The sequence below is a fragment of the Eubacterium sp. AM05-23 genome, assembly GCF_003477535.1.
Classification (GTDB): domain Bacteria; phylum Bacillota; class Clostridia; order Eubacteriales; family Eubacteriaceae; genus Eubacterium; species Eubacterium maltosivorans.
The window spans coordinates 56,390-113,899 of the sequence record NZ_QUDF01000016.1 but is presented as its reverse complement, the minus strand read 5'-3'; the positions used below and the strand labels follow the sequence as shown (position 1 = coordinate 113,899).

The 57,510-nt window shown below is 44.8% G+C and carries 32 protein-coding genes (1 of these 32 running past the window's edge); 3 read left to right on the top strand and 29 right to left on the bottom strand.

Features of this window, described 5'->3' with window-relative positions; all coding sequences use genetic code 11:
* From DW091_RS18205 to DW091_RS18195, 3 genes are all read right to left on the bottom strand, one after another.
* On the bottom strand, positions 1-1,024 hold a 1,024-nt coding region (locus DW091_RS18205), incomplete at its 3' end, for an InlB B-repeat-containing protein (RefSeq protein ID WP_147365308.1).
* A 162-nt stretch (positions 1,025-1,186) separates the two neighbouring features.
* Positions 1,187-4,756 (bottom strand): InlB B-repeat-containing protein, encoded by a 3,570-nt coding sequence (locus DW091_RS18200; protein ID WP_118518901.1) that lies wholly within the window; start codon positions 4,754-4,756, stop codon positions 1,187-1,189.
* 214 nt (positions 4,757-4,970) lie between these two features.
* A complete protein-coding gene (locus DW091_RS18195) occupies positions 4,971-8,288 on the bottom strand; it encodes an InlB B-repeat-containing protein (RefSeq protein ID WP_118518900.1) in 3,318 nt (1,105 codons plus the stop codon).
* 529 nt (positions 8,289-8,817) lie between these two features.
* Between DW091_RS18195 and DW091_RS18190 the strand changes: the two genes are divergently transcribed.
* Positions 8,818-11,916 (top strand): hypothetical protein, encoded by a 3,099-nt coding sequence (locus tag DW091_RS18190; RefSeq protein ID WP_118518899.1) that lies wholly within the window; start codon positions 8,818-8,820, stop codon positions 11,914-11,916.
* Positions 11,917-12,091: 175 nt separating this feature from the next.
* Positions 12,092-15,193, top strand: coding sequence for a hypothetical protein (locus DW091_RS18185; protein WP_118518898.1), 3,102 nt, complete (start codon positions 12,092-12,094; stop codon positions 15,191-15,193).
* 101 nt (positions 15,194-15,294) lie between these two features.
* Here the strand turns inward: DW091_RS18185 and DW091_RS18180 are convergent, their stop codons facing one another.
* From DW091_RS18180 to DW091_RS18130, 11 genes are all read right to left on the bottom strand, one after another.
* Positions 15,295-16,101 carry a LytTR family transcriptional regulator gene (locus DW091_RS18180; protein WP_096920360.1) on the bottom strand — a complete coding sequence of 269 codons (807 nt, stop codon included), beginning with the start codon at positions 16,099-16,101 and terminating at the stop codon, positions 15,295-15,297.
* Between the two features lie 208 nt (positions 16,102-16,309).
* A complete protein-coding gene (locus tag DW091_RS18175; protein ID WP_118518897.1) occupies positions 16,310-17,134 on the bottom strand; it encodes an SDR family oxidoreductase in 825 nt (274 codons plus the stop codon).
* Between the two features lie 170 nt (positions 17,135-17,304).
* Positions 17,305-19,752, bottom strand: coding sequence for a glycogen/starch/alpha-glucan phosphorylase (locus DW091_RS18170; RefSeq protein ID WP_096920358.1), 2,448 nt, complete (start codon positions 19,750-19,752; stop codon positions 17,305-17,307).
* Positions 19,753-20,363: 611 nt separating this feature from the next.
* On the bottom strand, positions 20,364-21,305 hold the full coding sequence (gene whiA, locus DW091_RS18165) for a DNA-binding protein WhiA (protein WP_224168843.1): 942 nt from the start codon (positions 21,303-21,305) through the stop codon (positions 20,364-20,366).
* Positions 21,306-21,336: 31 nt separating this feature from the next.
* On the bottom strand, positions 21,337-22,353 hold the full coding sequence (locus DW091_RS18160) for a gluconeogenesis factor YvcK family protein (protein ID WP_058693697.1): 1,017 nt from the start codon (positions 22,351-22,353) through the stop codon (positions 21,337-21,339).
* Positions 22,354-22,382: 29 nt separating this feature from the next.
* On the bottom strand, positions 22,383-23,255 hold the full coding sequence (gene rapZ, locus DW091_RS18155; RefSeq protein ID WP_074618124.1) for an RNase adapter RapZ: 873 nt from the start codon (positions 23,253-23,255) through the stop codon (positions 22,383-22,385).
* A gap of 20 nt (positions 23,256-23,275) precedes the next feature.
* Positions 23,276-24,007, bottom strand: a complete 732-nt coding sequence (locus DW091_RS18150) for a PHP domain-containing protein (RefSeq protein WP_118518896.1) — start codon at positions 24,005-24,007, stop codon at positions 23,276-23,278.
* Complete coding sequence (gene murB / locus DW091_RS18145; protein ID WP_074618122.1) at positions 24,007-24,915, bottom strand: UDP-N-acetylmuramate dehydrogenase; 909 nt, start codon at positions 24,913-24,915, stop codon at positions 24,007-24,009. The genes DW091_RS18150 and murB overlap by 1 nt, the downstream gene beginning before the upstream one ends.
* Positions 24,916-25,039: 124 nt before the next feature.
* Entirely contained in the window at positions 25,040-25,825 is a 786-nt protein-coding gene (locus DW091_RS18140; RefSeq protein ID WP_058693693.1) for a CpsB/CapC family capsule biosynthesis tyrosine phosphatase, read from the bottom strand.
* Between the two features lie 101 nt (positions 25,826-25,926).
* Positions 25,927-26,667 (bottom strand): ComF family protein, encoded by a 741-nt coding sequence (locus DW091_RS18135; protein WP_058693692.1) that lies wholly within the window; start codon positions 26,665-26,667, stop codon positions 25,927-25,929.
* A complete protein-coding gene (locus tag DW091_RS18130) occupies positions 26,660-28,870 on the bottom strand; it encodes an ATP-dependent RecD-like DNA helicase (protein WP_118518895.1) in 2,211 nt (736 codons plus the stop codon). Before DW091_RS18130 ends, DW091_RS18135 begins: the two co-directional genes overlap by 8 nt.
* 292 nt (positions 28,871-29,162) lie before the next feature.
* On the opposite strand from DW091_RS18130, the gene DW091_RS18125 reads away from it, so the two are divergent.
* Entirely contained in the window at positions 29,163-30,671 is a 1,509-nt protein-coding gene (locus tag DW091_RS18125) for an IMP dehydrogenase (RefSeq protein WP_058693690.1), read from the top strand.
* Between the two features lie 73 nt (positions 30,672-30,744).
* Here the strand turns inward: DW091_RS18125 and DW091_RS18120 are convergent, their stop codons facing one another.
* The 15 genes from DW091_RS18120 to DW091_RS18045 all read right to left on the bottom strand — a co-directional run.
* Entirely contained in the window at positions 30,745-31,140 is a 396-nt protein-coding gene (locus DW091_RS18120; RefSeq protein WP_058693689.1) for an HsmA family protein, read from the bottom strand.
* A 133-nt stretch (positions 31,141-31,273) separates the two neighbouring features.
* On the bottom strand, positions 31,274-31,543 hold the full coding sequence (locus DW091_RS18115; RefSeq protein ID WP_058693688.1) for a hypothetical protein: 270 nt from the start codon (positions 31,541-31,543) through the stop codon (positions 31,274-31,276).
* Between the two features lie 117 nt (positions 31,544-31,660).
* Positions 31,661-33,946 (bottom strand): EAL domain-containing protein, encoded by a 2,286-nt coding sequence (locus tag DW091_RS18110; protein WP_158577938.1) that lies wholly within the window; start codon positions 33,944-33,946, stop codon positions 31,661-31,663.
* A 244-nt stretch (positions 33,947-34,190) separates the two neighbouring features.
* Positions 34,191-34,400 (bottom strand): pentapeptide repeat-containing protein, encoded by a 210-nt coding sequence (locus DW091_RS18105; protein WP_074618119.1) that lies wholly within the window; start codon positions 34,398-34,400, stop codon positions 34,191-34,193.
* Between the two features lie 49 nt (positions 34,401-34,449).
* Entirely contained in the window at positions 34,450-35,589 is a 1,140-nt protein-coding gene (locus DW091_RS18100; protein ID WP_118518893.1) for an aldo/keto reductase, read from the bottom strand.
* 171 nt (positions 35,590-35,760) lie between these two features.
* Positions 35,761-36,405 carry a K(+)-transporting ATPase subunit C gene (kdpC, locus tag DW091_RS18095; RefSeq protein ID WP_118518892.1) on the bottom strand — a complete coding sequence of 215 codons (645 nt, stop codon included), beginning with the start codon at positions 36,403-36,405 and terminating at the stop codon, positions 35,761-35,763.
* Between the two features lie 15 nt (positions 36,406-36,420).
* On the bottom strand, positions 36,421-38,493 hold the full coding sequence (kdpB, locus tag DW091_RS18090) for a potassium-transporting ATPase subunit KdpB (RefSeq protein WP_118518891.1): 2,073 nt from the start codon (positions 38,491-38,493) through the stop codon (positions 36,421-36,423).
* Between the two features lie 17 nt (positions 38,494-38,510).
* A complete protein-coding gene (kdpA, locus tag DW091_RS18085) occupies positions 38,511-40,196 on the bottom strand; it encodes a potassium-transporting ATPase subunit KdpA (protein ID WP_074618116.1) in 1,686 nt (561 codons plus the stop codon).
* Positions 40,197-40,876: 680 nt separating this feature from the next.
* Positions 40,877-41,713, bottom strand: a complete 837-nt coding sequence (locus tag DW091_RS18075) for a class C sortase (protein ID WP_118518890.1) — start codon at positions 41,711-41,713, stop codon at positions 40,877-40,879.
* Between the two features lie 169 nt (positions 41,714-41,882).
* Positions 41,883-43,697 carry a SpaH/EbpB family LPXTG-anchored major pilin gene (locus DW091_RS18070; protein WP_118518889.1) on the bottom strand — a complete coding sequence of 605 codons (1,815 nt, stop codon included), beginning with the start codon at positions 43,695-43,697 and terminating at the stop codon, positions 41,883-41,885.
* A gap of 56 nt (positions 43,698-43,753) precedes the next feature.
* Positions 43,754-52,927 (bottom strand): prealbumin-like fold domain-containing protein, encoded by a 9,174-nt coding sequence (locus DW091_RS18065; protein WP_118518888.1) that lies wholly within the window; start codon positions 52,925-52,927, stop codon positions 43,754-43,756.
* A gap of 1,034 nt (positions 52,928-53,961) precedes the next feature.
* Positions 53,962-55,500 (bottom strand): glutamine-hydrolyzing GMP synthase, encoded by a 1,539-nt coding sequence (gene guaA / locus DW091_RS18060; RefSeq protein ID WP_058693678.1) that lies wholly within the window; start codon positions 55,498-55,500, stop codon positions 53,962-53,964.
* An 87-nt stretch (positions 55,501-55,587) separates the two neighbouring features.
* Positions 55,588-55,959 (bottom strand): YccF domain-containing protein, encoded by a 372-nt coding sequence (locus DW091_RS18055; protein WP_118518887.1) that lies wholly within the window; start codon positions 55,957-55,959, stop codon positions 55,588-55,590.
* A gap of 7 nt (positions 55,960-55,966) precedes the next feature.
* A complete protein-coding gene (lpdA, locus tag DW091_RS18050) occupies positions 55,967-57,391 on the bottom strand; it encodes a dihydrolipoyl dehydrogenase (protein WP_058693676.1) in 1,425 nt (474 codons plus the stop codon).
* 25 nt (positions 57,392-57,416) lie between these two features.
* On the bottom strand, positions 57,417-57,510 hold the 3' portion of the coding sequence (locus tag DW091_RS18045) for a 2-oxo acid dehydrogenase subunit E2 (protein ID WP_118518886.1). 1,754 nt of this gene lie beyond the right edge of the window; 94 of the gene's 1,848 nt are visible here — the last part of the coding sequence; the start codon falls outside the window, past its right edge; the stop codon is at positions 57,417-57,419.

The window sequence follows — 57,510 nt, the reverse complement described above, 5'->3', positions numbered from 1 at the left end:
CGGTTTTGGTATAGCCATTGATGGTCAGGTTCGCGGCCGTATCATAGGTCATGCTCTGGTCGCTTGTGTCACCGCCGTCGGCTGTGTTACCATCGAACTTGATGGTGTAAGTGTTGGCACGCCACTGGGCGTACAGGGTCACAACGCCTCCATCGTCGGGCGTCATATTTACGACCTCTTGTCCATTGGCATAGGCTATTCCTCCGCTGTCCTGCTGGGTGTTCCAGCCCGTAAAGGTGTAGCCGGTTTTGGTATAACCGTTGATGGTCAGATTCGCTGCCGTGTCATAGGTCATGCTCTGGTCGCTTGTGTCTCCGCTGTCTGCTGTATTGCCGTCAAATCTGATAGTGTAGCTGTTGGCACGCCACTGGGCATACAGGGTGACTGTTTCCCCTTCGACAGCGGTCAGGTTCACCACATTCTGTGCGTCGGTATAGACTGTCCCGCCGCCATCGGATTGAGTGTTCCAGCCGGTAAAGGTGTAGCCGGTTTTGGTGTAACCGTTAAGTGTCAGGTCAGCCGCTGTGTCATAGGTCATACTCTGGTCGCTTGTGCTGCCGCCATCTGCTGTGTTGCTGTCAAATTTGATGGTATAGTTATTAGCTCGCCACTGGGCGTACAGCGTAACGGTTTCGCCTTCGACGGCCGTCAGATTTATCACATTCTGTCCATCGGTGTAGGCAGTTCCTCCACCATCCTGCTGGGTGTTCCAGCCCGTAAAGGTGTAGCCGGTTTTGATGTAGCCGTTAAGCGTCAGGTCAGCCCTTGTATCATAGGTCATACTCTGGTCGCTTGTGCTGCCGCCATCTGCGGTGTTGCCATCAAATTTGATGGTATAGTTATTGGCTCGCCACTGGGCATACAGGGTAATGGTTTCTCCCTCAATGACCGTCAGATTTGTCACATTCTGGCCATCGGTGTAGGCAATTCCTCCACCATCCTGTTGGGTGTTCCAGCCCGTAAAGGTGTAGCCGGTTTTGGTGTAGCCGTTAAGCGTCAGGTCAGCCGCTGTATCATAGGTCATACTCTGGTCGCTTGTGCTGCCGCCATCTGCCGTGTTGCCGTCAAATTTGATGGTATAGTTATTGGCACGCCACTGGGCATACAGGGTGACGGTTTCGCCTTCATTAACTGTTAGGTTTATGACCTCCTGCCCATCCGCATATCTGGTTCCGCCGCCATCGAGTTAGGTATTCCAGCCGGTAAAGGTGTAGCCGGTTTTGGTGTAGCCGTTAGGCGTCAGGTCAGCCGCTGTGTCATAGGTCATACTCTGGTCGCTTGTGCTGCCGCCATCTGCGGTGTTGCCGTCAAATTTGATGGTATAGTTATTGGCACGCCACTGGGCATACAGAGTAATGGTTTCTCCCTCGATAGCCGTCAGATTTGTCACATTCTGTCCATCGGTGTAGGCAATTCCTCCACCATCCTGTTGGGTGTTCCAGCCCGTAAAGGTGTAACCGGTTTTGGTGTAGCCGTTAAGCGTCAGGTCAGCCGCCGTGTCATAAGTCATGGCCTGGTTCGCTGTGCTGCCGCCGTCTGCGGTGTTGCCGTCGAACTTGACGGTGTAGCTGTTGGCACGCCACTGGGCATACAGGGTGACGGTTTCTCCCTCTGTTGCTGTCAGATTTATGACATTCTGGACATTCGTATAGGACGTTCCTCCGCCATCGGATTGGGTATTCCATCCGTTAAAAGTATACCCTGTTTTAGTGTAGCCGTTAGCCGTCAGATTGGCTGCCTGATCATAAGTCATGGCTTGGTTTGCTGTACTGCCGCCATCGGCGGTGTTGCCGTCAAATTTGACGGTGTAGCTGTTGGCCCGCCACTGAGCGTACAGCTTTACTGTATCTCCTTCGATAGATGTGAGGTTTTTAACATTTTCTCCATCCGTATAGGTGGCTCCACCGCCATCCTGCTGGGTATTCCAGCTGATAAAGGTATAGCCTGTTTTAGTGTAGCCATTGGCCGTCAGATTGGCTGCCGTATCATAAGTCATGCCCTGGCTGGCTGTACTGCCGCCGTCGGCGGTATTTCCATTAAATGTGACGGTATAATGATTTGCCTGCCATTGAGCATATAATGTTATGCTTTCACCTTCAACAGCGGTTAAGTTTTTAACATTCTGCCCATCGGTATAGGCTGTTCCTCCCCCATCGGATTGAGTATTCCAGCCTGTAAAGGTATAGCCGGTTTTTATATAGCCGTTGGCTGTCAGGTTCACCGCCTGATCATAGGTCATGGTCTGGCTGGCTGTACTGCCGCCATCAGCCGTGTTGCCATCAAACTTGACGGTATAGCTGTTAGCGCGCCATTGGGCGTACAGTGTCACTGTTTCACCTTCCTCGGCGGTCAGGTTCTTGACGCTCTCACCATTGGAATATCCGGTACCGCCACCTCCTGACTGAGTATTCCAGCCGGTAAAGGTGTAGCCGGTCTTGGTATAGCCATTCGCTGTCAGGTCGGCTGCCGTGTCATAGGTCATGGTCTGGCTGGCTGTGCCGCCGCCATCAGCCGTATTTCCATCAAATTTAACAGTATACTGATGAGGCTTCCACTGCGCATACAGCATTACTGTGCCCCCTTCGACAGATGTCAGGTTTATAACGCTTTGGCCGTCTGTATAGCCGGCTCCGCTTCCATCGGCATTGCTGTTCCAGCCGGTAAAGGTGTAGCCCGTTCTGGTGTAGGCATTGGCGGTCAGATTGGCTGCAACGTTAAAAGCCATTGGCTGGTTACTCATAATGCCGCCGTCGGCTCTGTTGCCGTCGAATCTGACGGTGTAGTTGTTGGCGCGCCACTGGGCGTACAAGGTTATTTCTTCCCCTTCGGTGGCCGTCAGGTTTATAACATTTTCTCCATCGGTATAAACGGTTCCGCCGCCATCCTGCTGGGTGTTCCAGCCGGTAAAGGTATAGCCGGTTTTGGTATAGCCGTTCGCTGTCAGGTTGGCTGCCTGATCATAGGTCATGGTCTGGCTTGCTGTACTGCCGCCATCTGCTGTATTTCCGTCAAATTTTACGGTATAGTGGTGCGCTTTCCAAATGGCGTAAAAGGTATTATTGTCTGCATTTATTGTAGCGACATCATATGCCGTATAAGAATGACCGGTGCCGTCAACCTTGGTATTCCATGAATCGAATTTATAGCCGGTCCTTGAATACTGCAAATGTGTGTCCGAAGCATTGTCTAAAATAATGTATCCTGCGCCTGTCCCGTAAAATACATTTTTGTAACCGGGCTCCCTGGTATCCCGGTCCTCATACCTTGTGCCTGAACCCTTGTTGGGCTCATAGGTCGGTATATATGACGGAAAATCGATTCCGCCAGTGAAGGCAATATCTTTATTATTCAGAGGATGCAGGTAGTTATAATACTTTTCCACGATGCTGGTGCGGACCGCTGTAATATTGGGATATTGGGCAATTTCCTCACTGGTGGGCTTTCTGGAGCTTATGGCTCTGCCGTTATTTTCAAACTTAACACTCGCGCCAGAAAAATTGATATTGCTTATATTGCCGCCGTAAATGGCGGATGTTGTTGTGTTTTTTATGGTGATATCGCTGCCGGATTCTGCTGTAAGCATGGCATTATTGCGCATCTCAATGGACGTGCCATCCAAAAGCACTGTCCCCTTTAAGATTAAAGTACAGTTGTTCCATGTAAAGATCCGATCTGTGTTTTTAAAGGTACAATCTTCAATGGTTAATGGACTGCTTCGGTCATGATGGAGAGAGCCGACGTTTTCCAGGGTACAGTTTTTAAACAGACTATCACCACTAAAATAAAAAAACATAAAATGTTCACTCGATATGTTCTTAAAAGTGCAGTCAGTGAATGTACCGCTTTGCGGCCTCCATATCATTTCACCTGTTATATTCTGAAAGGTGCTGTTGGTAAAGGTCGCCGTTACCGTAAGGAGGCTAGACGCCATATTCGACCAGCTTGAATCTTTTATGCTTACCTTTCCGTTGGCTTCAACGCCGCCATAAGCATTATTGCTGGCGGTTAACTTTATTTTAGTCATTTCCAGATCTATGCTAACACTGCTTGTAATGTGTTTGGCGTTGTCACCCTGGAGAATGGTGTGTCCATTTCCATTTAAAATTATTTTTACATTTGCCCGGGTAAGCTCTGCCGCTCCATCGCCTGTCATATCATCATTACTGCTCAAACTGATGGTATACTGCGCAGCTGTATCCTGGTTAATGGCGTCAAAAGCGGCCTTCAGTGTTGCGTATTTCTTTTGATCTAAAGTGCTGCCAGCGCTGCTGATCTGGTATGGCTCAGCATTTGACAAAGGCTGTACCTCTCGGGCCTTATTTTCCTGGCTGTCAGCGGCTTCTTCTACGATAACCTTAATACTTGGCGCGGCAAGGCCTTCTGCCAGTACGTATTCTTCTCCTATAGCGGCGGTGAAAGTATACTCGCCCGGGGCATTCATATTATACTGGGGCTGGGCTGCCCAGGTGACGGGCACTTCCACGCTGTTTTCCTGTATTTCTTCTGATCCTTCAAGATTAACGGACACTCTGTCCGGCAGTTCCAGCTGCTCTGCGTTTGTACCCAAAGCAGTATTTCGATTCTTCAGATCTTCGTCAGACACATTAAAGGCAGTGATCACCTGAGCTGGTTTTGAAGCCGCCCTTTCTGATTCTGCCTGGACAGCCGTATTAAGAAAGATCGGAAATATCATGACTACCATCATCAGGAGACTTATATAAATTTTGTATAATTCTTTATCATTCGTTTTTTTCATCGTCAAATTTCCTTTCTAAATTTGTGAACAGTCATTTAAGCAATATATTTTTGAACTATTACTTTAATCAATTTCGATTTCTCAATTATAGCTTTGTCCAGATTGTATTTACAGCCAAAATTCATTATTTCACGCTTTATTATTGACAAATATGTGATTCTTTACAGTTTATACTTTAGTTAAGTAAAAGTTATATATTTATCTACAACTTTAATCATTTTGATTTATTTCTTTTTAACAACACAGCAAAAGCGACGACAAAGACTAATAAAGTAAGAACCACTGGAATATACCCATAGCTTTGTATTCCTGTTCCAACAGCTGTTTTATGTGTGCTGTTATCATTTTTTTCAGAATCTGCATTCACTGTTTTCAACACTTTAAACCCAGTTTGGGCGGAATGGATACCATTATCTGCTCTTAGCTGGTGATCGCCCTCTTCTATGTCAGAGGGTACCTGAAATGTAAGTGTCACCTTTCCTTCTTCGTCCGCTGCTGCTCTCCCTATTTCTTTTGGTATTGAGTGCAACGTAAAGGTGATCTCTACATTCGGTTCAAAGTCTTCGCCGGTCACAGTGATGGTATCGCCATGCTTTCCAGTGCTCTGGCTTGTGCTGATACCTGGTGTCCGTAAACGCCACTGGGCGTATAAGGACAGGGTTTCATTGTCTACCGTGGTCAGGTTCCTGACATTTTCACCATTGGTATAGGCGGTTCCTTTGCCATCGGTCTGGGTATTCCAGCCGATAAAGACAGCGCCAATTTTGGTATAGCTGTTGAGCTCCAGGTCGGCTGCCTGATCATAGATCATGGTCTGGTCCGGCATACTGCCGCCGTCGGCGGTGTTGCCGTCGAATTTGACGGAGTAGGTGTTCGTCCGCCACTGGGCGTACAGGGTCACAACACCTCCATCGTCGGGTGTCATATTTTTGACATTTTCGCTTTCGGTATAAGCTGTTCCTCCACCGTCCTGCTGGGTGTTCCAGCCGGTAAAGGTGTAGCCGGTTTTAGTGTAGCCGTTAAGCCTCAGATCGACCGCTGTATCATAAGTCATACTCTGGTCGCTTGTGCTGCCACCGTCGGCGCTGTTACCGTCAAATTTGATGGTATAGTTATTGGCTCGCCACTGGGCGTACAGGATAACTGTTTCGCCCTCGGTAGCTGTCAGATTTATAACATTTTGTCCATCGATATAGGATGTTCCCTTGCCGTCCGCCTGACTGTTCCAACCAATAAAGGTATAGCCGTTAGCCGTCAGGTTCGCCGCTGTGTCATAGATCATGCTCTGGGCTGCCGTATCTCCGCCGTCTGCTGTGTTACCGTCAAATTTGATGGTGTAGCTGTTGGCACACCACTGAGCATACAGGCTTACTTCTTCCCCTTCGGTGGCCGTCAGGTTTATGACATTTTGTCCATCTATATAGGTCGTTCCCCCGCCATCCTGCTGGGTGTTCCAGCCTGTAAAGCTATAACCCGTTTTGGTATAGCCGTTCGCCGTCAGGTGGGCTGCTGTATCATAGGTCATGGTTTGTTCCGGTGTGCCACCGCCGTCCGCAGTGTTGCCGTCGTATTTAATGGTATAATTATTGGCACGCCACTGGGCGTATAATTTGACTACTTCCCCATCTATGACTGTAAGATCCTCGTTTAAGGTAGTTTTATCAGGATAAACAGTGCCACTTTTCAAATCCTTCCAGCCGTTAAAGGTATAGCCTGCCTTTGTGAATTCATTTGGGTTCAAAGACAGGGCTTCTCCGTAGTTTTTTATCTGATCCGGCATCACCCCTCTGCCTCCGTTACTGTCGAAGGAAAGCGTGTAGACAGCGGAAAATATAATTTGACGATAACTGGAAACAGAGCTTCCATCCGTAATGTTTAACGTATATGCGCCAATATCTTTTGCTTCCAGCGTCTGTGATGTTGCGCCCTCTATATCCTTTCCGTTCAATTGCCATTGATAGTTTGCCGATGATGAATAATCATCGGGATTTAAGAGCTTTAAGGTAACTGGCGTGCTGAGATACTTGGCCGTTATTTTTTCTGGAAGTCCACTGTTATCATAGTCCTTTACAGAAGATGGCGCTTCAATATCGGTGAGAGGCATATTAACAAGGGGAAGCCACAAATAGACTGCTGAATTTGAGTCGGTATAGACTTCGCCAACACCGTAAAGATTCAAATGCGCGTCTGGTACGAGCGTTGTATGAAGCCTGGACATCAGCGCATCAAGCGCACCCGCATTGACCCGTTCGTTCGGGCCATAAATAGAGCTTGCATCGATTTTATTTTGCGCTACGGGAAGTCCAGCACCATTCAAAAAACTTCCTGATATTGAAGAATTTACATATAAACTTCCTCCGTTTATGATTGCTTTATTACATTCTATACTAGGGTTTCTGTACCCATCAGCTGTTACAGTTCCTCCATTCAATAATAATGTATTTGCAATAATTCCCTTTTTTTCAAAATTATTATTGGTATGACTGATGGTTACTTTTCCACCATTTATTTCTATATCTGCACCATATCCTCCCAAAATAGCATTCCATTTGCCTGCATAACAATTAATTGTACCGCTATTTATTGTTATGTCTCCGCTGCCTAAACTATCATATGATGATGCCCCTCCTATGGCTGCACTATAGTTTCCTCCTCTGGCCTCAAGAAAACCATTGCCCCCATCTTCAATAGTGAGTGAACTTCCCACACGCACTAATATTCCCGCATAATAGGAGCCTGATGGCTGAACATAATTATTTCCCACAATCGTAAGTGTAACAGTCGAATTTTCAGTAATGGAAAAGCCGTCTCCGCTGGGTGATTTAATGTTAATACCATTTACAACAACATTCGTCTCGATCCCTCCTCGCACCATAACGGAATGATTAGTGGTGGCGCCGGAAGTGCTGTACAGCTCAATCGTATCGGATGAGGCGACCCCGTGAGTTACTGAACTGCCCTGTGTAACCTGGATATCTGACTGACCCGTCGTGTCTGGCTCAACGACAATACTTCCACTGGTGATATCAAATGAGAAGGCCTGATTTAAAAAATCCTGAAATTCAGAATTTTCCTGTTTATTGCTCACTATCTCATCATCATTAGCTGCTATAGGATCATCCGCTTGTTTTACAGTTACTGTAAGGTCTGGAGCCACAAGTGTATCTGATAGTATATAGGCCTCTGCGGGTACAGCGGTAAATCGGTATTCTCCGGGAGTGTCCTTATCATACTGGGGCTGGGCTGTCCAGGTGACAGGTATCTCAAGCTGCTGTTCATTTTTGCTGCCTTCTACCCTGGCGGGCAGGCTGGAAGGCAGGCTCAGCTGCTCCAGGCTGGTTCCTAACGCGATATCCCGGCTGGCTAAGCTTTCATCAGGTATATCAAAAGCACTGATTATTTGATTTATTTGGGGTAAGTTCTGCTCTTCTGCCTGAACTCCTGTATTTAATAAAAACACAAACAACAGCATAAGCAGCAGGATCAAACCTATACTTAACTTATGAAGTTCTTTTGTGTAAAACTTTTTCATAAAACGCCTCCCTTTATCTTCTAAACTTATTTTTTTATGTCTGGTTCTTGAGTATAACAGTGAAGAACATATTTTAAAATGAGTAAACAAAATTTTCACGCTTCATTGTTGACACCGCTGTGACAACCTGTTCATTATTGGCCTATGGCCTCAAATAACTGTTCTGTTCATTTTTCCTGTTTTTTTAAACGCAATACTAAACAAAAGCATATTCTTTAATTTTATTTAAAACACTTGTGCAAAAAAAGTTCTGTGTTAGAATGAAGCCAAACAAAACATGAAAGGATGTGTTTAATTAAAATGAAAATATTTTAAATTATCCGGTCAACGGTCTCCATGCTTCTTTTAATCTTAGTGCTTTGGAGTATGCCTGTTTCTGCCCAAGCCTCTGATAACGATTCATTCAGTGGCTGTGCACAGCTACAATATCAGACTTCCCGATGGCGTCCCATCCGTCCTATCTTCGTAATTCGGTAAAAAACTTTGTAAATTTTGATAGTCATATATTTTAGAAAAGGATGTGCTAAAAATGAAAAAGTTCAAAACAATTTTGTCAACGATTTCTATGCTCTTTGTCGTTTTGCTGTTTGGGAATCTTTCGGTTTTTGCCCAGGATTCGGATGCTGGCCCCCCCGAAGGGTATCCTCCCACACAGCTTTATTTTAATAAAGACTCGGTAAAGGATGGCGAGCAGGTAACAGCGACCTTAGAGCTGAACAACCAGACAAACGCCGATCTAATGAATGTAACCCTTGAGACCACGCTCCCTGAGGGATTATATTCTGAAAACACCATGAGAACCTATGATAAGATCGCTGCCGGACAGAAGATTATCCACAGCTTTACAATACAGGCTGGCGAAAAGAGTTCCGTGGTTCCTGTGTCGCTCTCCAGTATCCCCTCAACCCCCATAACGGGGACACCGAGTAAGATTGGCATTGGGATTGTCTTAACTGCTGCATTTATCGTCTTTGGCGTCTGGCTTTGCAAAAGAAAGAAGGGGCAGATGGCGATCTCACTGGCTTTATGCCTGCTTTTAACAACACAGCTTCTGATGACTGCTTTTCCAAGCTCAGTTCACGCTGAGGAAGAGAACGACGCGGATACTCTTCTGTCTGATGAAATAGAAAACCTCTCTTATTCTGTAAACAACAATTTAATTGTAAACGAGGTTAATGAAACAATCTTAACCACTATCTCTATTGGTTCTGTCGAATCGGTTGAGCTGCCTGAAATTGGGTTTGAAGTGCTTCAGAGCAACAGCTCTGTCGCCGCTGGCGCAGCATTTTTTGATGTTATTATTTCCAGCCAGAGCGATCCCTTCTCAGATCATATCAAGGCTGAGGATATTGTCCTGAAAAATGCTTTTGAAAACGCTAAAATTGATGCGATAAATCTTTTGGATGATCATACTTTATCGCTGGGGCTTACTGGTCCTTTAGATAAAGAGGATGAGAGCAACGGTCTCCTTGAGCTTAATAAAGAATGTTTTAAGCAGGATGGCGAAAAGCAGGGCCGTTTAATGGTTGACGTCTCCTCTCCGCTGCCGTGTTTTGCGGAAGGGACTGAAAATGTTCATTTTAATGAAAGTGGACAGGCAGTGCTGCAATTCAGTATTGACACCGCACAGTTCTCCCAGACGGCAAACGCGTCGGCCTTTACCTTTGACGATCCAGCGATCCAGCCGGTTAACCTGACTGTTCCTTCAACGCTTTCCGGCAGGGATGGGCTTCTGGAAGTAAGTGTCAATGGTGCGGAAAGCAAAACAGATATCATGAACGCGCTTCGCGGCGCCACAATGACCATTGACGGCTCTGCCCTTAATTGTGACAGTCTGACGCTGCCATTAAAGCTTGAAGAAGAAAGAATCAATACTGATTTGATTTTAGCGAGCGCTGTGCCAAGCTCTGAAAAAGAGACTCAGGCCGCTGCCGAGTTTACTGGCCTTGTAAGCTCGCTCAACGGCAGTGTTGATTTATCGCAGGGGGGCATTGCTCTCGCTGGCGAGCCGCAGCCTGGTGTCAGTATTTCACCTTTAAAGGTTTCAGAAGATTCCAACAATCATTTTAGCTTTACCGTAACAATCGATGATCCTGAGTTGCCCAACTGGGCGAAGGAGGACGAAGGGCTTGAAACGTTCTTTGCCTACTGGGCCTACTCACAGAAGCTTTATCTGGATACAGGCTGTGTTACTGACGCCTACGGCGTCCCCGTTCAGGCTTCTGAATACGCCATGGTCGTTTATGAAAGTGATGTTTCGGAAGATGCGCCGTTAGCTTCAAACGCGTCAGGAAAAGATATTGCCTCAAAATCGTTCACCTATACTTCTAAGATATTGAATATTGTCAATTCCTTTGTCAAGGATGCTCCTTGGGCGGGAGTTGCCGGAATCCTAGGGCTCGGCGGTGATGCTTTATCCAGCGGTTCTGGTGGAATGGGTGAAATTAAAGAGAATTTGATCGCACTGAATACTGAAGTTGCCGAACTCAATAAAAAAACAGATGCTATCAGTCAGGATCTAAAATATCTGGTAAATCACATCAAAGATACGGAAATGCGAAATAAGGTTTCCGCATTCGGAAAAGAGGCTGACCGCCTCTCTTGGACTGTTAATAAAATCAACAGTCAGGAAAATAATGCGATTGCTAACTTAATGGAGGTCACGGACACTGCTTCCAACGAATATCATACCTATGTCAATCAGATTAATAATACGGTTGCATACAGCGCTGGGGGCGGCGACACCTTTGCAAAAGATACTCTGGCCTTTGGAAAATCCATTCTCGGTGACAATTTCATGGAAAGCGACAGCACTTTGGATGTCTACGTGAACCTTTACAACTCCCGTTGTAATTGGGCTTCACAAACTATAAATCCGAAATCTAATTTTTTAGCTTATGCTAACTCTCTTTACTTAAAAGCTTATATGATGAGCATGTGCTATATGCAAAGTAGTAACACTAACCATCAATATGATCACGCCATTGACGAAATGAAAATCCAATTCCAAGCATTTCTTAAAAAAAGTGATGTTTATAATGATGCTATGGTTCTCCCAGAAGGAAAAGACATTAATCTTATTGACGGAAAGGAATATAGCTATAATGGTCTTTATTCTTATAACTTGCAAAATCATTTTGAACGAAGTTTTCCCGGACGTATGTTTAGTACTTCATATATTTCATCAAAACCAATGTATATAAAATCTTTTACAGAATTAGTCCGAAACGCTTTTAATGCACGTAATGAAAGTTTTAATACAATCAACAAAAATCCAGATATGAAAACATTAATCGCGATGAAAGGCAGACTTAATTCCAGTGGTAAAACATCTATTCTCGAAGAATTGACAGACCTTGGCTTTAATACAAAAGGCGGCAAGGTTCTTTATATCGGAAACAGCAGCTTAATCGATAAAGATTTAACACCATCTATCTCTATGGGATACGAATACGGCGCAAATGCAGCCTATAGGTTTTACGGAGATGTTTTCAACCTCGAGACTGGTATTGCCCAAGAAAACGAACATTTATTTGATGTTAATGTATCTGCATTTGCTTATAAAAAATGGGATGCTAAAATTAGTCTGAATTTACTTCCTGACAAAATAATATCTTTTATCGGATAGAACGCTAAGTTATAGTCTTATTGCTTGCCAAATTGCTATCACTCCACACGGTGTTTCTATATTTTCACATACCATTGTTGATACCGCTGTGATAACCTGTTTAGCTTATAACCTCAAATAACTGTAAAGTAATATTTTAAAAATATCTAAAAAATTATAAAGGATGTGTTTTTAAATGAAAAAGTTTAAAATAATTATATCAACGATTTTGATGCTTTTGGTCGTTTTGATGTTTGGGAATCTGTCGGTTTTTGCCCAGGATTCTGATACAGGCCCCCCCGAAGGATATCCTCCCACACAGCTTTATTTTAATAAAGAATCTGTAAAGGATGGCGACCAGGTAACGGCGACCTTAGAGCTGGACAACCAGACAAACGCTGATTTAATGAATGTAACCCTTGAGACCACTCTCCCTGAGGGGCTGTATTCCGAAAACACTACAAGAACCTATGATAAGATTGCCGTCGGGCAGAAAATCCTCCACAGCTTTACAATACATGTCGGTGAAAAGAGCTCTGTGATTCCTGTATCGCTTACCACTATCCCATCAAATCCTGTAACGGGAACAGTGGATAAAATCGGTATCGGCATCGGTATTCTCTTAGCCGCTGCACTGATCGTCTTTTGTATCTGGCTCTGCAAAAGGAAAAAGGGACAGAAGCTGCTCTCAATTGCGCTCTGCCTGCTTTTAACAACACAGCTTCTGATGACCGCTTTTCCAAATTCAGTTTATGCCGAGGAAGAAAGCGATGCGGATGCATCTTTGTCTGATGAAATTGAAGGCATTACTTATTCTGTGAACAATGATTTGAATGTAAACGGAAGCACAAAGACACTTGCTACCAAGGTTTCCATTGGTTCTGCAAAGCTGGTTGATCTGCCTGAAATTGATTTTGAAATGCTTCAGACCAACAGCTCTGTCGCCGCTGGCGCAGCCTTTTTCAACATTGTTATTTCCAGCCAGGAAGATTCATTCTCTGACGCTGTCAAGACTGAGGATATTGCGCTTAAAAATGCTTTTAAAAACGCTAAAATTGAAATGGTAAATCTTTTGGATGATCATACTTTAGTGTTAAGCCTAACAGGAACTTTGGATAAAGAGGATGAAAGCAATGGACTGCTTGAGTTTAACAAAGACTGCTTTAAGCAGGACGGTGAAAAGCAAGGGCGTCTGATGGTTGATGTCTCCTCTCCGCTGCCGTACTTTGCGGAAGGCACTGAAAATGTCCATTTTAATGAAAGTGGACAGGCAGTGCTGCAATTTAACATTGACACTGCCCAGTTCTCCCAGACGGCAAACGCGTCGGCCTTTACCTTTAACGATCCAGCGATCCAGCCGGTTAACCTGACTGTTCCTTCAACGCTTTCCGGCAGGGATGGGCTTCTGGAAGTAAGTGTCAATGGTGCGGAAAACAAAACAGATATCATGAACGCGCTTCGCGGCGCCACAATGACCATTGACGGTTCTGCCCTTAATTGTGACAGTCTGACGCTGCCGCTGAAGCTTGAAGAAGAAAGAATCAGCACCGATTTAATTTTAGCGAGCGCTGTGCCAAGCTCTGAAAAAGAGACTCAGGCCACTGCCGAGTTTACTGGCCTTGTAAGCTCGCTCAACGGCAGCGTTGATTTATCGCAGGGGACCATCGCTCTTGCTGACGCGCCGCAGCCAGGCGTCACTGTTTCGCCGCTGGAGGTCACGGAAGGTTCCAACAATCGTTTTAAATTTTCTGTGACAATTGATGATCCTGAGCTTCCCAACTGGGCGAAGGAGGATGAAGGGCTTGAAATGTTTTTTGCCCACTGGGCCTACTCGCAGAGGCTTTATCTGGATACAGGCTGTGTTACTGATGCCTACGGTGTTCCGGTTCAGGCTTCTGAATACGCCATGGTCGTGTACGAAAATGATGTCTCGGAGGATGAGCTTCTGGCTTCAAATGCGTCGGGACAAGCTATTATCGCAAAATCATTCACCTACACTTCTAAAATACTGAACATTGTCAATTCCTTTGTCAAGGGCGCCCCTCTGGCGGGAATTGCTGGAATTCTGGGCCTTGGTGGGGATGCTTTATCCGGTTCAAGCGCAATGGGCGAAATTAAAGAGAATTTGACGGCGCTGAATGCTGAAGTTGCTGAAATCAGCCAAAAAACAGACGCCATCAGCCAGGAACTCAAAGACCTGATAAATCATATCAAAGATACGGAAATGCGAGATAAGGTTTCCGCATTCGGAAAAGAGGCGGACAGTCTTGCCTGGACTGTTAACAAAGTCAATAGCCCGAAAAATGATGTACTTGCTAACTTAATGGAGGTCACAGACACTGAATCCACTGAATATCACACCTATGTTAATGAGATTAATAATACGGTTGCATACAGCGCCGGCGGCGGCGATACCTTTGCAAGAGACACTCTGGCCTTCGGAAAATCCATTCTCGGTGATAATGTCATGGAAAGCGACAGCACCTTAGATGTCTATGTGAACCTCTATAATTCACGCTATAACTGGTCCTCTCAAACCATTCCTGCTAAATCCCGTTTTCTGGCCTATACCACCTCACTCTACCTGAAAGCCTATATGATAAGCATGTGCTATATGCAGAGCAATAACACAGACCATCGGTATGATTACGCAATAGAGCAGATGAGAGGACAATTTCAAAAATTCAGTGAAAAATGCGAGGCCTATAATACAAGTATGACACTTCCTGAGGGAAAGGATATCAACCTGATTGACGGAAAAACATATGCTTATGATTCTTTTGTTGTTTTTGATCTAAAAGCCTATTTTAAGCAGTGCGAGGAACGAATGAGAATGTATTCCTCCACGGCTATATTTCATCCTGATCTCTATGAAAACATAATGTCTCAGTGCTTGCATATTGAAATGTTTAATTACGTTTATCAATATCATCGGCGAAATATATCATTCCCGCCAATTGAAACCTTAAACGCTATGAAATCACGGCTATCTGCCAGCGGTAAAAGTTCGCTCCGCGATGAACTGGAGTCTGTCGGCTTCTCCATACCTGGAGATTATATTTATAACGGTAACCTGAGTTACAACCGTAATCAGATGAAACAGTATAATTATATCGGCTATTTTATATATAAAGGTGACTTTATATACCATGCTGATTTATACAATCTGAAAACTGGTAACATGGAAAATAACATCTCGCTCTTAAAAGCTGATATTGATACTAAAAACATGAACAACTGGCAGTCAAAATCCATACAAACGATGTTTAATAATAAAATAATAGTTATGTTACAGTAAAACATTTTATAATCACATCAAATAATTCTTATAAAAAAGCAGCTCCACGCTTAGACAGAGGAGCTGCTTCTTTTGATTTTTTATCATAATTTATTACAGTGTTAACGATAAGAATGATTCTCATGATAATCCTGTATGGTCTTAAGCACCTGCGGATAGCGTTTTTCTGGAACCGGCAGGGCGCTGCCATCGTACATATTTATTTCACGGTACTGCACATTTAACACATAGTCCAGATTGATGATATAGCTGCGGTGGATTCTGACAAACTGCGCTGGCAGCTCTGTCTCGATCTCACCGATGGGCACCCGGATATTCATGGCCTTATCAACACATTGCAGTCTGCTTTTGCGGTGTCCGGCCTCAATGTAAATGATCTGATTGATATCTACAAAATACTCTTCTTTATTCAGTCCTTTAAAACAAACTTTTTTCTCTTTGCCGATTTTTTCCTGGATCAGCTTTTGCATGTACTCGTAATTTTCGCGTCCGGCTTTAAAGGGAAAGTATTTCTCGTTGCCGGCCAGCAGGTTATCTGCGGTGTTGGATACATGAATGTGAATGGCGAGCAGTCTGCCCTCCTGTCTGCGGTATACAAAGGTACAGCGCTGCTGGGCCAGCATGATGTAGTTCTGGACACCCTCGTTATAAACGGTATACTTTCCGCTGACAACACAGCCTTCCTCACTTTCCCCAACAAGCTCATAAACGTCGTCTTTGATCTGAAAAGGAATCCCCTGTTCAATCTCCAGTATTTTTTTAAAGTTATCCAAACCGTTAATAAACTGGCTTTTAAGCGGACCGATCCACATAATATCTTCTGCCATCTGCTCAATCACAAAATCCAGATCTCGTTCGTAATGCTTTCGCATAATCATGCGTGTCAGCTCCACGGCATCCTGTTTCATTTCCTTTTCCTCTTCCGGCAGTGTTTTCCAAGGCACTGTCTGTTTTAAAGTATTGGTTATATTATATCATTTCAGTCCAACATAAAAAACACCTTTCGTCACGACTTTTGGCGGTTTACATTATTGCGGGTTTTAACGCTTTCCTGCTTTTCAGACTAAAAGAGACCGCCGTAGCCGACAGTCTCTGAAAATTTCGTTGGTGATGGGCTTAAAATGATGTCCAGCCGCCGTCAGTAGCGACAATTTCCCCGGTCATATGGCTTGCGTCGTCGGACGCTAAAAACAGAATGGAGGCGGCCTGTTCCTCCGCCTGGGCGTCACGCTTGAGCATGGATTCTGTTTTCTGGCCTGCCATGGACTGTGCTTCCTGTTCTGAGGCGCCGCTTGCCTTTGCTTCCTTTTGTTTCTGTACGACAAATTCGTAGGCTTCCTTTACCATTGGTGTATCTGTCCCCGCTGGATTGACGGAATTGACGCGGATACCAAAACGCGCATAATCCAACGCCAGATTTTTGGTCAGCCCGTTTACCGCATGTTTTGACGCGACATAGGCGGGGTTTCCCGGCAAGCCGGTGAGGCCTGCGATGGACGCGTTATTGACAATAGCGCCGCCTTTTCCCTGATCCATAAACTGCTGAAGCTCATATTTACAGTTGTAAAAAACTGAATAGAAATTATTGGCCATGGTATAGTCCATCTGTTCCTTTGTGAGGGCGTGAACAGGGTCTGGATTTCCCATTACACCGGCGTTGTTAATGGCGATATCGATCTGTCCGTAGATTCTCACAGCTTCTTCAACCATTTTTCTGGCGTTTTCTTCAATCGACAGATCCAGACACAGGAAAATGGCTTCGCCGCCTTCCTCTTTTACGGCTTTTAATACTTCCTCGCCTTCCTTTTTAAGACGGTCTGCCAGAACCAGCTTCGCGCCTTCTTTTACAGCTCTTAACGCTGTGGCCTTTCCAATACCGCGCGCTGCGCCTGTCAGCACGATAACCTGATCCTTAAAACGTTCCGGGAATATTTTTTTCATGATCGGACTCCTTTACTAAATGGTTCTCTTATTTATATTATATCTTAATTCTTACCAGGTATTTTTCAAGTTTTCGTCAAGATTTTCAGTCGCTTTTATAAACCATGCTCCAGCGCATTAAAAAAACTGCCGATCAACGTCTTTGTGCTGATACGGCAGCTTTTTTATGCTTATTTAACTTTCCAGACCCGTTTTTCGTAATCCTCTATGGAGCGGTCGCTTGAGAAGATTCCCGAATGGGCAATGTTGATGGCGGACATTTTCTGCCATTGCTTCTGGTCTCTGTAGACGTTGCTGGCGATATCCTGAATATCGACATACGGAGCAAAATCCTTCAGGACAAAATAGGTATCATTGTGTAGCAGCAGGGAGTCGTAAATCATCTGGAACCCTGCGCTTTCACCAAAGAAGCCGTTGATCAGCTGTCCTAAGATTTCCTGCAGGCGGGAATCAGACTCGTAAACTTCCAGTGAGCGGTAGCCGCCGTGGGTATTGTAATTGTACACCTCTGTATCGGACAGGCCAAAGGTAAAGATATTGTCCATTCCCACAGCCTCGGCGATTTCGACATTGGCGCCGTCCATGGTGCCAAGGGTGAGGGCACCGTTCATCATGAACTTCATATTGCCGGTACCGGAGGCCTCTTTACCTGCGGTTGAAATCTGTTCTGAGATTTCGGCAGCCGGGTAGATAATTTCTGCCACGGATACGTTAAAGTTTGGCACAAAAACCACCTTGAGCTTGTCCTTAACCAGCGGATCGTTATTGACGCGGTCTGCTACCACGTTAATCAGGCGGATCACTTCCTTAGCATATACGTAGGAGGGTGCGGCCTTACCCGCGAGTATATAGGTTTTTGGTACAATATCGGCATTTGGATTTGAGCGCAGCTGATTATAGGTCAAAATAACGTGCAGAATGTTTAAAAGCTGACGTTTATATTCATGGATACGCTTGACCTGTACGTCGAAAATGGAATCTGGATTCAGGATAATGCCCTGGGTTTCCTTGATATACTTCGCCAGACGTTCTTTATTGGCGCGCTTGATGTCTGCCAGTTTTTTACAGAACGCAGCGTCTTCTGCATGGGGCAGCAGGGCTTCCAGGCTGCACATATTGCCAGGCTTTTTCCAGTCTGTACCAATGGTATCATCCAGCAGTGTCTTGAGCCCTGGGTTGCTGCCCATCATAAAGCGGCGCTGGGTGACCCCATTGGTAACAGAGGTAAAGCGGTCTGGGAATACTGCGTAAAAATCCTTAAAGGTTTCTTCTCTCAGGATTTTGCTGTGCAGCTCTGCCACACCGTTGACGGAATGGCTGCCAATGATGGCTAAATGGGCCATATGAACCTGGCCGTCCTTTAAAATCGCCATGCTGTAATTGCGGTCTACCTGTTCTGGGTAGAACCAGTTCATATCGTTTATGAATCGGCGGTTAATTTCTTCGATGATCTGGTAAACACGCGGCAGCAGCTTTTGTACCATGTCGATTGGCCATTTTTCAAGGGCTTCTGGTAAGACGGTATGGTTGGTAAAGCTGATGGATTTAATGGTCATATCCCAGGCGATATCCCAGTCGTAGCCTTCTTCGTCAACTAAAATTCGCATAAGCTCTGGCACGCAGAGGGCTGGATGTGTGTCGTTAATATGGATACATATTTTATCTGGGAAGCCGTCCATTGAGCCGTGGTTGTGCTTTTTATAACGGCGGACAATCCGTTTGAGTCCTGCGCACACAAAGAAATATTCCTGCTTGAGGCGCAGCAGCTTGCCCTCAAACCCGTGGTCGCTGGGGTACAGGATCTGGCTGATGGATTCCGCCTCTGATTTACGCTGCATAGCTTTGAGGAAGTGCCCTTGGTTAAAGGTGGAGAGGTCAAAGTCTTCCACAGGCTTGGCGCTCCATAAGCGCAGTGAGTTTACTGTGTCGTTGCGGTAGCCCTTTACTGGAATATCGTAGGGAACTGCCAGAACCGGATCGTAGTTCTCATGGATAAACTGCATTTTGCCATTGACTTCTTCCATGCGCACATCCCCGTTATATTTAACCACAACGGCCTTATCGGGCTTTACGATTTCGAAGGGATAGCCGTTTTTAAGCCAGATATCCGCTACTTCTACTTGTTCGTTGTTAATGATTTTCTGCTCAAAAAGACCGTATTTGTAGCGGATGCCATTGCCGTGTCCCGGAAATCCCAGAGCTGCTGTAGAGTCCAGGAAACAGGCCATCAGCCGGCCAAGGCCGCCGTTCCCCAGGGCTGGATCATGTTCCTCGGCCTGAAGGGCTTCGTAGTCGACGCCCAGCTCGTCCAGGGTCTCTTCAACCATGGTATCCCAGCCTAAGTTATTGACATAGGCTTTTAACAAACGGCCGATCAGGAACTCGATGGAGAAAAAGTAAATCTGTTTTTCTTCCATTTTGTGCAGACGGCTGTTATTGACAGCCCACTCCGCTGTGATTTCTTCCATCACCAGTTCTGCCAGCGCTTCGTACTGGTGCCTGGTAGTGGACTCGCTGAAGTCTTCACCGGAGACTTCTTCTACTTTTTTAATGAAGGCCTTTCTGAAGGCCTCCTTTGTCTTGACTTTATGTTTTGTATTTTTATCTGTAATTGCCATTTTATTGATTTCCTTTCAGAATTAATAACCAACTTTTTTGTTCTGTTTCCATCTTAACTTTAATGCCTGATTTTTTCAACCTTTCTGCCTAAAATAACCCCATAGATAACGGTATCAACTTTTTCTTTAAAGAACTTTTTTCTTTTGTTTAAGAAAAGTGCCCTCCTTGTTTATTTTAGCGCCGGGTTAACATATCTTCTTTATCAATACAGCTGGCAAAACGTTTTCCCGGGACAGACTGGTTATCAGAGGTTTTTCAGGTTTCTCCCAATGTCCTTCTTTCCTGAAAATTTAATGGCATTATATCCTTCCTTTAATGTACCCTGGTAATTCCTCTGGTAATCTTTTGTAAGTTTTCACCGCAAAATAAAAAAACAGGATGTTTGGCTGCTCACATCCTGCTTTTCTATTATTTTTATAATCCGAAAAAGATATAGCCGCACAGAAAAGAAATCCGAGGTAGGTAGGTAATGAGAGATTGGAAAAGTGAACTTTTCTGCGCGGCAATACAATCTCACCTTTATTATAATGACTAATTTTCCTGGCCACAAGCCCTCTGTATCGAATAACGGCTATATGGTACCCAAAACTTCTTTCCTTAAGATTTTTGATTACTCGCCTCTGTCCCGAAGCTCCTCTGCCATTTGATTAAGCTTTTTTAAGCGGTGGTAAACACCGGATTTACCTACTGGCGGATCCATTTTTTCGCCCAGCTCCTTGATTGTAAGCTCTGGATAGTTCAGCCGGACCTCAGCCATCTCAAACAGGTTTTTGGGCAGCTTATGCAGCCCTGTTTTCTCCTTGATCAACAAAATATTGTCGATCTGTTCATAGGCTGCCGCCGCTGTCTTATTCATATTAGCCGTCTCGCAGTTGACCTGACGGTTGACGCCGTTGCGCATTTCTTTAATAATACGAATATTCTCAATTTCCAGCAGTGCTTTGTGCGCGCCGATGACATTTAAAAATCCGGCGACACTCTCACTCTCCTTCATGTAGAGGACACAGCTTCCTTTTCTTGTGATGAGGCTGGCTTTAATATCATACTGCTCCATCAGCTCCCGAAGGCTGTTCAGATAGCTTTTCTGACGGCATACCAGCTCGAGATGATAGGTTTTCTCAGGATTTGAGATAGAGCCGCAGGCCAAAAACACACCGCGGATATAGCTTTTGATATAGCGCTGCTTAGATAAAAACAAACCGGGGACTTCGTTGGTGAAAAAAATTTTTCCCTGGGCATTATGCCTGAGAATACGGGTATCCTTCAGCACTTTCTGCACCTTTTCATTTTCTTCAAGAACAATGGTATAGTAGCGGTGTTCCTTAAATTTTCTGGTCTTTTTTATAAACACCTCTGGCGCAGTGCTGTACAGCCTTTTCATGAGCTTGAAAATCCGGCCTGCCACGGCTGGATTTTCTGTTTTAAAGCTTAAGGACATCCGCGATCTTTCACCGACCTCGATCACTGCGGTGGAGGCGATCATGCCAGACAGCTCTGCACGGGCACAGCCATCGGATTCAGGCTCGAGAGCGCTGAGGTCCTTCTTAATCATTGATGAAAAACTCACGCAAATCTTCCTTCCGTTATTTACTGTTTACATAGGCTTCAAAAATTCGTCTTGCCAGAAGATCTGCATCGTGACGGATTCTTCCATTTTCAACGATGATAAAATCATCGGTCACATACTGATATTCTGGCAGCATTTCTCCAATTTCCACTTTCTCGGAATTGTATTTTTGATACTGACGCGCCACATAATCTGGCAGATCTCCACTGTTAAAGACACAGTACTGAAAAAGCCTGCGCTCTTTTATTTTCAGGTGCGCTTCGATGGCGCGGATGTGGTCACACTGGGTATAGCCATCGGTTTCTCCAGGCTGGGTCATGATGTTTCCCACATAAAACTTACGCCCTCTGTTTTCCTTGATGGCAGACTCGATTCCACCCACAAGCAGGTTTGGAATAACGCTTGTATAAAGGCTCCCCGGCCCTATAATGACAATATCCGCCATTTTGATGGCCTCGAGCGTTTCTTCCAGGGGCTCGATTTTATCTGGCTTCAGAAAGATTTTTTTGATCCGGCAGTTCTTTTCGCAGGCCGTCTTTGGGATCTGCGATTCTCCCACGACGGTTTCGCCGTTGTCCAGACTGGCATTGAGGGTCATGTCGTCCAGTGTGACGGGCAATACCCGGCCTTTAATCTGAAGAACGTCTGAGGTACGGCGGACTGCGTCGTAAAAGTCATTGCTGATACCGTTCATGGCCGCTAAAAACAGATTTCCAAAATTGTGCCCTTCCAGCCCGCCTTCTGTAAAGCGGTAGTTGAACAGGGACTGCATGACGTTCTCGTCGTCGGCCAGTGCCAGAATGCAGTTTCTTATATCGCCTGGCGGTAAAATGCCCAGATCCTGACGCAGCATTCCAGAGCTGCCGCCGTCGTCTCCTACTGTTACAATGGCGGTAAGGCGGTTGGTATACTTTTTCAGTCCTCTCAGTATAACGGACAGGCCCGTACCGCCGCCCAGCGCAACCACCTTGGGGTTACGGACGGTGACGATATCCTTCAGGGTAAACTCCCTGATATATTCTTTCATTTCCATGTTTTTCTCCTAACAACCTCTAAGGCTTTTTAATTGGCCTCCCGGTCCTTTGTGATGTCACGGTGGCTGATCTTAGTAAGATAGCCTTTTTTCCGGAAAGCCTCCTCGATAAGGTAAGCAAAGGTGACGGAGCGGTGCTGGCCGCCGGTACAGCCAAAGGCAACCTCCAGATGCTCCTTCCCGACCTTTCTGTACTGGGGAATAACGAATTCGATCAGGTCCTCGACCTTTTTATAGAATTCGCGCGCTTCCTCAAAGGACATGACATAATCACGTACTTCCTGGTCTTCACCGGTTTTACTGCGGAGTTCTTTTTTGTAAAATGGATTGGGGAGAAAACGGACGTCGAAAACAAAATCTGCACTCATTGGCAGCCCGTATTTAAAGCCAAAGGACGCGATGTTAATCTGTGTAAAGGCTTCGCTTGTTTCTGACTGCAATATTTTTTCAAGTGTTGCCTTCAACTCTTTGTTGCTCATATCGGTTGTATTAATCACGTAGTCCGCTTCCTGCCTGAAGGTGCTCATCTTTTCTCTTTCCAGCTTAATGGATTCGGAAAGACTTCCGGCAATACCTGTCAGGGGGTGCTTTCTCCTCGATTCCTGATAGCGGGTGATTAGTGTCTCATCATCGGCCTCCAAAAACAGCATTTCAATGTCTCTGCTGCCGCCCTTAAAATTGATAAGGGAGTTCTGAAAGGCTTCTGAGAAAATATCCCCGCGGATATCGGTTACCAGCGCCAGCTTCTCAATCTCGGCGCCAGTATTCTCACACAGCTCAATAAAGGTTTTAATCAGTTTTGGTGGAAGATTATCGACACAAAAATAGCCCAGATCTTCTAAAATCTGTATGGCCTGTGATTTTCCTGCTCCTGATAAACCAGTGACGATAATAGTTTTCATAGTTTCTCCCTTGGGTGTTATTATTCCTCAATATTGACAATGCGTTCACAGGGAACGCCGGCTTCTTTTAGGAGGGCCTCTGCTCCCTGCACCTGCCCAAGAGCCTGGATGCTGTGCGCATCGCTGTTGACGGCAAACTGTACGTTGTACTTCAAGGCGATTTTGAGCTCCTCGCTGTTCAAATGACTGTGTCTCGGGTTAATCTCGAGAATAACGCCCTTTTCAGCCGCTTTTTTAGCGATGGGCTCAATGTCCACTGGCAGCTTATCGCCAGGGTGGGTAATCATCTTAAGCTCATATCGGTCCATCATCTTCAGATAGGCTCTGGTGTTAACCTTTCGTGTTTTCTCCTTCATAAACGGGAAAACCACTGTCAGATAATTTCGAATGGCAAAGCGAAAAACGTCTATTATGCTGGCTGGTATGTAGCCGTAATGGTATCCGGCATAGATCCAGTCGCAGTATTGCCGCTCTTCTTTTCCGATATCAATGCTGCCGTCCGCTCCGGTGATATTGGATTCCACCGAAAGGTAAACCTCAATATCGTCGTACTTTTCATTGAGCGCATCAATTTCCCGGCGCATTTTTTCGAAATTTTTTCTGCGCACGCCAAACATGGGATGGCTTCTGCCATGGTCCGAAATGACGATTGCCCGGAGGCCGAGTGCACGTGCCTGCTCTACCATTTCTTCAATGGTATTTTTGCCATGGCTGTAGGTCGTGTGGGTGTGCATATCGCAGAGTAGCTTCATTATTCTCCTATCATGATTACTTCGGTGCGCATATCCACACCGTAGTCTTGTTTTACTTTCTTTTGAATGGTCTGAATCAGGGTGATAATATCGTCGGCCGTGGCATTGTCTTTGTTGATGACAAAGCCGCTGTGCTTTTCAGATACCTGGGCGCCGCCAACGCAGTAACCTTTAAACCCGCAGTCCTGAACCAGTTTTCCGGCAAAATATCCTTCGGGACGTCTGAAGGTGCTGCCTGCACTGGGGTATTCCAGAGGCTGCTTGCTCCTTCTGCGCTCGTTCAGGTCATCCATCTTTGCCTTAATGGTATTGTAATCTCCTTTTCTTAACAACAGATTTACACCAGTGACAAACCAGGGGTTTTCCTGAACAATGCTTTTTCGATAGCCCATGCGGCATTTCTCAATAGGCAGCTCCAATATTTCACCGTTTTCTGTCACGACTTCAATGGACCGGATAATATCCTTCATTTCGCCGTCGTAGGCGCCGGCATTCATAACAACAGCCCCTCCCAGTGATCCCGGGATTCCTGAGGCAAACTCCATACCGGTCAGGCAGCCTTCAAGGGCCGCCTGGGCGACATCCTTGAGCAGCGAGCCTGGCTCTGCGCTGATACTGGTATCCTCTACCATGATTCTGCAAAGCTGACGGGTTTTTATCATGACGCCGCGGTAGCCTTTATCCCTGACTAAAAGGTTGGTCCCGTTGCCCATTACATAAAAAGGGACATTGTTTTTACGGCAGCAGGCCAGTACGTTTATGAATTCCTCACAGCTCTCGGGCACCACCAAAAAATCCGCTGGCCCTCCTACTTTAAAGGAAATATGGTTTTTCATGGGTTCATCGCATAAAATCCTTTCTGCTGCAATGACATCCATTAGTTTATTTTTGATTACTTCTTTATTCATTCTTTTACTCGTTCCTTCCAAAGGGTATCCGTATTATTATACCATACTAAAGCTGACGATAACATTAAAAAAAGCCATTCCTTTTAACAGGATTGGCTTTTATTATATTCTTTTATTATATTGATTAAAGGAAGGTTCTCCCAATGACGCTGCTCGTCACTTCTTCTGTATAGGGGATTGGGTTGACCGCTATGCCGCCTTCATTCCTAATCAGAAGTTCTGGATTACGGCACATGATCCGATTCCACGCTTCTTCCCCGATAAGGGCAACACCGGCTGCTCTGGCCTCGGGATAACGCTCATAGCCCTCTACCTGATGGGCGTCGCTCCCCATAAGCTGCACCATATGATGCTTAAGCAGAATCTCAAGTGTGCGTCTGGAGGGCTCGCCGTAATAACCGATGAGGCTCAGATAATTGCATTGGATCAGGACGCCGTTTCTCATAAAATCCAGAAGCACGTTGGGATCATCCTGAACAAAATCATAGCGTTCTGGGTGGGCTAAAATAGCCTTATAGCCCCTTTCTTTAAGCTTCTGCATAAAATTCTGAACGCCGATGGCTGTGCCGCCGTGCCGGATTGTCTCTACAAGAAACCACGGAGTACCCGCCAGGGTGGTAAACTCTTCTTTATCGATTAAATCGACCAGCTTGTACTCATATAAAAGCTCACTGCCGAGATAGAGCTCCAGCTCCAGGCCCGCGCGCTCCAGTATTTTTTTCAGGGTTTCACAGCGTTTTTTATTTTCTGCCACAGGTGAGGTAAAGTTTTGATAGCACATATAGTGCGGCGTTAGGACAACGCCTGAAAAGCCGACTTCCTTCGCCTTAAACAGCATCTCGACACTGTCCTCAATGCTCTGGGCACCATCATCGACACCGTATAGTACGTGGTTATGCATATCAATCATTTTATCATCCCCCTGTGTTTCGCTAGCTCTATTATATAAGAAATTGGAAACATTCGCAATGAAAACTTAAATAACTTTGGGTGTTAAACCGCAGTCTCACCCTATTGCGCGCCAGCGCAGACCGCTGTATATACCGCCCTCGCCCCTGCCCGCTTCAACGCCTGGGCGCACTCCCGCAGGGTAGAGCCGGTCGTATTGACATCATCCACCAGCAATATGGTCTTTCCAGCCACATTCTTTTCCTGCGAGACCGCGAAGGCGCCAGTCAGGTTTACCAGGCGTTCCTCACGGCTCAATCCGATCTGATGGGGGGTATCGTAAAGACGCTTCAGAACTTCTCTTTTATAAGGCAGGTTCAGGACGTCTGCCAGCCCCTCTGCCAGATAGTCGCTCTGGTTATAGCCGCGCTCCTCCAGACGTTTTTCGTGCAGGGGAACTGCTGCCACCAGCTCCAGCTTTTCTGCCCAGTCCTTTTCTTTAACAGCTTCAGCCATCTGCCGGCCGATCCAGCTGCCGAGCTGGGGTAAATGCCCGAATTTCAGGCTGTGCACCAGCTTCTGTCCCGAGCCGATGTAATGCAGCCACACCACCCCGCCGTCCAGCACCGGGTCTCTGAGCGGTCCGCAGTCACCGCAGAAATCCATTCCCTTTTCAGAAAGCGGTTTTCCGCAGTATTTACAGGCAGGCATGGTTACCCTTGGCAGAGACTGCGCGCAGCGCTCGCACAAATAGCTTTCTGTCCTGAAAAGCACCTTTTTGCACACTGGGCAGACCCCGTTTGGCAAGAACAAGGTCTCTCTTAGAAATGCCTTTACGCCTGCCCTAAAACCGGATTCAAACATTGAGCTCTCCATACATTTTAATCCGCTGTTTGAGGGCTGTGCGCCGTTCATTGGTGTCGCCGGACTTAACCATACGATAAAAATAATTTTGAGGACCAATGAGCATCAGCATCTTTTTGGCTCTGGTCACTGCGGTATACAAAAGCTTCCGGTTTAAGAACATGGGCGGTCCACCCACCATGGGCATGATGACAACCGGGAATTCACTCCCCTGGCTTTTATGAACGGTCATGGCATAGGCATGGGTGAGCTCGTCGAGCTGATCAAACTCGTAAACGACTTTTTTGTCGTCAGTCAGCAGAATTTCAAAGGTTTTATTGTACTCGTCAATGCGGGTAATATTGCCGATATCACCATTATAAACGCCCTCGCCAGTTTCAAAACCATGAATATCCTCCCACTTAAGCTTATAATTGTTTTTGATCTGCATGACCTTGTCCCCCTCGCGGAACACCACTGTGCCCAATGTCTTTTCCTTTTTATAATCCGCCGCAGGATTCAGAACCTCCTGAAGCTCCTTATTCAGTGAAATAACGCCGAGCTTTCCCTTTTTAATGGGTGAGATAACCTGGATATCCTTCATAGCGTCAAAACCTTTTTTCTCAGGAATACGCCAGGCAACCAGGTCCAGAATCGTATCAAGCACTTTATCCGGGTCCATTGTTCTTATAAACATAAAGTCAGACTGGTTATTGATCTCAGGCATCATGCCCTCATTGATGGCATGCGCGTTTATGGAGATCATGCTCTCCTCTGACTGGCGGTAGATGCGGTCCAGACGCACTACTTTTACCACGTTGCTTTCGATCAGGTCCTGTAAGACGTTTCCTGGCCCAACGGAGGGCAGCTGGTCGGCGTCACCTACCAGAATAAGGCGTGTGCCAGGCTTGATGGCTTCCAGCAGGCTGTTGAGCAGTACAATATCGATCATGGAGGCTTCATCCAGTATGATGGCGTCGACCTCCAGCGGGTTTTCCTCATCCCTGTTAAAAGACGGAAAATCATCGTCACCGGAATAATCGTACTCCAAAAGACGGTGGATGGTCTTTGCTGGCTCGCCGGTCGTTTCTGTAATGCGCTTGGCAGCGCGGCCTGTGGGCGCGGCCAGAACGGTTTTCATCCCAAGGCGTTTAAAAATATAGACAATACCATTGATAATCGTTGTTTTACCTGTGCCCGGCCCCCCTGTAATAATGGCGATTCCGTTTTCGATGGCAGTTTCTATGGCCTCTGCCTGTCGGTTATCTAAACGAATGCTCATGTCCTCCTCATAAGCCGCGATCATAGCTGGGATGTCGACCGTCTGCGTTTCAAAGACTGCACCTGCCAGACGCACCATTGACAAGGCTGCGTTATCCTCGGCCTCAAAGAGAGCCGAGGGATAGTAGGCAGGCTCGTCGTCGATGAACTCCAGCCGCACGTCTCCCCGAAGGGCCAGCTCCTGAAGCTGGAATTCAATGTCCTCCTTTGAGACCCCGAGAATGCCTGCGCTGTACTCGATAAGGTCTTTTTCGGTCATATAGGTGTTTCCCCTTGCGTAACAGTCCTGAAGGCAGAAGCTGATGCCTGAGAGAATCCGCTTCGGGTTCTGGGACTCAAAGCCCAGCTGAGCGGCAATCTGATCGGCTATTTTAAAGCCGATGCCACGCACATCCTTAATAATCTGGTAGGGGTTATCCAAGAGAACACGCACCGTATCGCTCTGATAGGTTTTATAAAGCTTCATGGCATAGGTCGAGGAAATGCCGTACTCCTGGATTTGGATCATGACATCACGGATTTCCTTCTGCTCGCCGTAAACCTCTTTTATTTTGTCGAGCGTCTTTTTACCGATACCGTGAACCTCGCTCAGCCGATCCGGATGATTATCCAGGATATCCAGCGTATCCGTTCCAAAATGATTTACGATCTCGATGGCGGTCTTTTCGCCGATACCGGGCAGGAGTCCTGAGCTCAGATAACGGATAACGCCTTCCTCGGAGGTTGGGAGATCGAGGGCATAGCTCTCGATCTGGAACTGCTCGCCGTAGCTCTGGTGCTCCTTCCAAAAGCCGGTCAGCTTTAAAAACTCGCCCTCCTTCAATTCCTCAAAGTTGCCGACAACGGTTACCATCTGGCCGTCCACGTCAAAATCCGCTACGGTATAACCGTTTTTGTCATTATGGAAAATAATATGATCTACTGTTCCTTTTAAGGTCTCCATAAATATCCCCTTCGTTATTGTTAAAAACATTATACACCAACGTACGCCTGTTCGCAATCATTTCACCTTTAATTTGACAACGGTTAACAGTTTAATTTCCCCTAAAAAGCCGACCTTTCGCCTTGACAGTTTGACTGAAAAGCCATATACTAAATCTTACAACAGATCGTACTGACAAACGTACCAGAATTACATTCAATAAGCAATAGCCTCAAATTATCCGTGGTTATTGCTTTTCTTGTAATTAAGTGCTGATTTATTTTATTAAAGTAAAGAAGGAGAAACTAAATCTATGGCTTTTTATTTTGAAGAACCGTCCCGTACCTTTAGCGAATACCTGCTCGTACCAGGTTATTCCTCTTCACAGTGTATGCCGGCCAATGTTAACTTGAAAACCCCTGTCGTCAAATTTAAGAAAGGTGAGGAATCTTCAATATATATGAATATTCCCATGACCTCTGCTATCATGCAGTCTGTATCTGGCGAAAAAATGGCCATTGCCCTGGCGACTGAGGGCGGCATTTCCTTTATCTACGGCTCACAGAGTGTTGAAAACGAGGCGGCAATGATCGCCCGTGTCAAGGCTTACAAGGCCGGTTTTGTTCCCAGTGACTCTAATGTGACTCCGGACGCCACCATGCAGGACATTTTAGACTTAAAGGAGAAAACAGGACACTCTACGGTTGCCGTAACCTCTGACGGTACCGCAAACGGCAAATTTGTCGGGATTGTCACCAGCCGTGACTATCGTGTCAGCCGTATGGACCCTTCTACCAAGGTCAAAGAATTTATGACCCCGCTCGAAAAAATCATCTACGCTCCTGAAGGCACCAGCCTGAAGGAAGCCAATAACATTATCTGGGACCACAAGCTGAACACCCTGCCAATCGTGGCAGAGGACGGACGTCTCCTTTATTTTGTATTCCGTAAGGATTACTCCTCACACAAAGAAAACCCTCTGGAGCTTTTGGATGCTCAGAAACGCTATATTGTCGGCGCTGGTATTAACACCCGCGATTACGCCGAACGTGTGCCTGCACTGGTGGAAGCCGGAGCGGATGTCTTGTGCATCGACTCCTCAGAAGGCTTCTCTGAATGGCAGAAACTGACCATTGAGTGGATTCGCGAACATTACGGCGACTCTGTAAAGGTAGGCGCCGGAAACGTGGTTGACCGGGAAGGCTTCCGCTTTCTGGCTGAAGCGGGCGCTGACTTTATTAAAATTGGTATCGGCGGCGGCTCTATCTGTATCACCCGAGAACAGAAAGGCATCGGACGCGGCCAGGCAACCGCTGTTATCGAGGTCGCCAGAGCCCGTGATGAGTATTTTGAAGAAACCGGTGTTTATATTCCCATCTGCTCTGACGGCGGGATTGTCTATGACCACCACATTACGCTGGCACTTGCCATGGGCGCTGACTTCGTCATGCTGGGACGTTATTTCTCCCGTTTTGACGAAAGCCCGACCAACAAGGTTAACATCAACGGCAGCTACATGAAGGAATACTGGGGCGAAGGCTCCAGCCGTGCCCGCAACTGGCAGCGCTATGATATGGGCGGCGACAAAAAGCTTTCTTTTGAGGAAGGTGTTGACTCCTACGTGCCCTATGCAGGCCCGTTGCGCGATAATGTCCGCCTGACCTTAAGCAAAGTGCGGTCCACCATGTGTAACTGCGGCGCGTTAAATATTCCTGAATTCCAGGAAAAAGCCAAGCTGACCCTGGTATCCTCTACCAGTATTGTGGAAGGCGGCGCTCACGACGTTATGCTCAAGGATAACGGTATGTCTCCAGTTAAATAAGATCAGCCTCAAAACCTTTATAAAAAAAAGCACTTTACATTTTATCCTGTAAAGTGCTTTTTTATGACCTCTCTTATGCGGACATCCCGACAAAAGCGCCTAAAATATACGGAATCAGCCAAATTGCCCAGACGACAATACTGAACTTATGAAAGGCTTCCTTCTTTTTCGCATCGCCTTTGTTAAGCACCCATGTGGCCCAGACTGCATGGAACAGCATCAGGGCAATGGCGACAACACCGGTGACACTGTGCAGCATCTGAGCCCCCGGTGATATGACCTTAACCCCTGACCGGGCAATGAGACTCATGATAGTGGTACCCGTTGTATCGCACAAAAGCCCAAGCCAGAAGATAATAACATGCTGTTTTTTCAGCGTTTTTGCCTTGCGCTCACCAAATACACCAATGGTATAAAACACCAGCGCCAGCGTGATGGTAATAATGGCCAGAATCAACTTTGTATCCATAACTTCCTCCTTTTCTGTGAATTTTACCAGTATATTATCATTCCCACTTTCGACTGATAATAAACATTAAATTCTATTTTAACACAGATATCAGAGGTTATTTTGATTATCCTTCAAATTACAATAATTTATCCTACATATACAGAATCTCACAGGCGGCTTCCTGCTCTTCTGTCCGTTCATGCCCCTCCAAAAGCCATCGTCCATTCCAGAAATACAGATACCTTACCTTTCCCTCAATCAGACAGGTGTAGCGCACAGCTCTGCCGCCGGTCAACAGAACGTGCCGGGTGTCCAGAACCTTGCTAATACGGAATTGCCTCTGGTCTGTAAGCAGGGTGACCGGAATCCTGTTCTGATCAAAGCAAAAACCAACCTGTTTCACATCATAATATACATTCATTCGATCAGCTCCTTTTTTCAAGAACATTTATTTGAATCTATTATATTACCAAAACAATCGTTCGTCAATGTTTTTTATCAGTAAAAAAACGGCCTCCCATTTGGGAAGCCGTTATCCTTAATCTTTCAGAACATCAATAGACCGTCCATTTAACTTTTTAACCATCTCATCAAATTCCATAAGCGGCATAGGCTTTGAAAATACATAGCCCTGCACAACGTCGCAGCCAATTTTCTTTAAAAATTCAACCCGCTCCATATCCTCAACGCCTTCGGCAATGGTTTTGATATTTAATTCCTTTGCCATAGCCACGGTATTTGCGATGACCACCTGTTCTCTACGAAGGTCTGTCCCTTCCTTGAAGAAAAGAATATCAAGCTTCAAAATATCAATGGAGAGGTTTTTCAGCACGTTTAATGAGGAATACCCCGAACCAAAATCGTCCAGGGAACAACGGAACCCATTTTTCTTCAGCATTTCGACTACATTCTTAAACGCACCGGAATCATCCAGCATCACGCTCTCTGTAAATTCCAACTCAAGCAGAAAGTCTGGAATCCGATATTTCTGTTTTATCCCAGAATAATATTCTACAAAGTCTTCCTGAAATAAGCCAAGCCGCGAGACATTGACCGCCACGTTAAGGATTGGTCTTCCTGCGTCCAGATAGTTCCTCAACCACTGGCACGCCTTCTCAAACATATACCGGTCAAGATCAACAACCAAACCCGTCTTTTCAAACAGTGGAATAAACTCGCCTGGGGAGATCATCCCCCTTTGGCTGCTGTTCCAGCGGGCCAGAGCTTCGGCGCCGGCAATAATGTTCCCTTTCTGTATGTTAACCTTAGGCTGCATATAGATGACAAACTCTTCTTTTTCAAGCGCCTCCTTGCCTAGGGCTTCCATCTCGGTTTCCTTTATAGTCTGATTGCGAATTTCTTCGGTATAAAAAGTCATCTGGCTGCCGATTTGGTCCTTGATGGATTTCTGCGCCATATTAGCACGGTCAATCATGTCGTTAAGGGTCAGCTGCTCAGACTGGTCATCGGTACAGTATACACCCATACAAAGCTCGATGGGCAGATGTCTGGCTTTATCCATTACTGTTTCCGAGATTTCCCCGACCAGCTCATTGAACCAAGCCGTAAGCTCAACACGCTCATGATAGGAACGGATGCCTGCAAAGTTATCCGCTGAAACGCGGCAGAAGAGATCATCCTTTCTGCTGTGCTCTAACAAAGTATCCGATAAGCATTTCAGTATTTTATCGCCGTTCTCATAGCCATACAAATCATTTAAAAATTTAAACTTCTTTATATCACAGTACCAGATTCCATAGGGCGCATTTTTATTCTCTTTCAGTACTTCTTCTCCATCAATGCGAAAACGCACGTCGTTTCGCTGGCCCGTCAGGGGATCGACGTAGGCGGCTTTCAGCAGCTCATTCCGGCTTTTGGCCATGATTTTGCTTTGATGATATAAAAGATAAAGGAAAATCAGGCAGGCCGCCAGCACAATAACAATCATACCAATGGCAGTCTTATTATAGTAATCTCTGACGATGGACTGGGGCGCAGCGGTTATAATAAACCAGCCATTGACACCAACAGGCTCTAATACAGCCATCTCTTTTCCTTCATCGCTGTCATAAACAAAGTTGAGACTTTCACTCTTATTTAAGGCTTCATTTAATTTTTCCTGTTCCTCGACAGACAGTATCCCAAGCTCATTCAGCTGAGTCACATTGTCATATCGTTCACCGGTCTGGACTGAGCGCATGATCATTTCGCCGTTGCTGTCAATAATATTGGTAAAGCCCCGGTCATTAAAGACTGGCGCGTCAATTATCTTACGGAGCACTGACGCATCATTGACTGCACAGAGTACCCCGACAACCTCATTGTTATGTCGTATAGGTACAGCGTAATAATTAATATAATGCCCTGGATTTATCGGATCTTCAACAGTGCGTGAGATCACATCCTTACCTGCTAAAGCGTCATTGAAAAAGTATTCCCTTGAAATATCAACATTTTTATGGGTATCCCCATTAATATCATAAAAATCAATGATGCCGTTTTTATCTGAAAAACCCATTCGGATAAAAACATTGTTGTCATTGATCCGCTTGAGCAGCTGGCCGACCTGGTCTGCATTTAAAACATCTAAATCCCCCACACACTCGGCAATACCGTCCAGGGTTTGAAAATCACCGCTGATCTGCTTTTCCACAGCGGTCTGGCTCTGCTGAGCCGATTCATTAAGGTAATTGGCGCTTTCCTGCTGATTCAATCTCATAATGTGAAAAATGAACAAAAGACTGAAGGCAAGGAATCCAATACAGATAATGACTGCAATCACATAAGTTTTTACAAAGCTGTGCTCGTTATCTTTATCAATCATCCGTTTCCCTTTCATCATCTCAAATTATTTTAACTCACATTTATAAGAAACCAAGCTAAAATAGACTTGTTTTTATTTTACATGATAATTCGTATAAACACAAGTAATTTGGCTGATTTAAAGGGTGTCTTTTGTCCCTGCCACATTTCTTTCGTCTATTGTCTTTTCCACATTTCTGGGCATGTTATAAATTCAGGCAACTTAGTATACTCATTTCCTTTTGCGCTGTTAACCTGAGCCTGAGTTAAAAAACCCTTTCACTCAAATCTGCATTCTTAAGGTTCGAATCTCTGAGATCTGCCCCCAGAAAATTAGCGCCTCTCAGTGAGCATCCCTCCAAATTGGCTGCGATGAGCAGACTCATGCTAAAGTCCTGTCCATCCAGCACTGCTTTTTTGAAATTTCTGCTGGTATAATCTACTGTTTTTTTGCTCGCGACATGTCTCCAGATCATCCTTCAACAGCGCCGCCTCATTCAGTTTACATTTGTATTTTCACAACGATTATAAGCCAGCCGGCTGATTTAGTATATCCACAAAATCCGTCATGGCGGAGGAAATTTTCAGCTGCTGAGGACAGACTTCCTCACAGCTTTTACAGCCAATGCAAGCACTTGGCTGCTTTTCTTCCGGCAGCGCGCCCACGGCCATCTGTGTGATGACGCTATTGGTAAAGCGGGCGTCATTATAGATGGACAAAATGGTCGGGATATCCAGCTCTTTCGGACAATAGGTGGTACAGTAGCGGCATGCCGTGCACGGCAGACTGTCCACCATGCTGTCTGCCACTTCCAAAAGGCAGTCCATTTCCTTCGTGTTTACGGGCTTTTCTTCCTCATAAACTGCCATATTGGCCTTTAACTGTTCTTCATTTGACATGCCTGAAAGAACCATTGTCACCTCAGGGATCGACTGTAAAAAGCGAAACGCCCATTCTGGCGCGCTGGCTTCTGGACGAAATGTTCTGAGCTTTTTCATATTCTCATCGGAAAGGCTTGCCAGCTTACCGCCACGGAGCGGCTCCATCACCCAGATCGGCATATGGTACGCATTGAGCAGCTCTACCTTAGTCCTGGCATCCTGAAGCGTCCAGTCCAGATAATTTAACTGTATCTGGCAAAACTCCAGCTGACCGCTGTAGGCCTCCAAAAAGCGCTTGATGGTATCATACCTGCCATGGGCAGAAAATCCCAGATGCTTTATCCGGCCAGCGGCTTTCTGTTTCAAAAGATATTCCATGATTCCATTTTTTTCATCCATATAGGGATCAATATTTTTTTCATACACATTGTGGAACAGGTAAAAATCAAAGTAATCTACACCACATTTTTTCAGCTGTTCTTCAAAAATTTCCTCTACCCGGCTCATATTAGACAGATCATAGCCTGGAAATTTTGTAGCCAGATAATAGCTTTTGCGTGGATAATTGCTCAGTATTTTCCCCATCACAATCTCTGACTGGCCGTTATGGTAGCCGTATGCTGTATCAAAATAGTTAATCCCATTTTTTATGGCATCGTCGACCATTTTTGCGGCTGCCGCTTCATCAATGGCGGCATTCGGGTCATTATCTTTTACTGGAAGGCGCATTGCGCCAAAGCCAAGGGCTGAAAGCTTTAAATCCTGAAATTCTTTATAAATCATTTTAACTCCTTTTTATGCTTGTTCTATAAGTCTTAGCTTAGCACTTGGAGTCCACTTCAAGTCAAGCTTTTTTTCAAAAAACGATAAACAACCGTATATGATTGCCCTGCAAAATATTGCTGGCTCATATACGGTTGTTATAAATTTTTTACCTTGTATTAAAAAATACGTTTATAAAAGACCCATTTTTTGAGCGATCTCAATATTTACTTTTAACACATTTACACGATCCTGACCGAAAACACCTAAAAATTTACCTTCTGTATTATCGGCAATCATTTGCCGCAGCTCATCCTCAGGAATGCCGCTCGCCTTTGAAACAGCTGGAACCTGTATCTCAGCAGATGCTGGTGAGATATCCGGGTCAAGGCCTGAGCCAGACGCCGTCATCAGGTCAGCTGGAATATCCTCGCGTTTGACATCTGGATTGGCTGCTAAAAATTCATTGATGCTTTCTTCTACGCGGGCCTGCAGCTCAGGATTACTGTTTCCATAGTTTGAACCACCAGATGCGACGCCTGAATAGTTCGCCTCTCCAGTTTCCGGATCTACCTGCAAATCTTCTTCTGTGTAAGTATTGTAATTATATGCCGAAACACGTCCCTTTAGGAAATATGGCTCTGTGAACTGCTGACCAACGTGTTCCGCTCCCACTTCCCTGCCATTTACAGTAATGATACTCCCATTCGCCTGATGGTTAAAAGCAAGCTGGCCTATCCCCGTCAATGCGAGCGGATAGAGCAAACCGCATATTACCAGCAGAGCAACGGTCACTAATAAAGCAGGCTTTAAAGTTGTCGTGATGATTTCTTTCATTTAAACCAATCCTTTCTACATTCCGAGCCCGATCGCCATAACTAACGGCGCAATGATCAGGTCTATGAGTTTTATTCCTATAAAGGGAACCACCACACCGCCAAGACCATATATCAAAATATTGCGCAGCAGCATCGACTCTGATTTCATGGGCTTATACTTGACACCGCGCATTGCCAGCGGGATTAAAAGCGGAATAATTACTGCATTAAAAATTAACGCAGCTAAAATAGCGCTGTAGGGAGTCGACAAATGCATAATGTTAAGAATCTGCATCTGAGGAATTGCCAGGGTGAACATTGCCGGAATAATCGCAAAGTATTTGGCAATGTCATTGGCGATGCTAAAGGTTGTTAAGGCGCCTCGTGTAATTAACAGCTGCTTTCCAATCTCAACAACTTCAAGAATCTTGGTTGGATTTGAATCGAGGTCCACCATATTGGCGGCTTCTTTTGCAGCTGTTGTCCCACTGTTCATCGCCAGGCCGACATCTGCCTGTGCCAGTGCCGGGGCATCATTTGTCCCATCTCCAGTCATCGCGACCAGCTTTCCTTCAGCCTGTTCTTTTTTGATGGCTTCAATCTTATCTTCAGGCTTACATTCTGCGATAAAGCTGTCAACGCCTGCTTCCTTAGCAATGGTGGCCGCTGTCAAAGGATTATCGCCGGTACACATAATGGTTTTAATCCCCATCTGGCGGAGGCGGGCAAAACGTTCTACCAGTCCGGGCTTAACAGTATCCTTTAGATAAATAACTCCATAGATACGCTCATCAACACACACGACCAGAGGTGTGCCGCCAAGAGCCGCAACCTTATTGACGGTTTCTTCAAGATCTCTTGGAATAACACCGCCTAATTTTTTGACACGTTCTATAATGGCATCTGAAGCGCCTTTGCGGATCGTTGTACCATCCGGCAGATCGATACCACTCATCCGGGTTTGAGCGGAGAACTCAATAAACGTTGCATTTTTTGCTTCTTCTGTTATTCCCTTTGTATTAAGTTCTTTGCCTAATTCAACCGTCGATTTGCCTTCTGGTGTCTCATCATTAAGAGAGCACATAACCGCATAATCCGTCAAATCGCTTTTGCTTTCCACGCCAACAGGGATAAAATCTGCCGCTAAGCGGTTACCATAGGTAATCGTCCCTGTTTTATCCAAAATCATTGTATTGACATCTCCGCAGGCTTCAACGGCTTTACCGGACATTGCAATAACATTAAACCGGGTGACACGGTCCATTCCGGCAATGCCGATTGCAGAGAGCAGCGCTCCGATGGTCGTTGGTATAAGGCAAACCGCCAGAGCAATCATGGTCGAAATCGGAATCTGGACTCCCGAATAGCCCGCAAGTGGATATAATGTAACAATTACTAATAAAAAGATAATGGTTAAACCAACTAAAAGTGTTGTCAGGGCAATCTCATTTGGTGTTTTTTGACGCGACGCACCTTCAACCAGCTTGATCATCTTATCTAAAAATGATTCGCCCGGGTCTGCTGTAATTCTGATTTTCAGCCAGTCACTGACGACGGTTGTACCACCAGTAACAGAGGCAAAGTCGCCCCCTGCTTCGCGTACTACCGGCGCTGATTCACCAGTAATGGCTGATTCGTCCACAGAAGCAATTCCTTCGATGACCTCGCCGTCATTCGGAATCATCTCTCCTGCTTTTACTAGCACAATATCGCCTTTCTTGAGTTCATTTGAGCTCAGTGTTTCTTCACTTCCATCTGATTTTATCACTCTGGCCTGTGTGTCTTTTTTGGTTTTCTTTAATGATTCTGCCTGTGCCCGGCCACGTCCTTCTGCGACCGATTCAGCAAAGTTTGCAAAGAGAACCGTAATCAATAAAATAACTGCAACAATGCCATTATAGAGCCTTAAATGACTGATGTCCCCAATATCTCCAAATAAAGTTGGAAAAATGGTCAGTATCAATGAGATAAAAAATCCAATTTCAACAACAAACATCACTGGATTTTTAATCATATAGGCTGGATTTAGTTTTTTAACCGATCCAATCAAGGCATCTTTGAGTATATCGCTTGTTATAAATTTCGTTTGTTTTTCTTGTTTACTCATTTACAATCCTTCCTTTATTAGAACCACAATGTAAGATGCTCTGCAATTGGTCCAAGTGCCAGAGCCGGGAAGAATGTCAGCGCGCCGACTACATAGACGATCAAAACCAGTAGAATCATGAACATAACGTTGTTTGTTTTCATCGTACCAGCACTTACACTGACAGACGCTTTATTCATCAGGGAGCTTGCAAAAGCCAGCTGGAGAATAATCGCTAAATAACGGCCAAAGAACATTGCCAGGCCGGCTGTGACATTCCAGAATACGGAGTTATCAGCCAGTCCTTCAAAGCCCGAACCGTTGTTGGCGGCCGAAGAAGCGTACTCATAGAGCACCTGGGATAATCCATGGAAACCTGGATTGGTAATGCCATCAAGACCAGCCTGTACCGATACCGCCAGGGCCGAAAAGCCTAAAATCAGCAGTGGATGGATAATAATTACCAGCGCTGCCAGTTTTACTTCCCTGCTTTCAATCTTCTTTGTCAGGAATTCGGGCGTACGGCCAACCATTAACCCGCAGATAAACACTGTTAACACCGCATAGGTTAAAATATTCATTAATCCAACGCCTTCACCGCCGAACACACAGTTCAGCATCATATGAAGCAGCGGAACCATACCACCCAGAGGTGTCAGGGAATCATGCATGTTATTAACCGTACCCGTTGTAAACGAGGTGGTGACTGTTGTGAACAATGCTGACTGGTCAATTCCAAAACGAACTTCTTTACCTTCAAAATTGCCCATGCTCTGATTTAGGCCTACTTCAGCCAGTGCCGGGTTGCCGGCGTGTTCAGCCGTCATACATACGCCAAGACCAATAATGAAAATAATGGCCATCGCGCCAAAAACCATCCATCCCTGCTTTTTGTCCTTGATCATAAGGCCAAAAGCAACGACCAGAGCACCTGGAATGATCATCATTGACAATAATTCACAGATATTTGTTAAAATTGTCGGGTTTTCAATCGGTGTCGATGAATTCGCACCCAAAAAACCGCCGCCGTTTGTCCCTAAATGCTTAATAATTTCAAGCGCCGCAACAGGTCCACGTGCAATATCCTGCAAACCACCTTCCAATGAAGCAACCGTTGCAGTTCCCAATAAAGTCTGTGGAACCCCCTGTGAAATAAGGAAAGTCCCCAAAATAATGGATAATGGCAACAAGACGCGGGTGGTAATACGGATAAGGTCTGAGTAAAAATTTCCCATCGCTTTTCTGCCGTCTTTACCGCCAGCCAGACCTCTGATAAAAGCCACACAAACACCATAACCCGATGCCGCTGAAACAAACATCATATAAATGATGACAAGCATTTGGCTTAAATAGGAGAGGCCGGATTCACCTGAGTAATGCTGAAGGTTTGTATTTGTCATAAAACTAATGATTGTATTAAATGACAAACTGGCTTCCATTCCCTCAATCCCATTTGGATTGAAAACAGGTAAAAATTGAATTCTTAAAATGATGTAACCAATAAAAATCATAAAAGCATTTGTGACGACCAGCGCAACAGCGTACTGTTTCCAGTTCATCTGTCGATTCATATCGACACCGCATACTTTATAAATGGCATTGTCAACTCTGTCAAAGACCGGATCTGCAAAGGTCTTTTTATTGGTTGCGATGTGATAAATATAAGTTCCTAATGGAAAAATAATAATCACAAACAATGCTAAAGTTAAAGCAACTTGTAACATTTAGTACTCCTTCATCTCTTTTAATTTTAGTGCTGCTATCTCAGCAATATATTTATTTTTTAAAATTTTTCTGGATTTATAAGTGCATAAGTGAGATAACCAAACATTGCCACAATAATAATTCCAAGTATCAGCATTTTTATTCCTCCTTCTTGACAGGACTTTTTTTGTCTACCTGCTTACTGCAAAAAACAGTGAAGCCCAGCATCGAAACGATACAAACAATTAATGTTCCTACCATCATTACATCCATCATTTTTTATTCCTCCTGTTTGCCTATTTGATATTGCTAATTTATTCTATCTGTTTTCATATAAATAAAGTGTATATAATTTAAAAAAGATATTAAGAAAAAATAAAAATATATTTTTTTAATCTATAACATAAATAAAAAATATTTCTTTGTTATTTTCAACGATATCCCTATCTTCTTGATTTCTCTGGGTGTTTGTCATTGTCTGCATATGATTATATACAGAGACGAATAAATATTTTGTTAATGTTTTTTTGTTTCTGTTAAAATACCATAAAATTCATGCGATAAAACAAACCCTCGAAAGGCTTTATATAAAGTCTTTCGAGGGGTTTTCTGTGTCTGCGGATTATGGCTGCTCCTTTTTTAGCAGTTATGCTATATCGATTTTGGCGTCAATTTCATCAATTTTTATCTGAACACTTTCTCATTTTTTTCGGATAATTCTGAAAAGAATCATCATTACGAGAATACTTCCCGCTCCAATGAAAATGACGTAAGAGTACTGGCGCATCCACTGGCTGCCTTCTTTAACCTCTGTAGAAAGCGGTATTTCTTTGTAGTCTGTCCGTATTCCCCGCACCAAAAGCCTGTGGGAATTGACCCCATAGGGTGTACAGGTGACAAGGGTCGCGTAATCCTGTCCTGGTACAATCATCAGATTACGGGTGTCCTCAGGCTCCACCACATTAATCTGGTCTACCTGATAGGCCAGAATCTCATCCAGGGTATGAATATAAAACAGATCGCCCAATTTTAAAAGCTCTAAATCACTAAATAGTTTTTTTCCAGGACTGCCGCTGTGGGCGGAGAGTACCGTGTGCGTTCCCGCCCCGCCGATTGGAAGCGAGGTTTCAGGCAGATGTCCCACTCCCTTTTCCAAAACCTCGTCAGCAGTGCCATGATAAATGCTTAATCTCTGATTAATAGATGGAATATGGACATACCCCATAACACCATCACGCCTGAAATTAAGCAGATTATTGTATTCATCATTTTTTTTCTGTCTTAATGCCTCAGGATCAAAAGGGTCTGTCAAAATCACATCGCCATTTTTCAAGGCATCATTATATTCTCTTGCCTGACACTTTTCCTCTGCAACGGCACTATTCTCAAGCCTCAGTACAATGTCATCATAATCCATCACCACAGTTTCCTGCGCGTTTTCATAAAGAAAATTGCTGAGAAAAGGATAAAATGCCAGGAGTGCCCCAACACAAATAATTCCAAAGGCCGCAAATTGTATAATACAGTGTTTTTTCAAGACGTCTCCTTTCCTTTTTTACTTGCATTTTTTATGGCCTGGTATATGCTGAATTTTTGTTTTTCAAAATGATCATAAAGGGATCATCCGAAATTTTAATCTTTTCAAAAAAAACAGACCTCCCTGCAATCAGGAAGGTCTGTTTGAGCTGTAGCAGCTGTTCAATTTTTTATGCTTTAGGTTTCCTTCTGGCGCGCGCAAAAAACATCACGCCTGCTGTCACGATAAGAATTCCCGCTGCGGTCATAAACCGGCCACCCATGCTGCCAGTGGCAGGAAGCTTGAATCCAGCAGTATTAATAATCCCAAAACGCACGGTGGTTTCACCGTTATCCAGAACCGCTTTCTGGTCTTTAACCTTGCTGGCATCGCTATCCAGTTTTCCAGTATACACACTTTCCTCTGCTTCAGCTGTCAAATAGAGCTTAATGGCGTCCTTTAAAAGCGTAAAGCCGTCGTCCGTGGCGGATTCTTCCAGATAAAGCTCTACTCCAGTGGGAACACCCGTCAGCCTAAAATGCTTATCTTTAAGGGCTATTTCTTCCTCGCCTGTACTGCTCCACTGATAAACACCATCTGCACCTGTAAAATTCATATAAATTTTTTTATTGTTTGAATCTAAGGTATAAATCTTAAAGCGCACCTGATTCCCATCAGCTTGCGCTGCGCCCTCGCCCTCAAAAGATTTAGTAACATCTAACGCGAAAATAAATTCTGTTACTTCTTTCCATCCGGTGTCAATTTGCTGTCCCTCATAAACCTGATAGGTCAGTTTCGCTTGATTCGGGTTGCCATCTCCCCCTAAAACAGCCTGTTCATTGACGGTTGCAGTATAATATACATAAAGCTGACGTGGTGATTGTTCTCCCCCCAAAGCAGGGTCTTTAGCACATTGAGTCAATTTCATCAATCCTGTATCTGTAAACTGAATAGTAAAAGCAGACCCATTTTCATAGCCATTTTCAGGATAAACATCTTCCTCGAGCGCTGTTACTGTATAATCGGTGTCGATTATGTAAGTCTGATTTGATGCATCGGTAATGGCCATTGTATTTGAATCAAAAGTCTCTGGAAGAGTAAACCCTGCGCTGAGATTGTCAGTAAGATCAAATCTATCTACTTTTACATCTGGATTTTCTCTGGAATTTGTTAAGTCCACAATGTCTGCCGTCAGCTTGAATTCCACAACGTCTCCGCCGTGAGTCACATCGGTATCTTCCAAGGTTTCGCCTGCCACATACCCCAGCGCTGTGTTATCACGAACGATTTTTTTTTCCAAGGCAGCTGTTCCACTTTCATTTTTTGCTCGGGCCTCGATATTCTCGTTCCATTTCTGGGTGGCCTGATCATAAAAAGGGGCTGAAACCACATAAGGATATTGCTTCCTCGTAATAACCACAGGCTCGTTATCCACAGTTGCGCCGGAAATATCCGTTTCTGCTACCATATAAAGCCCATAGGGCTGATTTTCAAACTTAACCTCACCATTTACATCTGTTGTCAATGGTTCTACATTTTTTAATATCTGGTTTACCTCATCGGCTGTGAGTTGTGCCATTTTAGTATTGATAGTGGTGTAATCAGCGACATAATAATGTGTATCATCCTGATAATCCCACCAGTCTTGACTGCTTTCATCTGATTTAAATTGATCACCCAGTTTTTTTGAAATCCCATAGGCCATTTTCACCTCGGTTCCATCATTAACCTGATAAAGATCACCAACCTTCAAAAGCGCAAACTTTACACCAGCTACAGGTTTGGCTCCTTGTTCAAAATTAATGCCGTCCACATCGGACAGCTTTTTTGTAACTGTGATCACCGATGTCCCCTTACTTCCTTCACCTAGCAGGTTTTCATAATAAGCGTCGTCTATGGGAGCCGCCTCAAAACCTGCTGCCATGACCGTTATTCCAAAACTCCCTAAAAGTAACGCTGCCGTCAAAATTACGGACAAGTGTTTTTTCAATCTTTCCATTTTCATCTTTTTTACCTTCTGTTCAAATTTCTACGATCATACAATCAGCTTATATAACACGCTTATGGCTGTAATTTGCGACGCTCTCTTTCCTTCTTTACGAGGATCGCCCCCACTGTGCCGAAAATGACCGTCATACCTGCCATTCCCAGCCAGAAGAAGCCGTTTCCGGCAGTTTCAGGCATTACAAGGGTCTGGTTATTCTCAATGGTGATGATAATATCCTTATAATAGTTTTTCCCATCTTTGGTGTAAAACAGACTTTTCCCATTTCCGATCTGCCCGCTGGCTGTTTCATATGCCAGTTTGACCAAAACAGGTTCTGCCAGAAGGTTATAGCCTTCCTGAGTAGATATCTCTGTTATGCGGTATTCCTGATCCAACGCCAGGTTTGTAAAAGCAGCCCTGCCGTCCTGATCTGTCAAGATTCCTGGTGCGTTATTCTCATCAATATTTCCCTGATTGTCCTCGATCACCGCTGTATTTCCACAGACATGATTGTCAATATCAAGCCACTCGCCATTTTTATTTTTATATTCCAGTCTAAAGGCGACGCCTGCTAACGGCTTTCGCTTGTTGTCCTTTTTCTCCAAAATAATGGAACCGCTGTTACGATTAGTCACGATGAACTCCTGTTTTAACGGCTGATCCGGCATAGTGATCGCATGCTTCCAGGTCATATCATCCATAAGCTCTTTCAGTGTGGCTGAACCGGTCTGGCTGCCCGCATCCTCTCCATACCAATAGTTATAGAGAGGTTCTCTCCAGCCTTCCCAGGCCGCCCAGCTCTCATTGGTATCTTCTTCCTGAACCCAATATTCCTGGTTCTTTTTCAGTCCATAGATTTTTGCTGTCCAGCCATCCTTAAGAGTGAAAACAGCCTTGCGATTCTGGACGGGTTTCCCATAATCTTTTAAAGTGTCCTCTGTCAGAAAATCTTCTTTTACCGCTTCAAGGCTTTTTTCTTCCTCTAACACCCCATTTTCATTAAAAATACGGCAACTGTAAGTGGTTTCAGTCTGGCCTTTAGTCATCAAGACAAGGTTAAAGGATGTGTTATGGTCTGCACTCAATACACCGTCCTCTATATCACCTCCATTTTTGCTGACGATCTTTTTTACCACAAGCTCGGTAAGTTGATTTTTAAAGCACAACGGATTATCTTCTGTTCCCTGCTGCGCCGTCACTTCTTTGAAATAATTTTGCCCCTCTTTCTCAGCGTCTGAAACTTCATAGCTGTCATCTGTATATTCTATAATCCGGTAAATTGTCTTACCATTTTCATCCATCTTCGAGCTGGGCATAGTTACTGGTACACTGGTCCATTTTGCCCGCCACGCATCATATTCGTAGTAAACCGCTTCTGGATCGACTGTGCCATCTAATACCACATTGGCTGCGGGTGTAAAGGCCTGCCAGCTTCCGTCAGGCTTTTGGTATTGAAGCTCAAAAGTCACTGGTTTTTCCAGGCCTTCCTGTACCCAGTTTTTCTCTGCATAAATTTCACTGGTAATCATAGTATTGGTGACCGACGTTCTATAAATATTTTCATCTGTATTAAAACTATCTTGGTAGTCTACATTATAAACAAAATTATATTTTCCAATGTGTTCATCAACAGGACCAGCCTCAGGATTTAATTCCCTTGCCCGGTATTGATACTCTTCGAGTGAATAACCGCCATCCTCGTTTTGCTTCAGGCTATGTTTTAACAGGTTGCTGATTTTCTGGCTTTTGGTCGCCTCAGAATTGTTTCCTGCAAGCGTCAGCTTACTGTCTACACCATTATATGCAAAAGGACTCCATTGATTATCTGCTTTATCTGCCTGCTCTATCTGAAAATCTAATTCCCATGCATTCGGACCATTTGGCTCCCTTGTGCCATAGATATTATCATGATCATTTTCCCAAGTTTTGATCACTTCCAAATTCACCAGATCTGTAATGTTATACATATAAGTCGTATCGCTGCCATTGGCTTTCAAATCCAGATTGATGTAGGGCTGCAAATTTGAATTTCCATTTAATCCAACCGCTCCAGCGCCATTGTTATAATAGTTTTCCAGTTTTTCTCGAGTGTCAAAAAAAGGTTTAAAGAGTGGGGCTGTATTTGCAGGTAACTCTTCTAGGATTTCTTCTGGTGTCGATTTTATTTTTGTTTCCTGCTCAAGCCAGTAGCCCATTTCAGGTGCTTTTCCATTTTTATCCAATTTCACAAATTGTGGTGTGTAGCTTTCCTGATAGATAACTTTTTTGTTTTCATCTAAGAGTTCCAGCTTTGTTTCCACTACCACGTAGCTTAAATAAACGGTCTTCTGCTTTCCTGAATCGTCTGTATAATTAATCGCCCTCGGCAGATTACTGCTCCCAAAATTGCCAAAAGAAAGGGACGCGCCTTTATTTACAGTATGCTCAGGATTGCAGAACTGTTTTTTTTCATTCTGATTTATATCCGCTTTTCCATAATGGGTCTTCATAATTTGCTCAGAATAAGGCGACGCACTTTCTTCTTCTCCTATAGGTTTCCAGTTTTCCGGCTTATACAAGTCACTTTTATGGTTCAAATTGGTTGTTCCCGCAACATAAATCTGAGCGCCCACCTTCATGGTGTAGCCTGTGCTGTTGACAACCGCATTACTTGCTGAATAACTTTCGCCCGGCGACGCAGGCACCTTTTTATTCATTAAAATCTGTATGGTCATTTTATTTATGACGTAGTCTGTACCTCCAGAAAAAACATGTTTGTCATTCCCTGTATCATAGCCTGCATAGCTGCATTTTGCCTCTTTGTCTCTTGCCTTATAGACATTGTCCGGCAGCATGTCTCCTGATTCAGTCACCTCTTTAAAAGTATAGGTCCAGGGTACACCAGTAGTGGCAAATACCTCATTGACGTTCTCAAAAGTAATCTTCCAATAGTTAAAGCCGTCAGCTGCTGCCGCACCACTTAATGAAGCATTTTCTGTTTTAGGCTTTCCCTGACTGTCGACTGTCTCGATTTTAACGAAAATATTCTCATTATTATCTCCAAAAATTTTCTTTAACATTTCTTGTTGATTAGCATCATTCTCTAAAATATCTGCCCTTACCCCCTCAGCAGAAGGTTGCTTCCATTTACCTTCTGGAATCGTCAGCTTAACTTGTCCCAGCTTTATTTCTCCAATGGCTGCTGCACCGCCGCTCTGGGCATTAGCGCTTCTGTAAATATCAAAGGTCAGTTCTTTTGGCCTCACACCGGGGATATTATTTCTGTCTTCCCAGCGTTTTATCAGGGAGAGATTTCCTTTTTCCATATTGTTAAAAGTATTTTTAAAGGTCGCCCAATCCCTGGAACTCGGATTCGCTCCTCTGTCTTCTGCCCTAAAAAGCCCTAAGATTTTCTGGCTGATACTTTCAAAGAAAGCAGCAGTACCTTCGTCTTTTTTCTGAGCAATCAACCCGGAGACAATTACTTTGTTCTCTTCTGCGATTTCTTTATAATTGTCATTATCCTTCATTTCCAATGCGCCGTTGCCACCCACCATGGTGTAGCCTCCCTGAATAATGGGACCTCCTGTGTTTTCTGTGACAATATATTTGTAATAACTGCCATTGGGCGCATAAATTTCCAGATTATCAAAGGAAGTTTCACCTTTATACTGTTTATCAAAGTTTATTTTTTCAAATTCATTCGGCTTAATGGTTTTTGTCTGGCTGAAGCCTTTTTCATTAACCCAAACCCCCTCTTTATCCAAATAAGCTCGGGTAAGGGTAAAGGAGACGGCCGGCAAATTTTGCTCTCCAGTATATTTTGTCAAATCCAGCCATTTTCGAATATTGATGCTCCCTTTGGCAGAATCATACACATTTGTAATGATGTAATTGTTTTGTTTGGGCTGTTGATAAACCAGATTATTTTCCTGCCCTTCCGTGAGACCATTTTCAGAGCTCTCTTGATAAATACCGCTCAAGTTTTCCCGAAGCACGTAGGTGTAAAGCTTTCCCACCTCGTCATATTTGGAAAGAGGTTTAGCTGTCGCATCTTCAGGAAAAACGACAAGTCCTTCGTCTATCTTACCACTGTTTATATTTTTTCCTTCATAGCCAAAAACAAACTGGTATTCGCCATTGGCGTAGTGATTTTCCCAATCACTAACCTCGAGGGTTGCAACAGCATCTTTACCCTGCGGAATCACTTCACCATCCTGTGGAATATTTTCATCATCTGCATGGTACTGGTATAAACTAAACTCTACATTCGGCAGATCTGTTTTGCTGAATCCTGCAGGGGTGTTGGACCAGATTTTTTTACCGGCAATTTTAACATCTGCGCTGATCTGGTTAACAAACAAACCGCCCTCTTTTAATGCGTAAACTTCATTTTTTTGAACCACTTCAGGGTCTAAGTCTTCTGTTAACTTTACCACCTTGTCTTGATTATCTGAGTCCACCGCAAATTCTGTCCCGATTGCTTTATAGCGGTCAATGTCTCTGAAAACATTGACATCCATCGTGGTTACTGTATTCTCAGGATATTTATATTGAACCGCGTCATAATCAAACATTTCCTTGTCAATATGAGTCTTTTCACGGGCATAATAAATGATCTCATAGCCAAGCTCATCATATTTTGGCATTTTCTCCAAAATGGTGGTTGAATAATTGGGTGTATTCTGCCCTTCAAATCTCCAAACTGTATCCTTATAAATAGATTCTATTTTTTCAACAACCTGCCCTTCTTCACTCGTCACATGAATCTGGCGGTAGAGATCAAAATAAATGTCTGGGCGTTCGCCCGCTTCGTAACGGTAAGCGTCTTTCCACTCCTTTCGGAAAAGCACATCCTTACTGCCGGATAAACGGTTGGTAACACTGTAAACCTGTGTGTCTACTGTATGATCTGTGCCCGGCACATAGCTCACCTGAGAAACACCAAAGCTGTACTCATTGTTTTCAAGCTCCAGTTCGGCCAACGGATATACCTTTGACACATCGTAACAACCATTTTCTTGGAAATCCTCAGGATCGTAGGCAACTTCGACCACCCGGTAACGCACCATTTGCCCAAACTCATTGTATTTTGGCAAATTGTAAAACGAAAGACTTTGGCTGGATTGTTCAGTGTCAATTGGTTGGATCGCTCCTGCTACCCTGCCTTCTGCGTCTGAAATTGGCATTGGTGTCCCACCTAATGTAATAATGTTTGTCTTATAGTCGATGGCCTCCGGCGCATCAACGCATTCCAGCTTCAGTCCAAGGACATAATTTTTAGAATCTGTTTCTTTTTTACCTACTGCGGATTTTACGTTCTCTAAAAGCGCTTCACGCTTTGCCTTATCATTTCCATCAATCCAGTCCTTTTCCGCTGTCATATCAATCCGTCCCAGACGGAGATTGGATACGGTGTAGAATGGAACCCCTTCGATCTCTACCAGAGAATAGCTGGCATTATAATAATGATTAGCCGCCTCAAAAAGCATATAGTCAGATTTCTCTTTGGCACTGCTATCGGCATGCTGAATCCTCCAAACCTCTTCCATGTATTCTGGCGTATATTGGGTTTGATACTGATCGTTTGGGGCGTTAAGGGTGCCGTCACCAACTGGCTTTTCACCAACCTTGGTCTCCAAAACCAGGAGATCCTCTTCTTCTACGACTGATGTCTGGATTTTTATTTCTTTCCACCAGTCATCACTCTCTGATACGACCACCGGCGCTATTTGACCATCCAATTTATCAAACTTAACAGTCCCATTCTCTTCAGTGCGTTTATAAAAAGAGAAGGTGACTGGCTCACGGTGTGAGCGGTCACTGTCGTCCAGCCAGCTTTTCCGGAGGCGAATACGATAAATTTCCCCATCGCCTGGTCCATTTTCAATGTGCAGGTGTCTGACATTATCCTCATCGATTGTTGTCTCATATTTCGTATCCCAGGCACCGCCTTGAGTTGCCTTTTCGAGAATGACATACTCATAAAGATTTCCATGGTCATCATATTTTACGAGTCCCTCATATTCCGCATACCATTCTTCGGTTTCCATTACTCGTCCTACAGGATTTCCTTCAAAGTACAAATCGGTCCATTCCGTATCAGCATTTCCATCAATGCTGAAATTTTTGCCGTCCTTTGTAGTCAGCTTCTGCTGCTCCATGGATGCGTTGGTACGGTAAAGAATCAATTCCAGCGGCTGGATATTATTAACACCCTCAAGCCATCTTTTGGTAACGCGGTATTGTGTTGTATTCTCTATGTTGTTTTCAATGACGGTCTCATAGTTTCCTTTATCGTCGCTTTCCACTTTAACATTGGAGGTGTATTTGACACTTTCTCCTTTTTGCTGCAGTGTAAATTCGCCAAGGCCGGTTGTCGCATCCCAGGCCAGCAGATTAGTCTCGCTGCCTTCCTGAAAAACACCACTTTCAATCCATCGGTATTCCAACCTCTCGCCCAGCTCATTGTATTTTGGCATATTTGCGGAAAGGCTCTGCTCCAGCATCTCCGCGATAAAACCTGAAAGCTCCCGTACCTCTTCTGTATTTTTCCAATTCTCATTGGGCCCCTGGCCTTCTCTGGCCGGCCGGGACTGCAGCGTCAGCTGAATCCTCACATCGCCAAGTTCTGTCTGAAAAGCCATAGCATTCCAGGTTTTTTGAGCCTCGGCTGTAGTATTCCCAGTTAGTATATTACTGACTGTGCCCCCATTGTAGATGCTTTTATCGTTGGCTTCCCTTCCGTCCACTCCGATTCCTTCAGGCAGGGTATCTTCTCCCGGATTTCCCAGAGCATCCACTGGATAAAAACGGCTTTCATAACAGTCAGCGCCGGAACCGGTCATACTCTCCCTTGTGAAGTACACGTAAGGGTAGCCTTCAGCGTCATATTTAGGCAGGTATCCTTCGTCTGTCTGATCTTTTTCATTTGCATAAAGCGTTTTGAAATCAAAGAAAGTCCGATCCTCTTGACTTTTTCCCTTAATCTCAACTGACGCCACGTTGTTTTCGATTTTTACCGGTGTCGCTTTTTGATAGGCTGTCGCTGGATCCTGGTTTGGTCGAACGGCATAACGCCAGAGTTCAAATTTAAGATCTGGACGCTGAGAAGGGTCATCTTGGTCATGCCATTCCTTAGTAGCGCCGTATTGTGTGTATCCCTTTAAAGTCAGGATGATTTTTCCTCCGTCATGGGCATGTTCGGCATCGGTGCCATGGTTGTATACAGGATTGTTTTCCACTGTCTCCAGAAGGTAATCCTCTCCGGGAAGACGGTCATCCCCGGGACTTACGTCTGTTACTCCCGCAGGGATATCCTCTTCCGTAACGATTACCTGGTCAATGCGGTTTGGGGACTTTCCATCTTCCCCTTTCGGCTGATCAATATAATAGTCGATCTCTGTTGCGTCCAGGTTATATTTGGGCAAATGACTGACACTAAAGGTATTTCTTCCCGGTGTATCACCGTACTGCCATGTTCCCCAGGAGCTGTGAATAGCATCTGAATTCAGGGGCAGATCTACCTTCCCTGCTTCCCTTCCTGTATCAACATAGAAATGATACTGCTGGCCGACTGCCTTATCAATGCCATATATTTGATGGTCTCCGCGCCGAACTTCGACATCAACGTGAAAATCCATGGCTTCGCTGTAATACCAACCCAGACCCAGACCACCATTGTCGGGATTTGCCCCGGGATAGCGTTCATAATCTTCCTCACTGTTAATATCTGTTGGAAAATAGTATTCATCCAGGTCCGTTATTCCGACTGTTCCTTCCGGCGCTTCCCTGGTCTGTTCTGCTCTCGGCACAAGATCCCATCTGATATCCTCGGCCATATAAGTAATCCTTTTACCTGTCTCATCCGGATCTTTCATTTCAAAGGACAGCTGCGACGGCAGGTTTGCAACACTAAAGTGCCATGTACCAGTACCGCCTCCCTCCGCAAGGGTGACATCATTATTAATGTCCACGAGCTCCCGAAGAGGGATCTGCAAATCTTTTTGAACGGTTGCTGTTTCATCTCCCTCTAAGGCATCTGTTCGTTTAAAAACCACCGTGGCCTTGGCGGTTACCCCTTCACCCGAAGTCTGAGGATCATTCGGAGCCAACCATTTTTTCACTTCATCCAGTTTATCCGGGCGAATATCTTTGGCGTTATTGTTGTCAATCCAGAAAATGTTCTGTTCAAATTTCTCAGAAGACTGTCCTTCAATCTGATAAGACACTCCATCGGCTGTAAAGTCTCCCAGGCTGGTACTCGAAGCCAGAATCGTCGCTGGGACTGCTGTTTTTTCAAGGATAATGCTGCCCGAAATATCTGTGGCCTTTTCTATGGATTGGGCCGTCTCGGTAAAGGTAAGAAGTATCTTTTTTCCGTCAGAGACCCATGAAGCAACCGGGAGCTGTTCTGCCTCACCGCTTCCCAAAACCAGCTGGTCCTCCTCCGTAGCTGCAACAGTGTAGCCGGAATTTTCCAATTCGCAGACCGCCGTATCACCCGCCATCACTGCTGTGGAGGGTGCGTCATTTAAAAACCCAAAACGCAGTTCATTCCCTTCTGATATTTCAAAGGAAAAATCCTCCCCCCGTTTCGACCAGTCCAGGGCTTTTTGGGCTGGCAGCTTAACAATGACTGTTCCCGGTATTTTTTCATCTGCGCCCCGAACTTCTTTTCTGAACATTTCACCCATTCCAGTCTCATAAGCCTGACGTGTCGATTCATCCCAAAGATCCCATGTTATTTCCCGGGGCTCGTGGGACAAGGCTTTCCGATCATATTGCGCTTTCAGTACAATTCTTCCAAAAAAGGCATGTCTTTCTTTGGATTTAAGATTTTCGTCAAATACTACCTGAATCTTTCCATCTTTGATGGTATAGTCCCCAATCTTCTCATCGCTTAATGCGGCTGTTTCCATTCCTTTTTCAGAAATATCTCCGGCATAGACAGGCATAGCGGTTTTCTGATCCGCAATTTTAAGCCCTTCTTTAGGCGCTTCCAGTGTAAAACTCTCTGCTTCTTTCTGGCTCTCAAGAGAGAAATCCAAGCTTAATTCGGTTGTTAATCTTTCCGCTGAATCCTTCTGACCAGATAAAACACAGTCCAATTTTCTCACAATCGGCTGCTCTGCTGAATTTTTATCCATCATATCAGTACTGGTCCCCGTATTTGCGTAAACGGTCACGGTGCTTCCCAGAATCAAAAGAATGCTGAGCGCAAGATAGATCGTTCTGCAAATCATTCTACCTTCAATTAAACACTTCATCCTCTTCCTCCTAAAAATTTGAATCTCTTTCAGTATCTCATCTATATATAATCAGCCCGGCTCATATCAGCCATACAATAAAAAACTATAACTTTTTATTTAATTCCTCTCAGGCTTTCTCTGGCAGCAAGGATTATAGGTTTGTTGCTATGACTGATACTACGCTGAATCATACCTCGCTCTATTTTTTTATTTGCTGATCATCTTATATCCTTATAGTCCAAGAAAAAAGAAAGTAAAATTTTACCATCAAATTTAAATTTGATGGTAACCCGGCACTTTTCTCAATGTTTTATTTTAATCATCACATATGAAAGTGCTTTTTTGTAACAAACCTCAAACATCTTATCTCCTTTTAATCCAAGTTTCTCAGGGTTAAAAAATTAGCCATCAGACCAAAATCTAATGGTTATGTATTCGCAGACTTTTAATAGTCTGCGAGTGCTTCTTAAATTACATTAGACTCCAGCCCGATGACGAACAATCTGACCAGAGCCATGACCAAAGAGAAAATAAGAAAAATTTAAAGTAAAGATAAACAATGCCCTTATTTCCTACGTTTTCAAAGTATTTTTGACCAGATTTTGACAAAGTCCGTATTCATCAAAAAAAATATCTGTATTATTCATATAAAAGCTATAAAACAGAAATTATGCTTTTAAATAAATATATTTAAGAAAAATAAAAAATATAGACATTGCAGTTTAGAATGTGTTATAATTAGCTTAATAAATAGCATATAATGAAACAATATATAGATTTTATAAATTTTTATTCGCAGACTATTAAAAGTCTACGAATGCTTCTGTTGTTCAAACAAATGTTTTATTATTAATAAAACTGATCACAGTACCTTGAATTTTATCCTTCTTGACCTATAGAAAGGAAAATAAAACTGTCATTACGATATTATGAACACAAAATAATTGTCTGCCTCCGTTTGATCTTTATTCCAATACAGGTGCTTCTCTGTTTTATCAAAAAAACAAAACCCCTCAAAAGCACGATATAGCGCTTTTGAGGGGTTTTGTTATTTATTCCCACTCAATTGTTGATGGCGGCTTGCTTGTGATGTCGTACACAATACGGTTCACGTGGGGAACCTCATTGACGATACGGGTGGAGATGGACTCCAGCACATCGAAAGGGATTCTTGCCCAGTCGGAGGTCATGCCGTCAACGGAGGTGACAGCTCTCAGACCAACAGTGTAATCGTAGGTTCGTTCATCACCCATGACACCGACGCTGCGGTTACCTGGGAGAACGGCAAAATATTGCCAGATTTCTTCATCCAGACCGGCCTTTGCAATTTCATCGCGGAAGACAAAATCAGCTTCGCGCAGCAGGTCAAGCTTTTCTTTAGTAACTTCGCCCATAACGCGGATGGCCAAACCCGGGCCCGGGAAAGGCTGGCGCCAAACTAAGTCATGGTCGAGTCCGAGTTCTTCGCCAAGCTCGCGGACTTCGTCCTTGAAAAGGTTGCGGAGAGGCTCGATAAGCTCAAAATCCACATCCTCTGGCAGGCCGCCGACATTGTGGTGGCTCTTGATCACCGCGGCATTTTTGGTGCCGCTTTCAATAACATCTGGGTAAATGGTGCCTTGGAGAAGATAGTCAATATTCTTAAGCTTGCTGGATTCTTCTTCAAAAACGCGGATAAACTCTTCGCCGATGATCTTCCGTTTGCATTCAGGATCATCTGCACCAGCCAGCTTATCGAGGAAGCGATCCTCGCAGTTTACGCGGATAAAATTCATTTTAAAACGGTTTTTAAAGATCTCCTCAACCTGATCGCCTTCATCTTTACGCAGCAGGCCGTGGTCAACAAAGATACAGGTCAGCTGGTCGCCGATAGCACGATGTACCAGGGTGGAGGCGACGGAGGAATCCACGCCGCCGCTCAGGGCACAGAGCACTTTTTTATCTCCGACCTGTTCACGAATCGCTTTTGTCTGCTCTTCGATAAAATTTTCCATGGTCCATAAGCCCTGGCAGCCGCAGATATCATAAATGAAGTTGCGAAGGAGTTCTTTTCCATATTGGCTGTGCTCTACCTCTGGATGAAACTGTACAGCATACATTTTTCCATCTGTATTTTCCATGGCGGCTACCGGACAGGTCTCCGTGGTGGCTGTAATCTCAAAACCGTCAGGCACCTGGGCGATATAATTTGTATGACTCATCCAGACAATGGAGTCGTTCTTAACATCCTTGAACAGCAGGCTGTCCTTTTTTCCGATTTTCACAGCCTTTTTGCCATATTCTCGAATCTCGGCCGAGTCAGTACTGCCCTCCAGCTGCTGGGCCATAAGCTGGGCGCCATAGCAGATTCCCAACACGGGAATCCCCAATGTATAAATATCTGGGTTACACTTTGGAGCGCCCTCTTCGTGGACACTGGAAGGACCTCCTGTAAAGATGATCCCCTTTGGATTGATTTCTTTAATTCTTTCAATGGATACATCGTAGGGTACCACTTCAGAATAAACGCTTGCTTCACGCACCCGTCGGGCGATGAGCTGGTTATACTGGGCACCAAAATCGATGATCAGAATTGTTTCTCTCTCTGCCATTTTTCCTCCTTGATGAGTTAATGTATATAGTTTATCTGTTAATCGCGCTTTGTCAAGCCCTTTTCAGACAGTATTTTCTGGTAATCGTCAATCAATTGTAATAATTTCTGCGCCGAAGGGCATCAGTGCCAGCTTCATAAATTTAAAATGCTGAAGGCCAAAGGGAATGCCCACAATGGTGATGCAGTAGACAAGGCCAAAGGCCAGTGACGCCAGCGCCAGCTCCCAGCCAAAAAAGATAATCCAGAGGATATTCACCAGAAAAGAGCCTGTACCCATTCCGCTGAAATCAATGTCCCGCCCAAAGGGCCAGAGCACAAAGCTCGCAAATTTAAAGGCCTGAAGGCCGAGGGGTATGCCAATGATGGTCACGCAGCAGATCAAACCTGAAATAGCCCATCCAAGGGCACAGATCAGGCCGCCAAACAGAAACCAGATGATGTTTCCCAGTGTTCTCATAGGCTTTTCAGGCTTCCTTCTTTGGCAAATGGATAGACATGCCAAAGGTATCCATAGCCGCCTCAAAAAGAGCTTCGGAGATGGTAGGATGCGGATAGATAATCCGGCACATATCCTCAATGGTTCCCTCCAGAGCCATAATGGTCTCAGCCTGGGTAATGAGCTCGGTGGCACCCGGACCAGCAACATGAATCCCCAGGATCTCGCCATATTTATCCTCGGTGATGACCTTGACGAAGCCCTGGTTTTCATCACGAATCAGGGCGCGGCCGCTGGCGCTCATGGGGAAGCTCCCCACTCTGACGTTTGAATAGGCTTCTCTCGCGGCTTCCTCTCGCATACCAACTGAGGCTACCTCTGGAAGAGTATACACACAAGACGGAATCAGGCTGTAATTCATTTTAGCAGGTCTGCCGCCAAACATGTTTTCGACAGCGCGCATGGCCATAGCGGACGCGCCGTGGGCCAAATGGGATTTAGCGGTCACGTCTCCAATGGCGTAAACGTCCGGTACAGAGGTTTCAAGGTAATCATTAACGTCTACCCAGCCGCGGTCAAGCTCAAGGTTCAGGCTGTCCAGCCCTTTTAAATTTGCGCAGCGCCCAGTAGCCATGAGAACATCAGCGCAGCAAAAGCTCTTCGGCTGTTCCTCATTGCGCATTTCAACCTCCAGATGGAAGTTGGACGCGGAATCTTTATAAATATCCCGGACAAAGGCGTTATAATGGATGGTAACGCCGTTTTTAACTAAGCTTTCCTCTACGCAGGCGGTTCCTTCCTTATCAAAGCCATTGATTAAGGTGCTGCCGTTTTGCAGCATGGTCACCTTAGTGCCGAAAATACTGAAAATAGTGGCAAACTCACAGCCTACCACACCGCCCCCCACGATGATAAGCTCTTTAGGCAGATAAGGAAGGTTCAGGGCCTCGCGGTTGGTCAGCAGCCCTGGAATATCTTTAAACAAATCGGGAATTGCCGGATTGGAACCAGTGGCGATGATCAGCTTCTCCCAGCCAATGATCTCCTCGCTACCCTCCATATCGGTAATTTTAGCAGAATAGTCCGGAAAAACCTCGCCGGTTCCCTGGTACACGTCCACTCCATTGCTTTTCAGCAGCATTTTTATGCCATTACCCAGCCGGCGTACCTTTTCATCTTTATTTTTTATCATCTGCCCCATGTTGACGCTTGGCTGTGACATGACGACACCGCGCCTTGCCGCGCCGTCACAGGCCTTAATAATCTTCGCATTCTGAAGCATAAATTTAGTGGGAATACAGCCGACATTCAGACAGGTACCGCCCAGGCGGTCTTCCTCGATCACCGCGGCCTTTTTCCCAAGCTGGGCTGCCCGGATGGCTGCAGTATAGCCTCCGAATCCTCCTCCCAGTACCACCAGGTCATAATGTTTAAATTCTTTACTCTCACTCATTTTCTCTGACTCTTTCTATATGAATTTAGAATAGCAGCAGGGCCGGATTTTCCATATAGCTCTTGACGGTCTGGAGGAACTTGGCGCCTGCCATACCGTCCGCCACACGGTGATCCAGA

Bases quoted from the DNA above. Each gene is read 5' to 3' on its own strand.
- DW091_RS18120 (WP_058693689.1), bottom strand. From the start codon at position 31,140: ATGGATACAAAGTTGATTCTGGCCATTATTACCATCACGCTGGCGCTG.
- kdpB (WP_118518891.1), bottom strand. From the start codon at position 38,493: ATGAGTAAACAAGAAAAACAAACGAAATTTATAACAAGCGATATACTC.
- DW091_RS18135 (WP_058693692.1), bottom strand. From the start codon at position 26,667: ATGTTTGAATCCGGTTTTAGGGCAGGCGTAAAGGCATTTCTAAGAGAG.
- guaA (WP_058693678.1), bottom strand. From the start codon at position 55,500: ATGGCAGAGAGAGAAACAATTCTGATCATCGATTTTGGTGCCCAGTAT.
- rapZ (WP_074618124.1), bottom strand. From the start codon at position 23,255: ATGAAAACTATTATCGTCACTGGTTTATCAGGAGCAGGAAAATCACAG.
- lpdA (WP_058693676.1), bottom strand. From the start codon at position 57,391: ATGAGTGAGAGTAAAGAATTTAAACATTATGACCTGGTGGTACTGGGA.
- DW091_RS18070 (WP_118518889.1), bottom strand. From the start codon at position 43,697: ATGAAAATGGAAAGATTGAAAAAACACTTGTCCGTAATTTTGACGGCA.
- DW091_RS18195 (WP_118518900.1), bottom strand. From the start codon at position 8,288: ATGAAAAAGTTTTACACAAAAGAACTTCATAAGTTAAGTATAGGTTTG.
- DW091_RS18175 (WP_118518897.1), bottom strand. From the start codon at position 17,134: ATGAAAAAAATATTCCCGGAACGTTTTAAGGATCAGGTTATCGTGCTG.
- DW091_RS18115 (WP_058693688.1), bottom strand. From the start codon at position 31,543: ATGAATGTATATTATGATGTGAAACAGGTTGGTTTTTGCTTTGATCAG.
- kdpC (WP_118518892.1), bottom strand. From the start codon at position 36,405: ATGAAAGAAATCATCACGACAACTTTAAAGCCTGCTTTATTAGTGACC.
- whiA (WP_224168843.1), bottom strand. From the start codon at position 21,305: ATGATTAAGAAGGACCTCAGCGCTCTCGAGCCTGAATCCGATGGCTGT.
- DW091_RS18110 (WP_158577938.1), bottom strand. From the start codon at position 33,946: ATGATTGATAAAGATAACGAGCACAGCTTTGTAAAAACTTATGTGATT.
- DW091_RS18065 (WP_118518888.1), bottom strand. From the start codon at position 52,927: ATGAAGTGTTTAATTGAAGGTAGAATGATTTGCAGAACGATCTATCTT.
- DW091_RS18140 (WP_058693693.1), bottom strand. From the start codon at position 25,825: ATGATTGATATGCATAACCACGTACTATACGGTGTCGATGATGGTGCC.
- DW091_RS18100 (WP_118518893.1), bottom strand. From the start codon at position 35,589: ATGATTTATAAAGAATTTCAGGATTTAAAGCTTTCAGCCCTTGGCTTT.
- DW091_RS18190 (WP_118518899.1), top strand. From the start codon at position 8,818: ATGAAAAAGTTCAAAACAATTTTGTCAACGATTTCTATGCTCTTTGTC.
- DW091_RS18160 (WP_058693697.1), bottom strand. From the start codon at position 22,353: ATGGAAATGAAAGAATATATCAGGGAGTTTACCCTGAAGGATATCGTC.
- murB (WP_074618122.1), bottom strand. From the start codon at position 24,915: ATGAATAAAGAAGTAATCAAAAATAAACTAATGGATGTCATTGCAGCA.
- DW091_RS18180 (WP_096920360.1), bottom strand. From the start codon at position 16,101: ATGAAACAGGATGCCGTGGAGCTGACACGCATGATTATGCGAAAGCAT.
- kdpA (WP_074618116.1), bottom strand. From the start codon at position 40,196: ATGTTACAAGTTGCTTTAACTTTAGCATTGTTTGTGATTATTATTTTT.
- DW091_RS18170 (WP_096920358.1), bottom strand. From the start codon at position 19,752: ATGGCAATTACAGATAAAAATACAAAACATAAAGTCAAGACAAAGGAG.
- DW091_RS18150 (WP_118518896.1), bottom strand. From the start codon at position 24,007: ATGAAGCTACTCTGCGATATGCACACCCACACGACCTACAGCCATGGC.
- DW091_RS18055 (WP_118518887.1), bottom strand. From the start codon at position 55,959: ATGAGAACACTGGGAAACATCATCTGGTTTCTGTTTGGCGGCCTGATC.
- DW091_RS18130 (WP_118518895.1), bottom strand. From the start codon at position 28,870: ATGGAGACCTTAAAAGGAACAGTAGATCATATTATTTTCCATAATGAC.
- DW091_RS18185 (WP_118518898.1), top strand. From the start codon at position 12,092: ATGAAAAAGTTTAAAATAATTATATCAACGATTTTGATGCTTTTGGTC.
- DW091_RS18125 (WP_058693690.1), top strand. From the start codon at position 29,163: ATGGCTTTTTATTTTGAAGAACCGTCCCGTACCTTTAGCGAATACCTG.
- DW091_RS18200 (WP_118518901.1), bottom strand. From the start codon at position 4,756: ATGAAAAAAACGAATGATAAAGAATTATACAAAATTTATATAAGTCTC.
- DW091_RS18105 (WP_074618119.1), bottom strand. From the start codon at position 34,400: ATGATCTGGAGACATGTCGCGAGCAAAAAAACAGTAGATTATACCAGC.